The 55,913-nt window shown below is 70.3% G+C and carries 51 protein-coding genes (1 of these 51 running past the window's edge); 11 read left to right on the forward strand and 40 right to left on the reverse strand.

Going from position 1 to position 55,913, the window contains the following annotated elements:
• Positions 1–145: 145 nt before the first annotated feature.
• Together Ate02nite_RS15255 and Ate02nite_RS15260 are read right to left on the reverse strand one after the other, a co-directional pair.
• On the reverse strand, positions 146–1,363 hold the full coding sequence (locus tag Ate02nite_RS15255; protein WP_203805863.1) for an alpha-amylase family glycosyl hydrolase: 1,218 nt from the start codon (positions 1,361–1,363) through the stop codon (positions 146–148).
• Between the two features lie 10 nt (positions 1,364–1,373).
• Positions 1,374–2,558 (reverse strand): serine hydrolase domain-containing protein, encoded by a 1,185-nt coding sequence (locus Ate02nite_RS15260; protein ID WP_203805865.1) that lies wholly within the window; start codon positions 2,556–2,558, stop codon positions 1,374–1,376.
• A 131-nt stretch (positions 2,559–2,689) separates the two neighbouring features.
• Between Ate02nite_RS15260 and Ate02nite_RS15265 the strand changes: the two genes are divergently transcribed.
• Genes Ate02nite_RS15265 through Ate02nite_RS15275 form a run of 3 tightly spaced genes read left to right on the forward strand, consistent with a single transcriptional unit; the run spans position 2,690 to position 5,368 of the window.
• Positions 2,690–3,787 (forward strand): sensor histidine kinase, encoded by a 1,098-nt coding sequence (locus tag Ate02nite_RS15265; RefSeq protein ID WP_203805867.1) that lies wholly within the window; start codon positions 2,690–2,692, stop codon positions 3,785–3,787.
• Entirely contained in the window at positions 3,784–4,449 is a 666-nt protein-coding gene (locus tag Ate02nite_RS15270; protein WP_203805869.1) for a response regulator, read from the forward strand. Before Ate02nite_RS15265 ends, Ate02nite_RS15270 begins: the two co-directional genes overlap by 4 nt.
• 19 nt (positions 4,450–4,468) lie before the next feature.
• A complete protein-coding gene (locus tag Ate02nite_RS15275; protein ID WP_203805871.1) occupies positions 4,469–5,368 on the forward strand; it encodes a GNAT family N-acetyltransferase in 900 nt (299 codons plus the stop codon).
• A gap of 47 nt (positions 5,369–5,415) precedes the next feature.
• Here the strand turns inward: Ate02nite_RS15275 and Ate02nite_RS15280 are convergent, their stop codons facing one another.
• The 6 genes from Ate02nite_RS15280 to Ate02nite_RS15305 all read right to left on the reverse strand — a co-directional run bounded on the left by Ate02nite_RS15280 (position 5,416) and on the right by Ate02nite_RS15305 (position 15,749).
• Positions 5,416–7,050 (reverse strand): rhamnogalacturonan lyase B N-terminal domain-containing protein, encoded by a 1,635-nt coding sequence (locus Ate02nite_RS15280; RefSeq protein WP_203805873.1) that lies wholly within the window; start codon positions 7,048–7,050, stop codon positions 5,416–5,418.
• Positions 7,051–7,052: 2 nt separating this feature from the next.
• Positions 7,053–8,084, reverse strand: a complete 1,032-nt coding sequence (locus Ate02nite_RS15285; protein WP_203805875.1) for a hypothetical protein — start codon at positions 8,082–8,084, stop codon at positions 7,053–7,055.
• Positions 8,081–9,244 (reverse strand): glycosyltransferase 87 family protein, encoded by a 1,164-nt coding sequence (locus tag Ate02nite_RS15290; protein ID WP_203805877.1) that lies wholly within the window; start codon positions 9,242–9,244, stop codon positions 8,081–8,083. The genes Ate02nite_RS15285 and Ate02nite_RS15290 overlap by 4 nt, the downstream gene beginning before the upstream one ends.
• A gap of 36 nt (positions 9,245–9,280) precedes the next feature.
• Positions 9,281–9,781: a sortase domain-containing protein gene (locus tag Ate02nite_RS15295; RefSeq protein ID WP_203805879.1), complete on the reverse strand. Its 501-nt coding sequence runs from the start codon at positions 9,779–9,781 to the stop codon at positions 9,281–9,283.
• 80 nt (positions 9,782–9,861) lie between these two features.
• Positions 9,862–14,373 carry a PAS domain S-box protein gene (locus Ate02nite_RS15300; RefSeq protein WP_203805881.1) on the reverse strand — a complete coding sequence of 1,504 codons (4,512 nt, stop codon included), beginning with the start codon at positions 14,371–14,373 and terminating at the stop codon, positions 9,862–9,864.
• A 41-nt stretch (positions 14,374–14,414) separates the two neighbouring features.
• Entirely contained in the window at positions 14,415–15,749 is a 1,335-nt protein-coding gene (locus Ate02nite_RS15305; protein ID WP_203805883.1) for a jacalin-like lectin, read from the reverse strand.
• Positions 15,750–15,894: 145 nt separating this feature from the next.
• On the opposite strand from Ate02nite_RS15305, the gene Ate02nite_RS49430 reads away from it, so the two are divergent.
• The gene (locus tag Ate02nite_RS49430; protein ID WP_275422882.1) at positions 15,895–17,709 is read left to right on the forward strand and encodes a phosphatase PAP2 family protein; all 1,815 of its coding nucleotides are present in this window, start codon (positions 15,895–15,897) and stop codon (positions 17,707–17,709) included.
• A 74-nt stretch (positions 17,710–17,783) separates the two neighbouring features.
• On the opposite strand, the gene Ate02nite_RS15315 is transcribed toward Ate02nite_RS49430, so the two are convergent.
• Entirely contained in the window at positions 17,784–18,599 is an 816-nt protein-coding gene (locus Ate02nite_RS15315; protein ID WP_203805885.1) for an alpha/beta fold hydrolase, read from the reverse strand.
• Between the two features lie 80 nt (positions 18,600–18,679).
• On the opposite strand from Ate02nite_RS15315, the gene Ate02nite_RS15320 reads away from it, so the two are divergent.
• The gene (locus tag Ate02nite_RS15320; protein WP_203805887.1) at positions 18,680–19,159 is read left to right on the forward strand and encodes a MarR family winged helix-turn-helix transcriptional regulator; all 480 of its coding nucleotides are present in this window, start codon (positions 18,680–18,682) and stop codon (positions 19,157–19,159) included.
• 2 nt (positions 19,160–19,161) lie between these two features.
• On the opposite strand, the gene Ate02nite_RS15325 is transcribed toward Ate02nite_RS15320, so the two are convergent.
• From Ate02nite_RS15325 to Ate02nite_RS15380, 11 genes are all read right to left on the reverse strand, one after another.
• Positions 19,162–20,340 (reverse strand): ABC transporter permease, encoded by a 1,179-nt coding sequence (locus tag Ate02nite_RS15325; protein ID WP_203805889.1) that lies wholly within the window; start codon positions 20,338–20,340, stop codon positions 19,162–19,164.
• Positions 20,337–20,993: an ABC transporter ATP-binding protein gene (locus Ate02nite_RS15330; RefSeq protein ID WP_203805891.1), complete on the reverse strand. Its 657-nt coding sequence runs from the start codon at positions 20,991–20,993 to the stop codon at positions 20,337–20,339. The genes Ate02nite_RS15325 and Ate02nite_RS15330 overlap by 4 nt, the downstream gene beginning before the upstream one ends.
• Entirely contained in the window at positions 20,990–21,964 is a 975-nt protein-coding gene (locus Ate02nite_RS15335) for a peptidoglycan-binding protein (protein ID WP_203805893.1), read from the reverse strand. Before Ate02nite_RS15335 ends, Ate02nite_RS15330 begins: the two co-directional genes overlap by 4 nt.
• A complete protein-coding gene (locus Ate02nite_RS15340; protein ID WP_203805895.1) occupies positions 21,961–22,443 on the reverse strand; it encodes a hypothetical protein in 483 nt (160 codons plus the stop codon). The genes Ate02nite_RS15335 and Ate02nite_RS15340 overlap by 4 nt, the downstream gene beginning before the upstream one ends.
• A 25-nt stretch (positions 22,444–22,468) precedes the next feature.
• On the reverse strand, positions 22,469–23,608 hold the full coding sequence (locus Ate02nite_RS15345; protein ID WP_203805897.1) for a sensor histidine kinase: 1,140 nt from the start codon (positions 23,606–23,608) through the stop codon (positions 22,469–22,471).
• Entirely contained in the window at positions 23,605–24,264 is a 660-nt protein-coding gene (locus Ate02nite_RS15350; protein ID WP_203805899.1) for a response regulator transcription factor, read from the reverse strand. Before Ate02nite_RS15350 ends, Ate02nite_RS15345 begins: the two co-directional genes overlap by 4 nt.
• 276 nt (positions 24,265–24,540) lie before the next feature.
• A complete protein-coding gene (locus tag Ate02nite_RS15355; RefSeq protein WP_203805901.1) occupies positions 24,541–25,587 on the reverse strand; it encodes an Ldh family oxidoreductase in 1,047 nt (348 codons plus the stop codon).
• 354 nt (positions 25,588–25,941) lie between these two features.
• A complete protein-coding gene (locus tag Ate02nite_RS48775) occupies positions 25,942–27,867 on the reverse strand; it encodes a thiamine pyrophosphate-dependent enzyme (RefSeq protein WP_239147429.1) in 1,926 nt (641 codons plus the stop codon).
• The gene (locus tag Ate02nite_RS15370) at positions 27,864–28,778 is read right to left on the reverse strand and encodes an amidohydrolase family protein (protein ID WP_203805903.1); all 915 of its coding nucleotides are present in this window, start codon (positions 28,776–28,778) and stop codon (positions 27,864–27,866) included. Before Ate02nite_RS15370 ends, Ate02nite_RS48775 begins: the two co-directional genes overlap by 4 nt.
• Positions 28,779–28,892: 114 nt before the next feature.
• A complete protein-coding gene (gene lhgD, locus Ate02nite_RS15375) occupies positions 28,893–30,098 on the reverse strand; it encodes an L-2-hydroxyglutarate dehydrogenase (protein ID WP_203805905.1) in 1,206 nt (401 codons plus the stop codon).
• Positions 30,095–31,546: an aldehyde dehydrogenase family protein gene (locus Ate02nite_RS15380; protein WP_239147430.1), complete on the reverse strand. Its 1,452-nt coding sequence runs from the start codon at positions 31,544–31,546 to the stop codon at positions 30,095–30,097. The genes lhgD and Ate02nite_RS15380 overlap by 4 nt, the downstream gene beginning before the upstream one ends.
• 122 nt (positions 31,547–31,668) lie before the next feature.
• Between Ate02nite_RS15380 and Ate02nite_RS15385 the strand changes: the two genes are divergently transcribed.
• Entirely contained in the window at positions 31,669–31,998 is a 330-nt protein-coding gene (locus Ate02nite_RS15385; protein ID WP_239147431.1) for a putative quinol monooxygenase, read from the forward strand.
• 85 nt (positions 31,999–32,083) lie between these two features.
• Positions 32,084–32,830, forward strand: coding sequence for a phytanoyl-CoA dioxygenase family protein (locus Ate02nite_RS15390; protein ID WP_203805907.1), 747 nt, complete (start codon positions 32,084–32,086; stop codon positions 32,828–32,830).
• Between the two features lie 161 nt (positions 32,831–32,991).
• On the opposite strand, the gene Ate02nite_RS15395 is transcribed toward Ate02nite_RS15390, so the two are convergent.
• From Ate02nite_RS15395 to Ate02nite_RS15450, 12 genes are all read right to left on the reverse strand, one after another.
• Entirely contained in the window at positions 32,992–34,014 is a 1,023-nt protein-coding gene (locus Ate02nite_RS15395; protein ID WP_203805909.1) for a hypothetical protein, read from the reverse strand.
• Positions 34,007–34,456: a GlcG/HbpS family heme-binding protein gene (locus Ate02nite_RS15400; RefSeq protein WP_203805911.1), complete on the reverse strand. Its 450-nt coding sequence runs from the start codon at positions 34,454–34,456 to the stop codon at positions 34,007–34,009. The genes Ate02nite_RS15395 and Ate02nite_RS15400 overlap by 8 nt, the downstream gene beginning before the upstream one ends.
• Positions 34,453–35,220 (reverse strand): alpha/beta fold hydrolase, encoded by a 768-nt coding sequence (locus tag Ate02nite_RS15405; protein WP_203805913.1) that lies wholly within the window; start codon positions 35,218–35,220, stop codon positions 34,453–34,455. The genes Ate02nite_RS15400 and Ate02nite_RS15405 overlap by 4 nt, the downstream gene beginning before the upstream one ends.
• A 9-nt stretch (positions 35,221–35,229) precedes the next feature.
• Positions 35,230–35,601: a VOC family protein gene (locus tag Ate02nite_RS15410; RefSeq protein WP_239147432.1), complete on the reverse strand. Its 372-nt coding sequence runs from the start codon at positions 35,599–35,601 to the stop codon at positions 35,230–35,232.
• Complete coding sequence (locus tag Ate02nite_RS15415) at positions 35,598–36,365, reverse strand: fumarylacetoacetate hydrolase family protein (RefSeq protein ID WP_203805915.1); 768 nt, start codon at positions 36,363–36,365, stop codon at positions 35,598–35,600. Before Ate02nite_RS15415 ends, Ate02nite_RS15410 begins: the two co-directional genes overlap by 4 nt.
• Before the next feature lies 1 nt (position 36,366).
• On the reverse strand, positions 36,367–37,797 hold the full coding sequence (locus Ate02nite_RS15420; protein ID WP_203805917.1) for an NAD-dependent succinate-semialdehyde dehydrogenase: 1,431 nt from the start codon (positions 37,795–37,797) through the stop codon (positions 36,367–36,369).
• The gene (locus tag Ate02nite_RS15425; RefSeq protein ID WP_203805919.1) at positions 37,794–38,702 is read right to left on the reverse strand and encodes a VOC family protein; all 909 of its coding nucleotides are present in this window, start codon (positions 38,700–38,702) and stop codon (positions 37,794–37,796) included. The genes Ate02nite_RS15420 and Ate02nite_RS15425 overlap by 4 nt, the downstream gene beginning before the upstream one ends.
• Before the next feature lie 87 nt (positions 38,703–38,789).
• Positions 38,790–39,698, reverse strand: a complete 909-nt coding sequence (locus Ate02nite_RS15430; RefSeq protein WP_203805921.1) for a LysR family transcriptional regulator — start codon at positions 39,696–39,698, stop codon at positions 38,790–38,792.
• A gap of 99 nt (positions 39,699–39,797) precedes the next feature.
• Positions 39,798–40,745 (reverse strand): sugar ABC transporter substrate-binding protein, encoded by a 948-nt coding sequence (locus Ate02nite_RS15435; protein WP_203805923.1) that lies wholly within the window; start codon positions 40,743–40,745, stop codon positions 39,798–39,800.
• A gap of 37 nt (positions 40,746–40,782) precedes the next feature.
• Entirely contained in the window at positions 40,783–41,754 is a 972-nt protein-coding gene (locus tag Ate02nite_RS15440; RefSeq protein WP_203805925.1) for an ABC transporter permease, read from the reverse strand.
• Positions 41,751–43,250, reverse strand: a complete 1,500-nt coding sequence (locus Ate02nite_RS15445; protein ID WP_203805927.1) for a sugar ABC transporter ATP-binding protein — start codon at positions 43,248–43,250, stop codon at positions 41,751–41,753. The genes Ate02nite_RS15440 and Ate02nite_RS15445 overlap by 4 nt, the downstream gene beginning before the upstream one ends.
• The gene (locus Ate02nite_RS15450) at positions 43,231–43,818 is read right to left on the reverse strand and encodes a carboxymuconolactone decarboxylase family protein (protein WP_203805929.1); all 588 of its coding nucleotides are present in this window, start codon (positions 43,816–43,818) and stop codon (positions 43,231–43,233) included. Before Ate02nite_RS15450 ends, Ate02nite_RS15445 begins: the two co-directional genes overlap by 20 nt.
• Before the next feature lie 159 nt (positions 43,819–43,977).
• On the opposite strand from Ate02nite_RS15450, the gene Ate02nite_RS15455 reads away from it, so the two are divergent.
• The gene (locus Ate02nite_RS15455; RefSeq protein ID WP_203805931.1) at positions 43,978–44,388 is read left to right on the forward strand and encodes a cupin domain-containing protein; all 411 of its coding nucleotides are present in this window, start codon (positions 43,978–43,980) and stop codon (positions 44,386–44,388) included.
• Here Ate02nite_RS15455 and Ate02nite_RS15460 read toward each other — a convergent pair.
• From Ate02nite_RS15460 to Ate02nite_RS15470, 3 genes are all read right to left on the reverse strand, one after another.
• Entirely contained in the window at positions 44,342–46,288 is a 1,947-nt protein-coding gene (locus Ate02nite_RS15460; protein ID WP_203805933.1) for a PAS domain S-box protein, read from the reverse strand. The two genes, Ate02nite_RS15455 and Ate02nite_RS15460, sit on opposite strands and share 47 nt — an antisense overlap.
• Positions 46,289–46,742: 454 nt before the next feature.
• On the reverse strand, positions 46,743–47,405 hold the full coding sequence (locus tag Ate02nite_RS15465) for a hypothetical protein (RefSeq protein ID WP_203805935.1): 663 nt from the start codon (positions 47,403–47,405) through the stop codon (positions 46,743–46,745).
• Positions 47,406–47,467: 62 nt separating this feature from the next.
• The gene (locus tag Ate02nite_RS15470) at positions 47,468–47,752 is read right to left on the reverse strand and encodes a 2TM domain-containing protein (RefSeq protein WP_203805937.1); all 285 of its coding nucleotides are present in this window, start codon (positions 47,750–47,752) and stop codon (positions 47,468–47,470) included.
• Positions 47,753–47,893: 141 nt separating this feature from the next.
• Here Ate02nite_RS15470 and Ate02nite_RS15475 point away from each other — a divergent pair, with 141 nt between their 5' ends.
• Positions 47,894–48,700, forward strand: a complete 807-nt coding sequence (locus Ate02nite_RS15475; protein ID WP_203805939.1) for an alpha/beta fold hydrolase — start codon at positions 47,894–47,896, stop codon at positions 48,698–48,700.
• On the opposite strand, the gene Ate02nite_RS15480 is transcribed toward Ate02nite_RS15475, so the two are convergent.
• Positions 48,697–50,163 (reverse strand): glycoside hydrolase 5 family protein, encoded by a 1,467-nt coding sequence (locus tag Ate02nite_RS15480; RefSeq protein WP_203805941.1) that lies wholly within the window; start codon positions 50,161–50,163, stop codon positions 48,697–48,699. The two genes, Ate02nite_RS15475 and Ate02nite_RS15480, sit on opposite strands and share 4 nt — an antisense overlap.
• A 339-nt stretch (positions 50,164–50,502) precedes the next feature.
• Positions 50,503–51,165 carry a 4'-phosphopantetheinyl transferase family protein gene (locus Ate02nite_RS15485; protein WP_307873280.1) on the reverse strand — a complete coding sequence of 221 codons (663 nt, stop codon included), beginning with the start codon at positions 51,163–51,165 and terminating at the stop codon, positions 50,503–50,505.
• Between the two features lie 448 nt (positions 51,166–51,613).
• On the opposite strand from Ate02nite_RS15485, the gene Ate02nite_RS15490 reads away from it, so the two are divergent.
• Positions 51,614–52,240, forward strand: a complete 627-nt coding sequence (locus Ate02nite_RS15490) for a GntR family transcriptional regulator (RefSeq protein ID WP_203805943.1) — start codon at positions 51,614–51,616, stop codon at positions 52,238–52,240.
• Here the strand turns inward: Ate02nite_RS15490 and Ate02nite_RS15495 are convergent.
• Positions 52,237–52,884 (reverse strand): response regulator, encoded by a 648-nt coding sequence (locus Ate02nite_RS15495; RefSeq protein ID WP_203805945.1) that lies wholly within the window; start codon positions 52,882–52,884, stop codon positions 52,237–52,239. The genes Ate02nite_RS15490 and Ate02nite_RS15495 overlap by 4 nt on opposite strands.
• Positions 52,881–54,128 carry a sensor histidine kinase gene (locus tag Ate02nite_RS15500; protein ID WP_203805947.1) on the reverse strand — a complete coding sequence of 416 codons (1,248 nt, stop codon included), beginning with the start codon at positions 54,126–54,128 and terminating at the stop codon, positions 52,881–52,883. The genes Ate02nite_RS15495 and Ate02nite_RS15500 overlap by 4 nt, the downstream gene beginning before the upstream one ends.
• Positions 54,129–54,177: 49 nt before the next feature.
• On the opposite strand from Ate02nite_RS15500, the gene Ate02nite_RS15505 reads away from it, so the two are divergent.
• Positions 54,178–55,146 (forward strand): pectin acetylesterase-family hydrolase, encoded by a 969-nt coding sequence (locus tag Ate02nite_RS15505; protein WP_203805949.1) that lies wholly within the window; start codon positions 54,178–54,180, stop codon positions 55,144–55,146.
• A gap of 4 nt (positions 55,147–55,150) precedes the next feature.
• Here the strand turns inward: Ate02nite_RS15505 and Ate02nite_RS15510 are convergent, their stop codons facing one another.
• Positions 55,151–55,913 carry the 3' portion of an FtsX-like permease family protein gene (locus Ate02nite_RS15510; RefSeq protein ID WP_203805951.1) on the reverse strand. It continues 1,898 nt past the right edge of the window, so the window shows 763 of its 2,661 coding nt (coding positions 1,899–2,661); its start codon lies off the right edge, out of view — the gene reads right to left on this strand; its stop codon occupies positions 55,151–55,153.

Here is a 55,913-nt window from a genome sequence, read left to right on the forward strand (position 1 = left end):
CACGGCAAGCCGGAAGAACGCAGCCCGGCAAGCCGGAAAGACGCGGCTCGGCTAGGCGGGCGGACGCGGTCGTCATGTTGACGGTCAATATGACATCAACACGTCAACATCTGGGTGTGGCGTCAATGTTGATTCAGTCAACACGTCAATATGTACTGATCGACCAACCCAGCGGTGGGAGGGCGGCGGTGCCGTCGGGGTTGGTCGTCGCCTCGCCGGCCTCGTGGGTCCAGTCGGCCGGCGGCAGCTTGGCTACGGCGCGGCGATCGCCGAAATTCAAGGCTACGGCCACGGCGTTCTCCCCCGCCTTCAGGGTGTATGCCAGGACACCGTCACCCAGGGTGTGCACCTCGGCGGTGGCGCGGACCAGCCACGGGTTGCGCCGGCGGATGCCGATCAGCTGCTGGTGCAGGTGCTGGATGTCCAGGCCGTAGTCGCCCAGGTCGGCGGGGGTGGGTGGGAACTCGGGGCGGATCGCGTCGTCGCCGCCCTCGCGTTCCTCCTTCACGGCCTGCCAGCCGCGTTCGTCGCCCGCGTAGATCGACGGGACGCCGCCGACGGTGAACAGGACGGCCAGAGCGTGCGGCAGATGGCCGGGTTCGGTCAGGCGGCTGGCTATCCGGGTCACGTCGTGGTTGCCGACGAAGGTCTGCGGCGCGAACGTGTCGAGCATTTCGTTGTGCCGGCCCAGGGCCCAGGCCAGCTCGTGCGGGTTGACGTCGTTCAGCGAGCTCCAGATCGCCTTCCACAGCTCGTACTGGGTGACGGTGTCCAGGCCGCCCTCCTGCACGTACGCCTCGTAGTCGCCGTGGATGACCTCGCCGCTGAACCAGACGCCGGGGTGTTTTTCGCGGGTGCGGTCGGTGACCGTGCGCCAGAACGGGCGGGGTACGGCGTAGGCGGCGTCCAGCCGCCACGCGTCTACGCCGCGTTCGGTCCAGTAGTCCAGAACGTTCGTCACCTGGTCGGCGACTGAAGGGTTGGCATGGTCGAGGACCACCAGACTGCGGTGGCCCTCGAACACCCGGTAGTCGTCGCCCTCGGGGATCCACCACTCCTGGTGGCCGTACGAGCGGCCGACGTGGTTGAACACGCCGTCGAGCATTACCCGTACGCCTCGGGATTTTGCTTTTTGAATTAGCGCGACCAGGTCGTCTTCCGTGCCCAGCCGCGGGTCTATCCGGAAATGATCAGTGGTGTCGTAACCGTGCGACTCGGCGGCGAAGACCGGGCCGAGCATCAGGCCGTTGCAGCCCAGCTCGAGCAGGTGGTCGAGCCAGCCCTCCAGCGCCGGCAGCTTCCGCTTGCCGAGGAAGCCGAGCGGATAGACGTGCCACCAGATCGCATGGTCGGGCCAGTTCATGCCGCTGAGGCTACGCTCCGCACAGGGCGTCGTTGATCAGGTCGGTGGCGATGTCGACGGTCGGCCTCGACACACCGGGGTCGGGCTGGAGCGAATCGGTGTTGATCGAGACGATCACGCTGCGTTTGCCGTCGGCGCTGATGCCGTTGCGGGTCTTGAAGCCCATGATGTCGCCGCCGTGCGCCCACGCGCCGCCGCAGTCGTTGGGGACCCACATCAGGCCGAGGCCATAGCGGGCGCCGGGCCAGTTCGTCGCGAACTCGGGGCTGACCGGGACGGTGCGCTGCATCTCGGCGAGCTGGGCCGGCTTGAGCACCCGGCCGCCGATCAGGGCCTTCAGGAACGTGTTGCTGTCGGCGCCGGTGCTGATCATCTCGCCGGCCGCGCCGCCCCAGGTCGGGTTCTGCCGGGTGGCGTCGATGGCCGGGCCGTAGTCGGGGTCGTCCTCGGTGGCGTCCGGGCCGGAGAAGCGCTCGTAGCCGACCGCGTGCGGGCCGGGGATGTCCGGGTTGGCGGCGGGCAGGTAGGTGTGCCGCAGGCCGAGCGGCTTGACGATCCGGTTACGCACCTCGGTCCGCCAGTCGTGGCCGGTCACCGCCTTGATGATCAGCCCGGCCAGCTGGTAGTTGGTGTTCGAGTACGACCAGGAGGTGCCGGGGGCGAACTGCGGCGGGAAGGTCATCGCGGTGGCCACCGCCTGCTCGGCGGTCACCGTGTCGAAGCGGTGCTGCTCGAAGCCCTCCTGGGAGAAGTACCAGGTGTAGCCGGCCAGGTAGTCGGTGAGGCCGCTGGTGTGCTGGAGCAGCTGCCGTACGGTGATCTTCTTGCCGTCGTTGCCGTTGCCCTGCACCACGCCGCGCAGCCAGTGGTCCACGGTGTCGTCCAGCGACAGTTTGCGCTCCCCGACCAGCTGCAGGACGGTGGCCGACACGTACGTCTTGGTGAAGCTGCCGATCCGGAACCGGGCGTCCCACGGGACCGGGGTCTTCCGGTCGACGTCGCCGTAGCCACTGCGGACCTTGATCGTCGTGCCGCGGCCGGTCGAAAGTTCGGCCAGGACGCCGGGTGCGCCTTGCCGGAGAAGTTTGTCGGCGTCGGCTTGCATCGCGTGCCGGGTCCCCGCTTGAAAGGACGTTCCGGCCGTGGTGCCCACCAGCGTTAGAGCTCCGATGACTGCGATCAATGCTCGTCTCATGCCGTCGACGCTAGGCAAGACATCGACGGCTATCTTCACCCCTGGCTGGGAGCCGGTCTACCACCAGAGGGGTAGACGCCCTCCCCTTCCGAGCGGATGCCATACCCGGGCGGTCTGGATAGCGTGGGCGGGTGCGAACACTGCTGCGACCGGTCCTGGCCGACGTGCTGCTCGCGATCCTGCTCACCGTCCTGACGGTGGTCACGCTGGTCGGCCAGCCGGGCGCCCCGGCGCCGGTGGCCCTGGTGCTGGCCGCGCTGTCGGTCGCGCCGGTCGCGCTGCGGCAGGTCGCGCCGGTGCTGACCATGCTGGTGATGATCGCCGCGGTCGGGCTGGCCAGCCTGCTCGGCTACGGAGATCTGCCCAGCAACGGCATCGGCCTGCTGGTGGCGATGTTCTCGGTGGCGACGCTGCGGTCCCGGCGGGTGGCGGCGGCGATGTTCGCGACCACCTCGGCCGTACTCGTGCTGATGTTCGCGTCCATGCTCGACGTGGTGGTCTGGTCGCAGCTGGCCCAGTCGGCGCTGATCCTGGCGGGCGCGTGGGTGCTCGGCGAGGGCACCCAGCGCTGGGCGCGGCGCACCAAACAGCTGGCCGAGAGCGCGGCCCGGGCGGTCGCCGACGAGCGGGTGCGGATCGCCCGCGAACTGCACGACATCCTGGCCCACCACATGTCGGTGATCTCGCTGCAGGCCGGCCTGGCCGAGTACGTTCTCGAGTCCGACGGGCCGACCGCTCGCAAGGCCATCGGCACGGTGGCCGACACCGGGCGGGAGGCGATGCTGGAGATGCGCCGGCTGCTCGACGTGCTGCGGGTGGACCGCGACGAGGAACCCGACCTGCGGCCGCAGCCGGGCCTGGAGATGCTGGACGAGCTGATCGCCCGCACCCGCACCGCCGGGCCGGCCGTCACGGTGGTGGTCAGCGGAGCGGCTCGTTCGCTGCCACCGGGGCCGGACCTGTGCGCTTACCGGATGGTGCAGGAGTCGCTGACCAATGTGCTCAAACACGCCGGGACGGGCGGCGCCCAGGTGGCGCTCGAGTACGGTCCGCACACCCTGACCATCCGGGTCACCGACGACGGCCCGGCCGTGCGCGGCTACCACGAGGGGCACGGCATCCGCGGCATGCGCGAGCGGGCTTCGCTGTACGGCGGCGTGCTGACCGCCGGACCGCGCTCGTCCGGCGGCTTCGTGGTGTCGCTGCGTCTCCCGCTGGCGGAACAGTGAGCGTGCGGGTGCTGGTCGCCGACGATCAGCCGCTGATCCGGGCCGGGCTGGTCGCGCTGTTCCGGGCGGCCGACGGGCTCGAGGTGGCCGGCGAGGCCGCCGACGGCGCCGAGGCGGTGGCGCTGACCGCGCAGACCCGGCCCGACGTGGTGCTGATGGACATCCGGATGCCGATCCTGGACGGCATCGCGGCCACCCGGCAGATCCTCGCCGCCACCGGCCCGCGACCGAAAGTGATCGTGCTGACCACCTTCGACCTGGACGAGTACGTGTACGGCGCGCTCGGCGAGGGCGCGGCCGGTTTCCTGCTCAAGGACACCCCGCCCGACCGGATCATCAGCGCGATCCACACCATCGCGGCCGGCGACATCCTGCTCGCGCCCCGGATCACCCACCGGCTGATCGAGACGCACGCCCGGCGGCACCGGGCCACCGCCGGCAGTCATCGCCTCGGCGAACTGACCGCTCGCGAGACCGAGGTGCTGCGGCTGGTCGGCAACGGGCTCACCAACGGCCAGATCGCCGCCCGGCTGCTGGTCAGCGAGGCCACCGTGAAGACCCACCTGAAACACACGATGTCCAAACTGCACCTGTCCAGTCGCGCCCAGGCGGTGGTCCTGGCCTACGAAACCGGCCTCGTCGTCCCCGGCGACCCGGGCTGAACTGGTTCAATCTGGAGCCATGAAGCCACGCTCCTACTTCGGCCCGGACGATCTGGCCGCCATGCAGCGTCTCGTCCAGCGCAGCTGGACCACGGACAGCCATTGGCACCTGGGCGACCTCGGCTGGCAGCGCCCGTCGATGGCCGACCGCCGGATCGCCCTGTGGGAGGACGACGAGGCCGGCCAGGTTGTCGCGTGGGCTTGGATCTCGGCGCCGGCGCGGCTCGAGATGCAGGCACCCGCGGGGCTGACCGGGGACGTCCTGGCTTGGTTCGACCAGGAGGCCGCCGGTGAGCAGCAGACGGTCACCGTGGTGGAGACCGACGCCGCCCTCGTCGAGGAGCTGTCCGCGGCCGGCTACCGGCCGGTGGACGATGAGCCGTTCTTCCGGCACTGCCTGCGCGACCTCGACGATTCGCTGCCCGCTCCCCGGTTGCCGGGCGGCTATCTGGTGCGGGCGGTCCGACCGGGCGAGCTGGCGGCCCGCGCCGCCGTGCACCGGGCCGCCTGGCGGCCCGGACGGCTCGGCGAGATGCAGGTGCCGCCGGTCGACCTCGGCGACGGCGAGTCCGGCATGACCACGAAGCGGTACGCCGACATCGTCAGCCACTGGCCGTACCGGTCCGATCTGGACCTGGTCGTCGAGGCGCCGGACGGCCGCCTGGTCGGGACGGCTCTCGGCTGGCTCGACGAGGTCAACCGGGTCGCCCTGCTCGAACCGGTCGGCGTCGACCCCGAGCACGGCCGGCGCGGGCTCGGCGTGGCGGTCAGCCTGGCCTGCCTGCACGCCATGCGCGACGCCGGCGCCACTCAGGCGGTGGTCTGCCCGCGCGGCGACGACGCCTACCCGGTCCCCCGCCGCCTCTACCATGCCGTCGGCTTCCGCGACGCCGGACGGACGGTCACCTACCGACGCTGAAATCCGGTGGCCCGGGCGTGTCCCGACGCCCGGGTCACCGGACGGTGTTACGCCGGGTCGACGGCGAGGGCGTCGAAGATGAAGTTCGGGCTGAGGAAGGTGTCCCCGCTCGAACCGCTCAGCACCGACACCGAGATGGTGTTGTTGCCCGCTTTCAGCGCGCTGGCCGGCACCGTGAACGTGTACGTGGTGTTCACGCCCCGCCAGGTGCCGCGGGTGACGCCGCGCGAGTTGAGGTTGGTGGGTGCGGGCGAGGCCGAGGCCGGCGAGGTGTAACTGCCGATCGAGATGGCCGGCCGGCCGCCGGCGAACGCCCCGGTGGTGGCGATCCGCACCTTGACCCCGGCGGCGGGCACCGAGGACAGCGGCAGGGTGACCGCGAGCGGCGAGTTGACCGACTTGAACTCGGCCATCGGCAGGGTCGCGGCCGAGGTGACCGCGCCGGTCCAGGCCGACATCCGGGAGTCGGACGGGTGCATCGTCTCGATCTTGTCGGCGTTCTTGAACCCGGCCGGGGTGCCGTCGAACGCGCCGAGCTGCAGCAGCGTGCCGCTGGCCGGGACGTCGCCGGTCAGGGCCAGGGTGCTTGTCGCGCCGGCGGTCACGGTGACCGACTTGGTCGCGCCGACCGCGAGCTCACCCGCGTACAGCGTCGCGGTGTAGGTGCCCGGCCGCACGTGTCCGATCAGGAACTGCCCGGACTTGCTCTGCCCCCAGTACTGCCCGTTGGGCCCGGCGAGAGCGACGGTCCCGCGCTGGCCGTTCCACGACCCGCCGCTGGTTCCGCTCACCGCGCCACGCGCGGCATTCGAGAGAAGACCCGGGATGTACGCCGAGAGAAAGTCCAGACTCCGACCGGCCGGGAGCGCACCGTCGGTGACCGCCATCGCGTACGGCCCGTGCAGGCCCAGCCGCAGCCCCTCGGTGTTGTAGTGCCCGCTGAACATGTAGTTGGTGATGTTCACGGCGCCGCCGGTGTCGTTCACCTCGATGTCCCGGAAGAACGGTCCGCCCGAGGTCAGCTCGTTGGTGCCGGGAATGATGTACACCCCGTGCCCGTTGCCGGACGCCCCGAACGACTGTTGTGCAACCAACCGCTGAGAGCTGTAGAACTTTGACGCGGTCTGACCGTTCGCGAAGCTGAAGACATCTGAACCTTCGACGGTGGCAGTACTGGAAGCAGTGCGCGCGGCGGCCGGCGACGTGGTCAGCAGGGACCCACTTACCCGGGTGATGAACCGGGCCTCACCGGGGTTCAGCGCCTTGGTGATGTTGGTGGCGATGTAGATGGTGTTGTCGTTCTTGCGGGCGAAGTAGTACATCGTCACGCCGATGTCGGTGTTCGCGGCGGTGACCAGGAGCGCGCCGTTGCTGAACGTCTTGCTGGTGACCGCGGCCGACGACCACCCCGACTCGAACTGCCCGGCGGCCTGCCCGGACTGGGCCAGCTCGGTGCCGTTGTGCTTGAGCGAGCTGATGTTGCCGTTCGTCGCGTTGACCACGAACGTCAGTCCACTGCCGGTGTCGTACGTGATGTTGGTGGCCGCCGAGGCCCAGGGCTGGCCGCCGAACAGGCCGACACCGGCGAGCGCGGCCACCACGGCCACGCCACCGGCCAGCAGGCCACGCCGGCGCCTCGGGAGGCGCCGGTGCGAGGCGGGAGACGGAAGGTTGATCGACATGCCTACCTGGTGGCCGCCAGCGACGGAAAGGTTGCCCGGGTTTCCACACTTTTTAGAAGAGTCACGATGATCAGCGCGAGACAACCGAGCGAACCGGCCACGGTAAGGTCCGCCGACTCGGCCAGCAGCGCCAGATAACCGATCGCCCCGGCCGATAGCGGCCGCCGCCGATCCACCGCGAACAGCAGGATCGACGCCACCGCGACCGGGAACCAGTAGTACGGGAATTGCACCGGATCGGTGACCACCCGCAGCACCGCGACCGACAGCGGCACCAGGGCGACCGCCCGCGGGTCGCGCCGGCTGCGCAGCGCGATCAGCGCCACTCCCCCGGACACGACGACGGCCTGGACCAGCCGGGTCACCCAGGTCACCTCGCTGATCAACGGTGACCACAGGGTCCCGGCACCGACCGCCCAGTGCAGCTCGAACATCGCGAAGTGCCCGGTCAGCACGAACGGCAGATAACTGCCGACGCCGAACGCCACGGCCAGGACCCCGGTGCGCACGGCCCGGCCGAACGGCGCCGCGGCGAGCAGGCCGGGAACACCGAGAATCGCCCAGGGGGCGATCGCGAAGCCGAGACCGAGAGAGGCCGCTGCGGCGAGGTGCCGGCCGTTTCTTTGCAAACCGATGGCGTACGCCCACAGCAGTGGAATCGCGATCTCGGCCGGGTGCCCGTTCCAGGGCAGCGGAGCCAGCACCCAGAGCAGGGCCAGCCCACCCGCGAACAGTTCCCGGCGCAGGCTGCCCCGGCACAGCCACATCGCGCCCACCACGAGCGCGGCGCCGACCAGGCCGATCACCGGCAGCGCGGGCGTTCCGGCCGACCCGCCGATCAGCAGGATCCGGGCGACCAGCAGCTGGACCGGCCCGGCCTGGTTCCACGGCGTGGCGTAGACGTCGGCGAACCGGCCGTGCAGCATCAGGTCGCCGGCGGCCGCGAAGTCGGCCAGGTCCGGCGGCAGGGTGACGGTGAGAACGCCGGCGAGCGCCCCGAGCACGGCCGCGATGACCCACCGCGCATCTCTCACGCGGCGACCGCCACCGCGCGGCGGACGCGGACGGCCGGGCGGACGCCGCCGACCGGGGTGGCCAGCAGGGCGGCGAACAGCAGCAGCTCGGCGGCGACCAGCCAGGACTGGCCGTCGGTGTGCCGCCCGAGGATCAGGGTCAGGTACGGGCCCGGGGCGGCCAGCAGGAACAGGCCGGGCAGGAACCGCACCCAGATCCGGGACGGCAGGCGATGCACGACGACGAAGAGCATGATCCCGGCGTACGCCGAAAGCAGGAAGTGGACCTCGGAGATGCCACCCGCCAGGAAGGTCATCAGCAGCAGCACGTTTCCGAGCCAGACCGGCGACAGCCGGCTGCCGCCCCCGCGCCAGACCCGCCAGAGCACCGCGACCACGACCAGCGCGGAGGCCACCACCGCCGCCGTGTGCGGCGCGCCCTGGCCCTCGGCCCAGCCGCGCAGCGACAGGTTGTTGATCGAGTTGGTGCCGTGCAGGTTGGTGCCGCTGACCACGTAGCGCAGCACGTGCGGGAAGTCGAGCCCACCCGGCACCAGCAGCACCGACAGCACCAGCAGCCCACCGGCCGGCACCATCGTGCGCAGCAGCGCCGACCAGCGGCGGTGCAGGATCGGCACCAGCAGCAGCGGCGCCAGCAGCGGTTTGATCAGCAGGCTGGCGGCAAGCAGGGCGCAGCCGAGCACCCAGCGGCCGCGATGGAAACAGAGCAGAACCCCGACCGCGATCGGGACGAGCAGTTCGCTGAGGTTGCCGAGGAACAGCGAGCGGGCCGCGATGACCCCGCCGAGCAGGCCCATGGTGGCCACCGCGAAGATCGCCAGCCGGTGCGGCCGGGGCGCGGCGCGGGCGATGAGCAGGGCGGCGAGCAGCAACGCGGCCGCGCCGGCCACCACCCAGCCGGCGAACGCGGCGCCGACCGAGCCGAACGCGGTCGGCAGCAGCGCGACCGCCGCGGTGGGCGGGTAGACGAACAGCGGGTCGGCGAAGACCGAGACGCCGTCGAGCAGGCCGGTCGCGGCGTTGCGCAGCGGCAGGAAGTCCATGCCGGGCACGATCCAGCCACCGAGCACGTCATACAGTTCCGGCCCGGCGAAGAGCAGCGCGACCGCGATCAGCAAAACCCCACCCGTGCGCGGCGACACTCGGCTCAGCAGGTTCACACCAGCCCGATCGGCCGCGCGCAGGGCGCGGCTGAGTCAGTCCGAGGCCAGCAACCGGGCCGACACCACGAGACTCCGGTCCTGCTCCCCACCGACCGTGAGAAGGGTGAGGGTGGGCTGGTCGGACGGGCCGTAGGCCTGATCGGTGGGCAGCGCGCCGGTCGGGTAGATGCCGACGCCGACGACCGCGAACCGGGCCACGCTGTGGTCGGCCCGGCGCACCGCGATCCGGTCGCCGGGGCGCAGCAGCCGCAGCCGGAAGAACACCGCAGGGGCGCCGTCGGCCGCGCCGACGTGGCCGGCGATCAGCGAGGAGCCCATCTCGCCGGGGCTCGGGGATTTCCTGTACCAGGCGGCGGGGGCGTCGCCGTGTGCCGGCGGTACGTCGAGGGTGTGGTCGACGCGCAGGCCGATCGGCACCACGCCGGTGCTCACCCCGATGGCCGGGATCTCGAGCCGGACCGGCATGGACGGCCCGAGGACCCGCAAGTTACGCACTCCGGCGGAGGTCGCCGGCGGGAAATGGCTCTCGGTCATGGCGGCGTCTCCCCTGAGCGCGGCTGGGACGACACCGCCCCGATGCACGCTAACTCCGCCGCCGCCGTACCGGAACTCTTCTATCCGTGATCAGTCAGTCCCGCGGTCTCCAGCGTCAGTACAAACCTTGAGCCGCCGGCCGGGTTGGGCTCGTGGTGGATGTCGCCGTGGTTGGCGTGGGCCAGCCCGCGCACGATGTAGAGGCCCAGACCGGTGCCCCGCACGCTGGCCGCGTCCCGGTCGGCCCGGGCCAGCCGCTCGAACAGGTGCGGCCGGAACTCCTCGGGCACGCCCGGCCCGCTGTCCTCGACCCGCACGCTGGCATGGCCCAGGCCGTCCCCGGACAGCCGCACCGCGGTGGCGCCGCCGCCGTACTTGGCCGCGTTGGACAGCAGGTTCACCAGGATCTGCTGGAGGTGCCCGGGGTGGCAGAGGACCCGCACGTCGGCCCCGGCGACCGGGATCCGCTCCAGGTCCATGGAGGCCAGGGCCTTCTCCGCCTCGGCCCGCAGGGACAGTTCCTGCCGGATCGCGGTGATCGTGCCGGCGTCGATGCTGACCATGGCGAGGACCTCGCGGACGATCTCGTCGAGCCGGGCGGCCTGCCGGGCGATCGCGTCGAGGGCCCGGGTGCGGCGGGCGTCGTCGAGGCCGGCCGGGTTGTCGCAGAGCAGCTCGGCGTAGCCCTGGATCGACGACAGCGGGTTGCCGATCTCGTGGCCGAGCATCCCGATGATGTCGAGTTTCAGCTGGTTGGCCGCCTCCAGCTCGGTGTTGCGCTCACCCAGCGCGGCGGCCGCCACGTCGCGGGCGGCCTCGGCGGCCCGCCGGGCCGAGATGTCGGTGATCACGCCGATGATGGTCCGGGGCCGGCCGGCCTCGTCGCGGACCAGCGAGATGGTGGCGGCCACGTCGACCCAGTGCCCGTCGGCGTGCCGCAGGCGGCACTCCTGGGTGTAGGCGGCGGCGTTCCCGGCGAACAGGACGGCCAGCTCGTCGTACGCCTTGCCGAGGTCGTCCGGGTGCAGGAGATCGGCGTCGGGGATGGCCGCCAGCACCTCGGGCGGGTAGCCGAGCATCGCCGCGTACGCCGGGTTGACCTGGGTGTGGTCGGGGTCGATGGCCCGGATGAACTGGCCGGCCGCCGAGTTGGCGAACTGGGCGCGAAACCGCTGCTCGCTCTCGGCCAGGGCCATCTCGCCGGCCCGGGCCGCCGTCACGTCCGAGTTGATCTCGAGGATCTGCGGGTCGGCCCCGGCGCTGGGCCGGTGCAGCACCTGCCGGCTGAGCACGGTCACGGTACGGCCGGCGGCGGTCAGGTGTTCCAGCGGCCCGTTCCAGTGCCCGCTGCGGTCCAGGCCGTCCTGCAGTTCGAGGACGCCGCCGACGGTCGGGAAGCCGGTGGCGAGCAGCCGGTGCACGTTGCGGCCCTGCGCGACCCGCAGCGGCCAGCCGTAGAGGGTCTCGGCGCCGGCGTTCCACCACCGGATGGTCCCGTCCAGGTCACGGACGATCACCGCGGCCGGGATCAGTTCGAGCAGCCGGGCCTGGCGGCGCAGCTGGGCGTCGGCGGCCCGCTTCTCGGTGATGTCCTCGACCTGGCTGACCAGGTAGAGCGGGCGGCCGTGCTCGTCGTACACCGGCGCGCCGGCCACCGACACCCACACCACCCGCCCGTCCTTGTGCAGGTAGCGCATCTCGGTCCGGTACGGGTCGAAGCCGGTCGCCACCGCGTCCCGGACCGCGTCGTCGGACGGCACGTCGGACGGGTGCATCAGCTCCTTGTAGGTCATCTGGGTGAGCTCGTCGGCCCGGTACCCGGTGATCGCGCTCATCGCCGGGTTGACCTGCAGATACCGGCCGCGGTCCGGGCCGTCCATGCCGATCAGGGTGAGGCCGAGCGGCGAGTTCTGGAAGGCCATCCGGAACCGGATCTCGCTGGTCTCCAGGGCGGCCAGGGCCCCGGTCCGCTCGGCCAGCAGTTGCGCGTTACGTTCGGCGTCGTCGGCGTGCCGCAGCGCCGCGCTGAGACCGTCGGCGAGCAGCGCGAGCTGCTGCTCGTCGGTGTCGTCGAAGACGTTCGGCCGGGCCGCCGAGATCTTCAGCACGCCGATCACCCGGTTCTCGGCGTGCAGTGGGGCGATCAGCATCGACCCGATGCCGAGCCGGGCGCAGGCCTCCCGATTGACCCGCGGGTCGTCGGCGGTGTCGGCGCAGTGCGCGGGAGCGTCGGTGACGAGCACCTGGCCGCTGAGTGAGCCGGCGATCGCGATCCGGGTACCGAGCGCCCCGGCCAGGGTGCCGGCCGTCGCCTCGTAGTACAGCTGGGGGCCGTCGACCAGCTCGACCGCCGAGCCGTCGGCCGCGTCGAACACCGCGACCGCCCGCTCGGCGACCACCCGCAGCGCCGCCTCGCGGTTGCCGGCCGCGGCGGTCACCTCGCGCTGCACGGCCAGGGTGACCCGCAGCCGGTGCAGCTCACCCTCGCGGGACGCCAGGGCGGTCCGCTCGGCCGAGATGTCCTGCAGCTGGACCAGCCGCCAGCGCCGGCCGGCCGGCCCGGGGATCAGCGACAGGGTGACCCGGGTCCAGAGGACGTTGCCGTCGGGGCAGCGGATCCGGGCGTCGTAGCAGACGTCGCCGGCCCCGCGCAGCAGGGCGAGCCGGCCGCGGGTGGCCTCGTCGAGGTCGGCCGGGTCGGTGATCTCGCGGTGGGTGAGGCCGACGAGCTCGTCCCGGGGCCGGCCGGTGAGCCCGGCCGCGGCCGGGTTGGCCCGCTGGAACCGGCCGTGCTCGTCGGCGATGAGCAGGCCGATCGGGCAGCCGTCGAAGGCGGTGCGGAACTGCTCCTCGCTGCGGGCCAGGTCGGCGCGGGCCTGGCGTTCGGCGGTGACGTCGAGCAGCTGCACGACCGCCGACTGCGGACCCTGGTCGTCGGTGATGGCGATCAGGTGCACGGCCACCGTGACCAGGCTGCCGTCGGCCCGGCGCAGCTCGGCCTCGCGGGCCTCACGCACCTTTTCACCGGCCTCGGCCGCGGCCAGGGCGAGCGCCGGCAGGTCGGCCGCGGCCAGGTCGGCCTCGTCGTAGCCGAGCAGCTGCCGGAAGGCCGGGTTGGCCAGCAGGATCTTGCCGCGGTCGGCGCCGCGCAGCCCGATCAGGATCTTCGGGACCGGGCTGTGCTCGAAGACCTCGGCGAACCGGCGTTCGCTGCGGGCCAGCCGGTCCACCGCGGCCAGCGCGGCCCGGCGTTCCTCCTCCAGGTCGCGCAGCGCGGCAGTGGCCCGGCCGAGCAGGTCCTGCTTGTGTGCGGCGTCGTCGGCGTGCCGCAGCGCACCGGCCAGGGCGTCGGCGAGCAGGGCCAGTTGCCGCTCGTCGGAGTCGTCGAACGCGTCCGGGTGCCGGCTGGCCACCGCCAGCACGCCGAGCGGACCGGCCGGGGTCAGCAGCGGGGTGACCATCAGCGACCGGACCCCGATCAGGGCGTTGAACTTCTGGTTGCCGTGCGGGTCGGCCGGCACGTCCCCGGTGCGCACGGTCATCCCGGAGGCGACGGCCTGCCCGGCCAGCGAGCCCGCGAGCGGCAGCGCCGGGATCACCCGGTCGGAGAGCGCGCCGGTGCCGGCGGCCGGCCGCAGCGTCTCCCCGTCCTCGTCGATCAGCTGCACGACGGCCGAGTCGCCGGCCGTGATCACCTGCAGCGCCCGGTCGGCCATCAGCCGCAACACGGCGTCCCGGTCGGTCGCGGCCGCGGTCACCTCGCGCTGCACCGCGATCGTGGTGCGCAGCCGCTGGGCCTCCCCCGCCGCCGTCTCCTCGGCCAGCTTGCGGGCGGTGATGTCCTCGCACTGCAGCAGCCGGTCCCGGCGGCCGTCCGCGCCCGGGATGGTGGTCACGCTGACCTTGGCCCAGATCACGGTGCCGTCCGGCCATACGTATCGCTTGACGAACGCCGCCACCGCGCCCGGGTCCGCATCCACGCCGACCAGGGTCCGCTCGTTGTCGGAGCGGTCGTCCGGGTGGGTGAACTCCATGAAGTGGTGGCCGACCAGGTCGGCCGCCGGGCGGCCGAGCATCTGTTCGAGCACCGCGTTCACCCGGTGGATCACGCCGTCCTGCCCGGCCAGGCCGGAGCCCAGCGGGCTGGCGTCGAACGCCGCCCGGAACTTCTCCTCGCTGTGCCGCAGCGCCTCCTCGGTGGCGGCGGCGCCGGTGCGGTCGACCAGCTGGGCGAGGAAGTTCGCCGGCACGCCGTCGTCGGCCGGCATCGGGGTCACCGCGATCAGACAGTGCACCGCCGGCCCGTCCTTGGCCTGCAGCCGGGTGTGCGACCGGTAGCTGTCCACCCGCCCGTCCAGCAACTCCGTCCACTGCTGCTGGTCGGCCGTACGGTCGTCGGGGTGGGTGAGGCCGGCCAGGTCGAGGGCGGCCAGCTCCTCGGCGGAATAGCCCAGCAGGGCGGTGACCACGGGGTTGACCCGCAGCCACGCCCCATTTCGGGTCAGCACGGCCATGCCGATCGGCGAGGAGTCGAACACCGACCGGAACCGTGCCTCGCTCTCGGCCGGCCGATCGAGGTAGCCGACACTCACATCGGTCCGTTCGGCGGGAACGGACCGAATGTGAGCGCAACCTACCGCTTGGTGAAGATGAAGCCGACCTTGTCGACCTCGTCGCCGGCCCGGCCCTGGAAGCCGGCCACCTGCCATCCGCTGGGTGCGGTGCGGGTGACGCAGTCGCTGGTGGTGGTGCCGCCGGCCAGGGTGTTACCGGCACTGGTGGTGAACTGGACGTAGAAGATGCGGGTGGTGTTGCTGTATTTGCCCTGGCACAGCTTCACCGCGGTGACGTACTCGGTGCTGGCCAGGGTGAGCGACTTCGCGGTGCCGCCGGTGCCGCCGTGCGCCAGCACCACGCCGGTGCTCAGGGTCAGCCCGATCTGGTCGACCCGGCTGCCGGCCCGCAGGCTCACACTGCTCGCCCGGCCGGCCGCCGGCACCTTGTCGATGTCGGAGTAGTAACCGCCGTGCGGCCCGCCGAACTGCTCGCTCATCGCGAACGCGGCGTTCGTCGACCAGCTGAACTTGGTGCTGATCGGCATGTGGTCGCTGAGCATCAGCCCGGTGCCGGTCTCCAGGAAACCGGCGTTCTCGTTGTGGTAATCGGTGGCGGTGAGGGTGATGAACTTGCTGCCCCGGTAGAGCACCTTGTCGACCACCTCGCAGGTGTCGGTGACCGCGGCCTCGTCGCAGACCAGCGCGTCGGTTCCCTTGACCGGCGGCACACCGGCGCGCTCGATCTTCACCCAGGCGTCGGTGAGGCCGTTGGCCGCGGTGAACTCGGCGATGGTGTCCCCGGCCCGGGTGTAGCGGGTGTTCGAGTCGCCCATCACGATCACCGCGTTGCCGGCCGAGTGCGCGGCGATGAACGCGGTCAGCTGGTTGAGGTTGTCGGCCCGCGAGGAGAGGTCGCCGCTGTTGGTGCCGGCGTTGGTGTGGATGTTGTAGAGGTCGACGTAGACGCCCTCGGCCAGCCGCTGCCGCATGAAGGTGAAGCCCTTCGGGGTCAGGCAGTCACCGGAGTCGATCTGGCAGGAGTTCCACCCCACCCGCTCGAAGTCGTCGCCGTCGTAGGGGTAGCTCGACAGCGTGTTCAGCCCGCTGCCGATGCCGGCGCCACCGCTGGTCGGGGTGCGGTAGGCGTGCGTGTCGGCGGCGTACAGATTGGCGTGGTAGTTGAAGTCCTCCTGCACGTGGATGACGTCGTAGGGGGCGAGCCGCTGACCGATGGCGGTGGTCGCCGTGGCGCGCGGGGTGGGCGCGCTGGACAGGCCTTCCGGGAGCCCGGCCACGTTGTAGCTCAGGGCGGTGAAGGTGCCGCTCGCAGCGGCGGCGGCCGGCGTGGCGGTGACCGCGAGGCCGGCGAGGACGAGGAGGGCGGCGGCGAAGCCGGCCCGGATGCGGGACATGTACCGGACAGTAGGGTTTGACAACCGTCGATGAGAAGGCTTGGACTTATCTTGCAAGGTGAAAAAAGGTCACGTTCCGGCAAGATTCACAAGCCGACCAACGGGCGTTAGCCAACGTGACCTCCGGTTTGAAAATTATTCACACATGCCCGCTCTCAGCCGCCGTGCGCTTCTGCGCGCCGCCGTCGCCACCGCCGCCGCCCCCGCTCTGCTGGGCAGCCGGCCCGTATTCGCCGCGACGACCTCCGCACTGCCGTTCGTCGACAGCTATAAGACGAACCTCACCGGCAACCTGACCGCCGAGACCAACGCGGCGGTGCGGGCCCTGTCCGGCATGCAGCGGCTGTGGCAGACCGGCACCGCCTGGAACACCGGCACCGTGCTCGACGAGCCCGCGCTGCGCGCCAACCTGCGCTACTGCGTGCGGGTCACCGCGCACCGCAGCGCCGCCGACGAGGCCCGCGCGTTCATCCAGGACCGGCAGCACCAGAGCTACGCCGCGATCGCCGGCCTCGGCCCGCTCGCCGCCGCCTACAAAGCCGGCGCGCTCGCCGTCACCGGCATCACCACCGCCCCCACCGGCACCCCGGCCACCAAGATCGACGACGCGGTGCCGGCCGACGCGCCGGCCGGGTCCGCGCTCGGGGCCGGCTCCCCCACCTCCGCGCTCGGCCAGGTGGTCACCCTGGTCAACACCGTGCGTGGCTCGTACTCCTCGGGAAACCCCAGCAAGGCCGCCTACCAGTACCCCCGCCCGTGGCGGATGAACGAGCGCAGCGAGGTCGCCGACACCGGAGTTCTGGATGAGTTGGGCTTCCCGATCTACAACTCTCCGGTGAAAGTTGTGCCGCAGCTGCTGCGCCAGCGCAGCACGACACCGGCCGAGGACGGCGGCTTCCCCAGCGGGCACACCAACGCTTTCCACCTGGCCGCGCTGGCCTACGCGTACGCCGTTCCGGAGCGCTTCCAGGAGCTGGTGACGGCCGCGTTCGACCTGGCCGAGACGCGCATCGTGGCCGGCATGCACTCGCCGGTCGACGTGATCGGCGGCCGCATCCTGGCCACCGCGCTGACCGCCGCGATCCTCAACGACCCGGCCAACGCCGCGCTGAAGGCCGCCGCCCGCGCCCAGGCCCAGGCCTACTTCGCAACGGCCAAGGCCGACGGCACCGATGCGTACGCCAGCCGGGCCGCCAACGCGCGGATCGTCAACCCCAAGCTGACGTACGGGCTGCCGCGTGGCCGCTCGACCGCACCGATGACCGTGCCGGCCGGGGCCGAGGTCCTGCTCGAGACCCGCCAGCCGTACCTGAGCGCCGAGCAGCGCCGCGAGGTCCTGCGCACCACCGCGCTCGGTGCCGGCTGGCCGCTGCTGGACGGCCCGGAGAACTGGGGCCGGCTCAACCTGTTCGCGGCGGCCGACGGTTACGGCGCGTTCGACCGGGACGTCACCGTCAGCCTGGACGCGGCGGCCGGCGGGCTCGCCGCCGCCGACACCTGGCGCAACGACATCGCCGGCCGGGGTGGCCTGGTCAAGTCCGGCACCGGCACGCTGACCCTGACCGGCGACAACTCCTACCGGGGTGGCACCACGCTGGCCGGCGGCGTCCTGGTCGCCGGCTCGTCGGCCGCGCTCGGCTCCGGCGACGTGCTGGTCGCCGGCGGCACCCTCGCGGTCACCGAGGAACTGCGCCTCGGCGGCGACTACCGCCAGTCGGCCGGCACCCTGGCGGCCACGGTGTCGTCGCACTGCCGAGGTGGGCTGATCGACGTGCGCGGCGACGCGGTCCTCGGCACGCACAGCGTCCTGGAGATCCACGGCGACGCCGGCCGCGACCTGACCGTCCTGCGCGCCCACCGCGTGACCGGCAAGTTCGGCCAGGTGGTGGCCCCGGCCGGCCTCAAGGCCACGGTCACCTACTCCCGCACGGCGATCACGGTCCGCCTCCGCCGCGCCTGACCCGGCCAGCCCAACCGCCGCGCCCAACCGCGGCCGCGCCTGATCTCGCTGCGCTCAACCCGCCGCGCGCCACTTCAGCGCGCGGCGGGGGTGGCGTCCACCTCGCGGACAAACCGGGCGATGGCCTCGGCCAGCCGGTCGGGGGCCGCCAGCGCGACGTAGTGCCCCACCCCATCCAGCACGACCGAGTTGATCTCTGCCGCGGCCACCTGCGACATGGTGGCCGCGGTGAACGTGCCACCGGCCGCGCCGACCGCCAGCACCGGCGTCTTCAGGGTGCCCAGGGCCCGGATCTCGTCGCCGTCGGCCAGCATCGACCGGTAGAGGCCGATCGCGCCGCCCCAACCGCCCGGCCGCGAGTAGGTGCGCGCGAACTCCTCGATGTCGTCCTCGGTGAACGCCCCCGGGAAGGTGTTACGGAGGAACTCCGCCTCCCGGCCCGCCAGCAGCATCTCCGGCACGCCCGGCGCGGTCAGGACCCTGATGTACCAGGTGTCGGCGAGCGCCTCCAACCCGTACCCGGGCAGGCCCGTCTCGATCGCGGTGAGGCTGAGCACGTCCGCCGGATGGGTGGCGGCCAGCCGGAACACCGTGCCCCCGCTGATGTCCTGCCCGGTCAGGTGGACCGGGCCGACGCCCAGGTGCTCGATCAGCCCGTGCAGGTCTTCCGCCGCGGTCGCGCTGTCGACGCTCCCCGGGGCCGAGTCGCCGAAGCCGCGCAGGTCCACCGCGAAGACCCGGTGGTGCGCCGCGAGCAGCGGAATCAGCTTGTGAAAGGCGTACCAGGTCTCCGGGAAGCCGTGCACCAGCAGGATCGGCGAGCCGCTCGACCCGGCCGACACGTAGTGCAGTGACGTTCCGTTGACCTCGGCGTGGTGATGGGTGGTCATGACGCTCCTCAAATCGACAGCCTGACTGTCGAACTATAGACAGCCAGGCTGTCGTTCGTCCAGGACGGTAATCTGCCTCCATGGCTCGCTCGGGTGCTGATCTCGCATTGCTGCTGCTCGGCGGCTTCCGCACGCTGGTGGACGCGGCGACCGCCGAACTGGCCCGGCGCGGCCACGAGGACGTCCGGCCGGTGCACGACTTCGCGATGCGAGCGATCGCCGACGGCGCCGACACCGCCGCCGAGCTGAGCCGGCGGCTGTCGATCGCCAAGCAGTCGGCCGCCAAGACCATCGCGGTCCTGGAGGAGCGCGGCTACGTGGCCGGCGCCACCGACCCGCGCGACGCCCGGCGCAAACGCCTGGTGGTCACCGAGCTCGGCTTCGAGGTGCTGCGCACCGGCGAGGCGATCTTCGAGGAACTCCGCGGCCAGTGGGCCCAGCAGATCGGCGCGCCCGAGCTGGAACTGCTGGAGAAGCAACTGGCGGCGCTGGTCGGCGCGGTGCCCGTACGCTTCGACACGCCTGGCTGGATCACCCGGGACCTGGGCGAATCGATCTGAGCTCAGGTCGTCGCCAAGGCCTCCGTGGGCGACATCCGGGCGGCCCGGAGGGCCGGGTAGAAGCCGGAGATGCCGCCGATCACCACGGTCGCGGCGAGGCCGCCGGCCATCGCCCACAGTGGCACCACCGTCGTCCACGACTGGACGGTCGCGAAGACCGCCGTCACGCCGATCCCGGCGACCACCCCGCCGGCCCCGCCGAACAGCGAGAGCAGCAGCGCCTCGGACAGGAACTGGGTGCGGATCTGACCCCGGGTGGCGCCCAGCGCTCGGCGCAGGCCGATCTCCGACCGGCGCTCCAGCACCGAGATCACCATGGTGTTGGCCACCCCGACCCCGCCGACCAGCAGCGCCACCGCGCCCAGGCCGAGCAGCAGTGCGCCCAGCGTCTTCGACGTCTCCTGCCGGGCGGCCAGGATGTCGGACGGACGGGAGACGTCGACCTCGCCGGGATCCTCCGGGTTGGCGGTGGCGCCGAGCAGCGGCTGCACGCTGGTCACGGCGTTCTCCCGGGCGCGGGCGTAGATCGTGGTCGGACGGCCGTCGAAGGCCAGCTCGGCCGCCGCCACCGGCCAGCCGACGAAAGCGCCGTAGTCCAGGTCGGTGATCAGGTCGTTGGCCGCCAGGATGCCCACCACGGCGAACCACCGGCCGCCGAGCCAGACCAGTTCGCCCGGTCCGGTCCGGACCACCGCGAGCCGGTCCGCCGCCGCCGCGCCCAGCACCACCGCCGGGAAGTTCGCGGTCGCCTCGTTGAGCCAGGCCCCGCTGGTCACCCGGGTGCCGGCCACCGCCGGCAGGTCGGTCCGGGCCGCGAAGACCGTGATGCCGCCGGTCTGCTCGGGCGGGAGGTGGTCGTTGCGGTAGACCTTGGCCTCGGTCCGGCCCAGGGCGGAGACCCGCTCGACGCCGGGCATCGCGGCGATCATGCCGATCGCGGTGTCCGGCAGGCGCGCGTTCACGCCGCCGATCGACTGGCCGGGCGCCACCGTGAGCAGGTTGGTGCCGAACGCGCTGAGCCGCCGGTCGAGCTCGGCGGTCGACGACGCGGAGATGCCGACCACGCCGACCATTGCCGCGATGCCGATCGCGATGCCCAACGCCGACAGAAAAACCCGCAAAGGCCGAGAACGAAGACCAAAACCGGCTACGCGTACGACGTCCGTCAGCGACAGCCTCATATCCGGCCGTCCCGGATCCGGACCGCACGAGGCAGCGCGGCCGCGATGTCCCGGTCATGCGTGATGATCACGACCGTCGTTCCGCCCGCGCACAGCTCGCGCAGCAGGTCCATCACTACCCCACCGGCCTGCGAATCGAGATTTCCGGTGGGTTCGTCGGCCATCAGCAGCGGGGGGTCGCCGAGCACCGCCCGGGCGATCGCCACCCGCTGCTGCTCGCCGCCGGAGAGCTGGTGCGACCGGTGGGTCAGCCGGTGGCCGAGACCGACCCGGCGCAGGGCCGCCTCGGCCGCGCTCCGCCGGTAGCCGCGCGGCTGGCCGCTGTAGAGCAGGCCGTCGGCGACGACGTCGAGCGCGGGCACGCCGCGGGCCAGGTGGAACTGCTGGAAGACGAAGCCGATGGTGCGGGCGCGCAGGGCGGAGACCGCCCGGTCGGTCAGTGCGCCGACGTCGAACCCGTCCAGGCGCAGGGTCCCGGAGGTCGGCCGGTCGAGGGTGCCCATGATGTTGAGCAGGGTGGACTTGCCGGACCCGGACGGCCCGACGACGGCGAGCAGTTCACCCCGCTCGATGCGCAGGTCGACGTCGTGCAGAGCGGTCACGTCGCCGTACCGTTTGGAGACCCCGGCCATCTCGACGATCGGCTCGGTCATCGCGGGACCTCCACGGCCATTCCTTCGCTGACCCCGGTTACCTCGACGTAGCCGTCGGCGAACAACCCGGTGGTGACCGGCACGGCGCCTGTCCCGGCGACGACTGCATAGCCGCCGCCGGACCGGGCGACCAGGGCATTGACGGGTACGGCGAGAACGTCCCGGCGGGTCTCGGTGGTGATCGTGACGGTGACCTTCCCGAGGTTCTTGCGGTCCGGCACGCTCAGCTCGACCGGCAGGGCCTTGGCGGTCGGGGTGCCGACGTGGGTGACCCGCGCCGGGGTGGTGGTGCCGTCCGGCAGTTCGACGGTCGCGGCGGTGCCCGGCTTGACCAGGTCGGCATAGTCGATGTCCAGGTCGACGTCGACGACCCGGGTGGTGGCGGTCCACTTGAGCAGGATCCCGGCCGCGGTGGTGCCGACCGTGCCGGTGAGCTCGGCGACGCGACGTGCCCCTGCGGACACCACGGCGTCGCCCGGCTTCACCACACCGGTGGTTCTTCGGCCCAGGTCCGTCTGCCAGCGGCGCACCGCCGCCACGGTGGCTTTGCTGTACTCGCCGTCGGCGGTGAACCCGCGGTAGCCGAGGGCGGCGAGGTTGCTTTCGAGCTGCCGCACGTCGGCGCCCCTGCTCCCGTCCGACAGGGTGCGATAGAGCGGGATGGTCCCGAACAGCAGCGGAATCCGCACCTGGTCGACGCGGTAGACGGTGTCGCCGCGGTCGAGGACGTCACCCACGTCCGGCAGCCACGTGAGCATGCCGCTGCCGTTCTGAGCCGGCACCGGGAACACCGCGCCGAAGCCCAGAACGCCGCCGACCTTCTCGCCCCGGCTCAGGGTGCGCCGCTCTACCGTGGCGGTGGCCGGGGGCGCAGTGGCGGCCACGCTCGCCGGGCTGGTGCCGTGGCAGCCGCACAGTGCACCTCCGAGCGTGATCGTCATGGCCGGCATCAGCAATCGGCGCTTTCTCATTGCCCGTCCACCGTCCGCATGGAACCGCCCGGAGCATGCGATTCGCAGGACTTCCGGGCCTTTTCGTATTCGCCCTTTATTCCGGTGCCCTTGAGGGTGATGGTGATGGTATTTCCGCTGACCGTCGGGTCCGGGAAGTTCGGCAGTTGCGCGCGCATGCATTTCGTCCAGTCGGCCAGCTTGGCCGAGTCGACGCCGCCGCCTTGGTCGTCCGCCTCGCCCTGCGGGAGCTTGTCCCGGCAGGCCTCCTCGGCCTTGGTCAGGGCCGCCTTGTCGGTGCCCTTCGGCACGCTGACCTCGATACCGTTGCCGTTGCGGACCGGGTCGGGGAAATCCGGGACGCCGCTTTCGCGCATGCATTCCGCGTACGCAAGGGATTGTGTGAAGTTTTTGTCGCCATTATGTCCGACTGCGTCGTGATGACCGCACCCGGCGAGCAGAAGAACGGCCGCGAGAAATACTTTTTTATGTGCTGGCATGCGTATTGTTCTACGCCCCGGCCGGTCACACGAAGGACACACCGATCGCGAGCCCACCGGACTTCTGGGCGCGCACCGTCAATTCCGCGGAATGGGCCACCGCAATGGATTGCACGATGGACAGTCCGAGGCCGTGGTGGCCATCGTCGCCGGTCCGTTCGAGCCGCTGGAACGGGCTGAGCAGCCGGTCCACCATCTCCGGCGGAACCGGCGGCCCGGTGTTGGTCACCGCGAGCCCATGGTCGCCGGTCGTCACCTCGATCCGCCCGCCTGGGATGTTGTAGCTCGCCGCATTGTCGATCAGGTTGGCCACCAGGCGCTCGACAAGCGCCGGATCGCCGGTGATCGGGGCAGGCCGCAGGTCTTTGTGAACGTCCAGCCCTGTCAAGCGGGGTGCGGTGGCCCGGAGCACCTCGCCGGTCACCTCGGCCAGGTCGACGGGTTCCCGGCGGTCCAGGCCGCGTTCGCTGGTGGCCAGGGTCAGCAGCGCGTCGAGCAGCCGGGCCTGCTGGTCGCTCACCACCATGAGTTCGGCGAACTGGGCCCGGAAGTCGGCGGCCGTCGCGTCCGGGTCGAGGACGGTCTCCTCCAACAGCGCCCGTTCCAGGGTCAGCGGCGTGCGCAGCTCGTGCGCGGCGTTGGCGACGAACCGCCGGTGCGAGTCGAGCGCCGCCGACAGCCGGCCGAGCAGCCCGTCCACGGTGTCAGCCAGGTTCTTGAACTCGTCCCGAGGCCCGGCGACGGCCAGCCGCTCGTGCACGTTGCGCGCCGAGATCCGCTGAATGCGAGTCGTCATGGTCTGCACCGGACGCAGCACCCGCCCAGCCATCAGCCAGCCGAAAACCGCCGCGACGACCGCCATCACGGCGAGCGCCAGTCCCGACTTGACCAGCAGCTGATGCAGGAAGTCGGCCTTCTGCCGGGCGACCATCTGCTGCAGAGCCTCGGTGACCCGCTGTTCCGCCTCAGGCAGTCGACCGCTGTCCGGCAGTCCGCCGACGAGGTAGGTGGTGACGGTCTGCCCGGTCGGCGTGGTGCTGCGCGACGACATCAGCAGGTTCGCGCCGCCGTGCGCCACCAGCAGGTAGGTGATGGCCAGCAGGACAGCGCCGGAGACCAGGAAGAGCCCGCCGTAGAGGAGGGTAAGGCGCAGCCGGACCGTCATGCCGCGATCCGGTAGCCGGCCCGCGCGACCGTCTCGATGAGCGGCGGCTCGCCCAGTTTGGACCGAAGGCGGTTCATGGTGGTCTTCACCGTGTTGGTGAACGGGTCGGCGGCCTCATCCCAGACCCGCTCCAGCAGTTCCTCGGCGGAGACCACCCGGCCATTAGCGGCCAGCAGGCACTCCAGCACGCCCAGCTCCTTGGGGTTCAGCGCCAGCCGGACCCCGGCCCGGGTGGCGACCCGGCGGCTGGCGTCGAGGGTCAGGTCGCCGTGCTCCAGAACCGGCGGCACCGCGGGTTGCGCCCGGCGCCCGAGCGCCCGAATCCGGGCCACCAGCTCGGGATAGGCGAACGGTTTCGGCAGGTAGTCATCCGCCCCGATGGTGAGGCCGTGCACCCGGTCGGCGATGGTGGCGGCCGCGGTCAGCATGAGGACTCGGGTGCGCAAAGGCTCCCGCATCAGCTGCCGGCAAACTTCATCGCCAGGCACCCCCGGCAGATCCCGGTCAAGCACGACCACGTCGTAGTCAGTCTCAGCGGTCCGCTCAAGCGCCGCACCACCGTCATAGGCGACGTCAACCGCCATACCTTCACGCCGCAGCACCCGAGCCACCGACGCAGCCAGCCGGGTATGGTCCTCAACCACCAGGACTCTCACCCCGCCAGCGTACGGACGCCCCAGTCACACCCCCGTCACACCAACGTGTTGACTGAATCAACATTGACGCATGTATTCCCCATCAACATGTTGATGCCATATTGACAGTCAACATGACGCGCACGCCGCAGCCAACGCGACGGGTGCGCTGCGGCACGGCGCGACGCGCGCGCCGCGGACAGCATGGCGGGCGCGCCGCGGACAGCATGGCGGGCGCGCCGCGGACAGCATGGCGGGCGCGCCCGCGGCCGGCTTGACGCGGCCGACGGCGGGCGATCAAACCGGCGTGGGTGGGGTGACGCCGAGCTTGTCGGCGGCGACCTCGAGTTCGGCCCACACCTTCGGGCTCACCGGGATGCCGTTCGCGGCCCGGGACGCGGCCACGCCGGCGCTGTGCTCGCCCGGATAGCGGATGTCGGCGTCCTCGTTCGCCTTCGGCAGGCCGTGCAGGGTGTCGAGGGTCGCGGTCACGGCGGCGACGAACTCCGCCGGGTCGCCGAACGCGGCCGGGTCGAGAGCGATGATCAGGGCGTTCTGCCGGTGGGCCCGGCCCTGCGGGTCGTCCGAGTGGAACGACGACACGATCGGCGCACCCACCAGGACGCTGGTGAGCAGCTCGAACACCAGCGACATGCCGGCGCCCTTGGCCCCGCCCAGCGGAAGCGGCATCTTGGCCAGCGCCGGATCCGTGGTCGGGGTGCCGTCGGCGGTCGCCGCCACGCCTTCGGGCAGCTGCTTACCGGCGTTGCGGTACTGGGCGATCTTGCCGAGCGCGATGCCGGCGGTGGCCATGTCCAGCAGCACCGGCGGGCGGCCGTCGGCGGCAGGCACCGAGATGGCGAGCGGGCTGGTGGCGACCGCGGCCCCGGTGACCCCCGGGTAGCTCATGTTGGGCATGCCGGCCACGAACGCGATGCCGATCAGGCCCTCGGCGGCGATCTGCGACGTGTAGTAGCCGACCGCCCCGGTGTGGACGGTCCGCCGGACCCCGACCGCGCCGATGCCGCCGACCCGAGCGCGGCTGATCGCCTCAGCGGCGGCGGTCGTCAGGGCGACCGGCCCGGGAGCCCGGTCGGCGTCCAGCACGGTGACGCCGGCGGCGCTGCCGGCGAACACCAGCGACGGCGTCGCGTTGGCCTCCCCGGAGTCGAGCAGCTCCAGGTAGCGCGGCACCCGGGCGACCCCGTGCGAGTCGACGCCGCGAAGGCTGGCCCAGAGCAGCACGTCGGTGATGATGGCGGCCTGGGCCGGATCGGGCACGGCCGTCCGGAACAGAGCAGTGACGAAATCACGCAGCTCAGGGGCCGGAATCACAACTGGCATCGGTGACGCTCCAGGGGATCAGCGCGAGTGGAAGTCGGCGCGAGAAAAAGGTGCGAGGGCGAATCGGCGCCGGCGCGAGGACGGTCGGCGCCAGTAAAGGCAGTCGGTGCCAGCAAAGCGGGTCGGCGCCAGCAAAGCGGGTCGGCGCCAGCAAAGTCGGTTGGTGCCGGCAAAGCGGCGGCGCCAGCAAAGCGGGTCGGCGCCAGCAAAGTCGGTTGGTGCCAGCGAAAGCGGCCGGCGCCAGCAAAGTCGTTTGGTGCCAGCGAAAGCGGCCGGCGCCAGCAAAGGTGGTTGGTGTCGGCGAAAGCGGTCGATGCTGGCGGAGGCAGCGGGACGGTTGGCGCCGAGACTGGGTCAGCGGGAGACGTGGACGTTGACTATCGCGGTGGTGCCGTTGCGCACGGACTTGAGTGCGCGGTCGAGGGCCGGGGCCAGCTCGGCGGTGGTGGTTACGGTCTCGCCGTGCATGCCGAAGGGCTCAGCGAAGGACGACAGGGACGGCTGGGTGGACAGGTCGTTGCCGAGGAACTCGCCGGTCTGCACGGCTGCGCCCTGCGGGTAGAAGCGCAGGTGATTCATCTTCATCGAGCGGTACTCGTGGTTGTTGAAGATCACGATGAGCAGCGGCAACCCGTTGTCCTTGGCGGCGGCCAGGGACGGGATTACCGGGTTGTAGAGGAACGCGCCGTCGCCGATGGTCAGCACGACCGGCCGGTCGGCGACGGCGAGCTTGACGCCGAGCGCCACCGCGATGCCCTGCCCGAGCCCGCCCTGCACGTAGAAGTAGGAGTCCGGCTGGGACAGCTGCAGGTGCCGCTGCACCACCCGGCTGTGCGTGATGGTTTCGTCGACGTAGACCGCGTCGTCGGCAAGCTCGCGCAGCGCGGCCACGACGTGCACCGGATCAATCCCGGCGCCTCCGGCCGTCCTGGTCCCGGCGGCCCCGGCTTGGGTCGCCGCAGCCCCAGCGACCCCGGCTTGGGCCGCCTCCACCCCAACGGCTCCGGTTTGGGCAGCCCCGGCCCCAACGACTCCGGTTTGGGCAGCCCCGACCCCAACGACCCCGGCTTGGGCAGCCCCGGCCCCGCCAGCCCCGGCCCCGCCAGCCTCGGCCCCGCCAGCCTCGGCCCCGCCAGCCCCGGCATCGGCAGCCCCGGTCCCAGCGGCTCCGGTCCTTGCGGCCTTTTCCTCGGCGGCGCGGACTGCCGCTACCTCGATCGCGTGGTGGTCGGTCACCCCGGGGCGGCCGGGTGCCTCGCCGGCCTGCGCTGCCAGCTCGCGCAACGTTGCGGCTACGCCGCCCTCCAGGTAGGCGTCGGCTCGCAGGACCTGGTAGACGATGTGCGGGCGCTGCGGCACGTCGTCGATCACCACGATCTTCGCGTGGGCCGGCTTACGTGACGGCGGGTAGAACGGGGCCCGGCAATTGACCAGGAGGATCAGGTCGGCCGCGTCGACCCACGGTTCCAGGTCACCGCCGGCGTGCAGCGCGTGGTCGCGGGGGAAGTTCGCGCACACCGCCGAGTTGGGCTCGACTACCGGGATCTCGAACGCGGTGGCGAAGTCCACAAGCGCGTCCATGCCGTCCGCCTCCCGGCCGACCGTCTCGGTGACGATCACCGGGTTGGCCGCCGCGCGGATGAGTTCTAGAACGGCGGCGATGTCCGATGCAGAACTCACGGTCGAGCCCTTGGTAACCACCGGCTGGACCGTTTCAGAACTCCACGGCTCCAGGAGCACCTCGAGCGGGATGTTCAGGTAGACCGGGCCGGCCGGCGCTCTAGAAGACAGCTCCATGGCTCGGGTCACCATGGTGGGCAACGTGTGCACACTCGCCGCCTGGGTGGCCCATTTCGTGAACGGCGCGGCCATCGTGTGCGGGCCGCCGACCACCGACAGGTTGCGGTACCACTGGCCACCCGGATCCGGTCCCGGCCCGTCACCATAGGTCGTCGACTCGGAGGAGGCCACCACCATCGGCACCCCGGCCAGCAGCGCGCCGTGGATGGCCACCGAGCCCTGGAGCAGGCCGGGGCCGGCGTGCAGCAGCACCCCCTGGCCGCGCCGGGTGACCAGGCCGTAGCCGGTGGCCATGCCCACGGCCACGGTCTCGTGCGTCAGGTCGAGGTAGGAGGGGCAGGGCAGGCCGTCCCGGTGCCGGCGGGCTATCGACTCCCACACCGGCGCCCACTCCGAGCCGGGCGAGGAGAAGATGTAGTCGACCCCGGCCGCGGCCAGGGCGTCGACGACGGCGTCGCCGCCGTCCGTACCGACAGTCACTTCGCCGGCTCAGCAGGCGAGGGCGACGGCGACGGCGACGGCGAGGGCGAGGGCGAGGTGATCGGCCAGTCCAGGCACTCGCAGATGCCCCGGCCCATGATCCACTCCAGCTCTTCGGGGGTGAAGTCGAAGTGCTTGGTGAACTGCTCGATGGTCTCGACGTAACTGAGCCCGTGGCCGAGCAGCCGGGTGATGTCGGTGCCCCAGAAACAGCGTTCCGGCCCCATCTTGTCGACCATTTCCCGTACGTACTTCTCGATGTTGAGGTTGGGGAAGGGTTGGGTCGAATAGCCGGGCAACGCCGAGACCTTGACGTAGATGTTGGGGTGTTCGTAGAGGTCAGCGGTCTCCTGCACCCAGTAACCGATGGCGTCGTCGACGCAGCGAGCCATGATGCCCATGTGGTCGATAATGATCTTCAGGCCGGGGTGGCGTCCGGCGATCTGGCCGAGTTCGGCCTTCCACACCGGCGCGTGCACCATGGTGGGGATGTTCAGTTCCTCGGCGATCGGCCAATACCAGTCGTTGGTGCCGTCGATCATCCAGTTCCGGTCCTGCGGGCGGTGGAAGGTCAGCCGAGTGCCCTTGATGTGCGGATTCTGCGCGAAGTCGCGCAACATCGCCGTACCCTCCTCGGGTTTGTTCTGCGGAATGCGCGCCATGATTCCGAAGCGTTCCGGGTACGCCTCGCAGGCCTCCAGGGCGTAATCAATCCGGTTGCCCTCCCACGACGGCGGAAGAATGAGCGCCCGGTTGACGCCGGCCTCGTCCATCAGCTGAAGGCATTCCTCATAGCTGAACGGGTCCTCGCGGTGACCGTTGAGACGGATCCGCTCGCGGGCCCCGGGGACCCACGGGCGGTCCGGGGTCTCCTCCTTCCAGATGTGCACCTGGGAGTCGACGACGAACATGGGCTCTTCCTTCCTCTGCCGGCCGGTCCCGGCCGGTTGGATTTCGACGCTAAATGGAGGAACACCGGCCAAGAAGCCTCTGGCGTGCAAGCGGTTGTTGCACGAATGTGGGGGTCAGCGCCCGTCGAGCACATTCACCACGTGCTCGGCAATGGCCATGCTGGAAGTCGCGGCCGGCGAGGGCGCATTGCGGACGGCCGTAACGGCGCCGAGCCGGTGAATGCGGAAGTCGTCGACCAGGCTGCCGTCCCGGTCCAGGGCCTGGGCCCGCACGCCGGCACCGGCGCGGACGACGTCACCGACGCCGATCTCCGGGACGTAGCGGCGGGCCGCTTTCATGTAGGCCCGTTTGGAGAACGAGCCGTACATTTCCCGAATACCGGTGCGCCAATGCCGGCCGGCCATCTTCCAGGTGCCCGGCCAGCCGGCGATACCGCCGAGGTCGCGCAGCGAGAAATCGCCGAGCCGATAGCCCTCGCGCGCGGTGGCCAGGACCGCGTTGGGTCCGACCTCGACGGAACCGTCGACCCGCCGGGTGAAATGGACCCCCAAAAACGGATAACGAGGATCCGGTACGGGATAAATGAGCCCGCGAATCATGTGCGTCTTCGCCGGGATGACCCGCATGTACTCACCGCGGAACGGAATGATCCGCGGTTCGGCGGCATCCCCGGCGAGCCGGGCCACCAGATCGCTCTGAATGCCGGCGCAGACGATCAGCTCGTCGACGGTGACCTCACCGGCCGCCGACGAGACGGTCAGGCCTCCGCCGCTCTCGCGCACCTCACGGACCGCGAAATTGAACCGGATCTCTCCCCCGGCCGCCTCGATGTCATCGGCGAAACTTCGGCTTATCCGCACGTAATCCGTGATCGCGGTCTTCGGCGAATAGAGCGCGGCCAGCCCGGTGGCGTGCGGCTCCAGGTCGCGAATTTCCTCGGCTCCGACCCGTCGCAGTCCCGGCACCAGGTTGATCCCGGCCCGGGCGGCGAGCGCGTCCAGCCGGGTCACGTCGTCCGGGGTGACCGCTACGACCAGTTTCCCGCACTCGTCGTACGGCAGCTTCCGATCGTTGCAGTACTCCCGCAGCATCGCACCGCCACGCGTACACAACAGTGCTTTGAGGCTTCCGGGCTGGTAGTAGATCCCGGCGTGCACAACTCCAGAATTGTGGCCGGTCTGATGTGCCGCGACGTGGTCTTCCTTCTCCATCACCACGACCCGAGTTCCAGAACGCCGCCGGGTGAGTTCTCGTCCGATCGCCAGCCCGACGATGCCGGCGCCGACGATCCCGATGGTGCGATCGGCCACCGGGCTCATCGCCCGAAGTGGATGGCGACGGACTTGACCCGGGTGTAGAAGTGCAGTGCCTCGGTGCCCTGCTCCTTGAACGCCGACCCGGAGTCCTTGAAGCCGCCGAACGGATGGTGCACGTCCCAGCCCGAGGTGGTGGTGTTGACCGCGATCTGCCCGCAGTCGACCTCGTCGGCGAACCGGTAAGCGGCCTCCAGGCTGTCGCTGAACAGCGCCGCGGCCAGCCCGTAGGCGGAGTCGTTGACCAGCTCGATCGCCTCGTCCAGCCCGTCGAACGCGCGAACCACCACGACCGGCCCGAACACCTCGTCGCGCCAGATGTCCATCTCGCCGGTGACGTCGGTCAGGATCGTCGGGTTCACGTAGCAGCCGTGCGCGAGGTCGCCGGCCGGGGCGTCGCCGCCCAGCTCGACCCGGGCGCCCTGCTTGATCGCGGCACCGATGTGCCGCAGCACCCCGTCCTGCTGGTTGCGGCTGACCAGCGGCCCGACGTTGGTGGCGGCGTCCGGTCCCGGACCGAGCCGCAGCGCGGCAACGCGTGACCGCAGCTCGGCCAGGAAAGGATCGTGCACGGCCCGGTCGACCAGCACCCGGCTGGTGGCCGTGCAGCGCTGCCCGGCCTGTGCGAACGCCGCGGCGACCACGGCGCTGGCGGCGGCCGCGAGGTCGGCCCCGGCGAGCACCACGGAAGCGTTCTTTCCCCCGAGCTCGGCCTGGAAACGCACGTTGCGCGGCGCGACCCGGGCCCGCAGCCGCTCCCCCACCTCGTTGCTGCCGGTGAAGGTGAGCGCGGCGATCCTCGGATCGTCGAGCAGCGCGTCGGAGATCTCCGAGGTGCGGCCGGTGACGACGTTGAGCACGCCGGCCGGCAGGCCCGCGTCGTGCAAGGCGCGAGCGAGATAGAGCGCCGAGGTCGGTGTCTCGGACGCCGGTTTGAGAACCACCGCGTTGCCGGCCGAGAGCGCCGGCGCCAGCTTCCGGGCCGGGGTGATCAGCGGGTCGTTCCAGGGTGTGATGGCCAGAACCACGCCGATCGGTTCCCGCTGGAACGAGGTGCGGGTGTCCGGGCGTACGTCGTGGACGAGTGACCCGTACGCCTCCCGGGCGTGCCCCGCGTAGTACTCGAAGAAGTCGGCGGCCTTCTCGACCTCGACCCGCGCTTCGGCGAGGGTCTTGCCGTTCTCGGTGACCACGCCGAGCGCGATCTCGGCCGACCGCACCCGCAGCAGCTCGGCCGCCTTGGCCAGGATCTTGGCCCGGGCCAGGGCCGGAGTGCGCCGCCAGGCCGAAAACCCGGCCGCGGCCGCGGCATAAAGCCCATTTACCTGTACGGCGGTGAGCGCCGGAACCCGGACCACCGGCTGCCGCACGTCCACCGGGTCGAACACGTCCACCCACGTCTCGGACCCAGTCCACTCGCCGCCGGCCAGTGTCTCCATGGTTCGCACGAACATCACCACTCCTCGGATCGCACCCTGGCCAGATATTAGAAAGAAGAATGGTGGTCAACAACGCGCTCAGCGGCATGCATTGCTTGCACCGCGCGCACTGAAGACGACCGGCGAAATCTGATGGAATGCGGGCGAAAACCGATCGAGGACGCCTGGAGGATCTCGTGCCGTACGCGGTGATCGCACACTACCGATGCCTGGACGAGGAGGCCGCCCTGATCCGGGAAGCCCTGCTCAGCATGCGTGAGCACACCCGGCGCGAACCGGGCAACCTGGCCTACGAGGTGCACGCCGAGGAAAGCGCCGACCCACCCGCGTTCATTCTCTACGAGCAGTACACCGACCGAGCCGCATTCGACGCCCACGCCGCCTCAGACCACTTCGAAAAACACATTCTCGGCACAGTCCGCCCACGCCTGATCGACCGCACGGTGTACTTCGCCGAGACACTCTGACCGCCCGCCGCCCGCCACGGGGCGCGGGGACCGTCGGGCGATGTGGGGCCGCGGGGCGGGCCCCGCGGCCGGTAGGTTCGCGGCTATGGCTGAGATCGCCGGGCTGGAAGCCGAGGGATACGTCGTTCTGCCGGGGGTGCTCTCCGCGGAGCAGTTGGCCGCGGCCGGGCGGCACGCGGATGACCTGCTCGGCGGGGTCGGCTGGAGTGACAACGACTTCGACGGGCGGCGGACCCGGCGGGTCTATTCGCTGCTGAGCCGGGCCGGCGCCTTCGAACCGTTGCTGACTCACCCCGAGGTGCATCGCCTGGTCACCGCGCGCCTGGGCCAGGCATACCAGTTCGGCATGCTGTTTCTCTCCGCTGTCGATCCGGGGCAGGGTTCGCAGGCGCCGCACTTCGACGCGGGGGTCTACCCGCTTCCCCGCGAGATCGAGGCCGAGACCAACGTCATCTGGGCGCTCGACGACTTCACCGTCGACAACGGCGCCACCCTGATCGCTCCCGGCAGCCACCGCTGGCCGGCCGAACGCCGGCCGCGACCGGACGAGCTGGTCCCGGCCGTGATGCCGGCCGGGAGTGCGCTCGTCTACAGCGGCCGCCTGTGGCACGCGGCCGGTCACAACCGGGCCGAGACCACCCGGCGCGCCCTGATCTGCGAGCACGTCCTGCCCTGGCTGCGCCCGGCCGACAACCACATCCTGGCCACCGGGTTCGACCAGCTCCGCAGCCTCAGCCCGGAACTTCGGCGCCTCGCCGGGGTAGCGCCCGCGAGCGACTACCTCGGCTTCGTCGGCGGTCAGGATCCCGAGCAGTGGCTGCTCTCGCACTAGGGCTTATCTGGTGGATCACGTGGGAGCGAGGCGAGGTCCAGGTCGTGGCTGGCGTCGGCCGCAGGGCGGTCTCATACCGGTGTTGTATGAGGCCGTTCTGCGGACGTCGTCAGGCGCGGGCTGGGCCACGCCGCAGCCCCGCGTGATCCACCAGATAAGCCCTATAGTTCGTTGCCCCAGCACATGCGGGCTACGGTCTCGACGTGGATCAGCTTGCGTTTCTGATCCTCTACGCCGATCGACGGGCCGCCGGCCACCGGTTCGAACCCGGCCGCCGGGCTGACCGCCACGTCGTCCAGGTCGCGGATCTCGAAGGCGGCGTCCATCCGGTCCATGATGGCGTCGATGTCCTCGAGTTCTACAACTCTCGGGTCGACGATGCCTAGACAGACGTCCTTGGTGGCAGGAACGGCCCGCAAGAGTTCTAGTTCCTCGGCCGCACCGTTGTAGAACGGTAGGAGCCACCGATCTACCGGCAGGTCGGCAAACAACCGTGCCGCGACGGCCGCGTCGACCGTCCGGGGCGCCGAGGTGGCCGGGCACAGCCCGATCCGCACGTCGTCGGCTTTCGCCAAGGGCAACGCCAGCGAGTCGATCGCGATCGCGTCATCCAGCGACAGGCCCGGCAGCGGTTCGCCGCCCAGCGCCGCCGCATAGAGGTGGTTGTCGAGCTGGATATAGCGCACGCCGCGCGCCAGGATCGCCTCGATCTCGTCCCGGATCAGCACCGCGAGAGCCTCGCCCAACTCGCGGGCGCTGCCGAACGGCGACCCGGCCGACGGGTCAAAGGTCAGCGCGGCGAGGAAGGCCGGCGAAGGAAGAGTGGCCTTGGCCGGAATCACGGTCAACCCCGCCACCGCGGCAACGTCATCAGCCACCAGCGACGCATGTGGCTTCAACTCATCAACCGCAACCCACGCGCCATGTTCGGCCGGGCGGAAGCCGGTCACCGCGTTGAACACCGCTGAGCGGAGGTCGGCTCGGCGGAACTCGCCGTCGGTTACCGCGCTCAGGCTCAGCTTGCGCTGCGTACGTACGGCTTCGGCTATGGCCTGGTCCTCTACGGCCCGCAGGTCTTCCGCGGAGATTTCGCCGGTGGCGCGGCGGCGCCGGGCCTCCAGCAGCTCGGCCGGGCGCACCAGGCTGCCGTGGTGGTCAATCCGGAATTTGTAAGTGTCAGCCATCTTTGCGGGCACCTCCCCATGCCGCGAACTGCAACTCATAACCCAGCGTGCCCAGCACCTCGTCGCAGACCTGCTGGTCCTCGTCGCCGGTGCCGCCGGAGATGCCGAGGCCGCCGAGGATTTCGCCGTCGCGCTTGATGGTTACGCCGCCCTCGGTCGCCACGATCGGCTGGGCGCCCATGGTGGACAGCGAGGCGAAGAAGCCGGGGTTGCTCTCGGCCCAGGCCTTGAGCATCTTGGTCGGGCGTTCCATCACGGCGCTGCTGTAGGCCTTGGCGATGGCGATGTTGGGGGTCAGCGGTCGCGCGCCGTCGGAGCGCTTCACCACCAGCAGGAAACCGCCGGCGTCGACGACCGCGATACTCAGGGCCTTGCCGAGGGCGGCGCCCGCCTTCTGGCAGGCGGCGACGATCTCGTCAGCCTCGGCCGATGCGAGCTTCATGCGAGTGCCTCTCGGATGCGGGTGACCGCCGCGTTGAACAACGCGGGTGCCTCCCAGTACATGGAGTGCGGGGCGTCGGGGATCAGCTCCAACCGGGAGCCTTTGACCAGCTCGTGCGCCCGGCGGACGGTGGCGGCGCTGAGCACCGCGTCGTTCTCGCCGGCCAAGAAGGTGATGTCGAGGCCGGAACCGATCACCTCGGCGATGGTTGGGCCGCCGGTGGACAGGTTGCGCAGGTCGGCCATCTTGGCGACGTTGAACGTGCCCATCTGCTGGAACAGGAAGGTCTTGGCCGGTTCGCTCGCCTGGAACTGCGCGGAGAGCAGCCGGTCGAGCACCGGCAGCTTCACGGCTTCGGACCGGTCGGCGGCGACCAGTTCGGCCAGCGCAGGGTCGGCGATGCCGCCGAGCGAATGCGCCAGCGCGACCCCGGCCACCCGGGCGGGGCGGGACAGGCCGGCGCGCAGTGCGGCGACCGCGCCGATCGACTGGCCGACCAGCAACACCTCGGTCAGGTCTTCCTGGTCGAGGACCGCGAGGATGTCGCCGGGGAAGTCCTGGCCGTCGAACTCCGGCATGGACGAGTCGGAATTACCGAAGCCGCGCAGGTCGACGGTGACGACCGTGAAGCGGCCGCCCAGCGCAGCTACCTGTTGCCACCAGGCGGCGTGGTGGCCGCCGGAGCCGTGCACGAACAGAATGGCCGGACCGGAGCCGTGCCGTTCGTAGTAGATGGAGACCCCATCCGATTTGGCGATGCCCATTTCGCCTCCTTAAGCCGGACGGTTGCCGTGGTAAACGAGCTCGATCATGGTGTGGTCGGGGTCGTGGATGTAGCAGAACTTCGACTTGTTCTCCGGCCGCTCGACCGGGCGGGTGTGCCGGATGCCGAGCTCTTTCAGGTGTTCGAGGAAGCCGTCCCAGTCGTCGACCTCGATGGCGAAGTGGTAGGGCGCCATCCGGTCCATCTCTTCGACGGGAGTGAAATGCAGGTCGAAGTTGCCGCGGGTCATCAGCACGACCCGGGTGTTGCTCTTCGGCGTGATCGCCTTGAGCCCGAACACCTTCGAATACCACTCCTTGGTGCGTTCGGGATCGGTGGTCGGGAAGTTGACGTGGTGGATGTACCGGGGTTTGTTGCTCACGATTCCTCCTGCACGGGGTTGCTCAGCACGCCGATGCCGCTGATCTCGATGTCCACGACGTTTCCCGGTTCCAGTTGGACGGTCGCGTCGGCACCCATCCACAGCACGTCGCCGGGGTGCATGGTGATGTATTTCGTCGTCTCGACGATGAAATCGAACGGGTCGAAAATCATCGCCCCGGTCGCGAACTCGGCGCGCACCTCGCCGTCGACCCGGCAGGTCGTGGTCTGCGCGAGCGGATCGACGTCGGTTTCGATCCACGGGCCCATCGGCTTGAACGTGTCGCTGTTCTTGCTCCGCCAGAAGGTGCGGTCGCTGTTCTGCCATTCCCGGGCGGAAACATCATTGCCGATGGTCCAGCCGAAGACGCTCGCTTGCGCTTCACCCCGAGAGGCATTCCGGATCGTACGGCCAATGACTGCCACAACCTCAGGTTCGGCCTCGAAGCGCCCGTGGACTCCAGCGGGGCGGACGATCGGCGAAAGGTGACCGGTCAGCGCGTTGTTGGCCCGGTAACCGACCTCGGGCCGCTCGGGAGAGGTGGCGGCCGGATAGCCTCGCGCGAGAGCGTGCTCGACGTGACTGCGGTAATTGAGCCCGACCGCGTAGAACACCGGCGGAATGACCGGCGGCAGCAATTTAGCGGCTGCCAGGGGAACGACCAGCCCGTCCGGCCGGCCACCCTCCAACGGCGAACGGTCGAGCAGCCGGATAACGTCGTCGTCGATCAGGCCGAAGCCCTCAGCGATGCGGCAATACCTCACGTCAGTCCACCAACAGGTGCGATACGCGCTTGGTGACCAGGTAGCCCTCGAGACCCTCGGGACCGCCTTCCTTGCCGTACCCGGATTGTTTGACGCCGCCGGACGGCGCCTCGTGGACCGACCCACCGCAGTGGTTTATCGAGAGAATGCCCGCCTCGAAGCGGCGAATGAGCTTCTCGGCCGTGGCCGAGGAGCGAGTGAAGCCGTAGGCGGCGAGCCCGTAGGGCAGCGAATTCGCGATGTCGATCGCGTCGTCCAGATCGCGGAACGACACGATCGGGGCGATCGGCCCGAACGGCTCCTCGGTCATCACCCGGGCGTCGGCGGGGACGTCGGTGAGCACGGTCGGCGCGAAGAAGAACCCGGCCCGGTCGATCCGCTCGCCGCCGCGGACCAGGTTGGCACCCCGGCTGACCGCGTCGGTGACCAGCTCTTCCATGGCCTTGAGCCGGCGCGGATTGGCGAGCGGGCCCATGGTGACGCCGTCGTCGAGGCCGTCGCCGACCCGCACCCGATCGGCGGCAGCCACGAACTCGGTGACGAACTCGTCGTAGACGTCCTCGTGCACCAGGAACCGGCTGGGCGACGTGCAGACCTGACCGGCGTTGACGAACTTGGCGAACGCGGCCTTGCGCGCGGCCACCACCGGGTCCGCGTCGGCGCAGACAATGACCGGCGCGTGCCCGCCCAACTCCATCAGGCACGGCTTCATCTCACTGCCGGCGTGCGCGGCCAGCAGCTTGCCCACCGGGATGGACCCGGTAAAGGCGACCAGGCGGATCTCCGGCTGGGCGATCAGGTGCCGGGAGACCTCGGCCGGATCCCCGAAGACCAGGTTCAGTACGCCGGCCGGCACGCCCGCCTCGGTGAAGCAGCGGACCAGCTCGCAGGCGGTGCCGGGGGTTTCCTCGGAGGCCTTGATGACGATCGAGCAGCCGGCCGACAGCGCCGCCGCGATCTTGCGCATCGGTGAGCCGGCCGGGAAGTTCCACGGGGTGAACGCGGCGACCGGCCCGACCGGCTCGTGCCGCACCGACAGCACGGTGTCGTCGGCGGTCGGGATGATCCGGCCGTAGGCGCGGCGGGCGTCGTCGGCGTCCCAGCGCAGCGCGTTCGCGACCCGGGCCACCTCGCCACGGGCCTCCTTGAACGGCTTGCCCTGTTCGAGGGTCATCACCCGGCCCACCCGGTCGGCGCGGCTGGTCAGGATGTCGGCGGCCTGGTGCAGGATCGCGACCCGCTCGGCGATCGGAATGGCCCGCCACACGGCGAAGCCTCGCACCGCGGCGGCGACCGCGCGGTCCAGGTCGGCGGGGGTGGCGAGCGGCAGGTGCCCGAGGATCTCCTCGGTGGCCGGGTTGAGCACCGGGACGGTCTGCCCGCTCGAACCCGCCGTCCACTCACCGTCGATAAAGAGACCAAAGTCGGTCATGACTGCTCCCGGGAGGTCCGCAGGGTCCAGATGTGGTGTGGCGGCGCCGTTTCGTGGACGCGGGTGCCGTAGGTGTCGTCGACCCGGTCCATGTCGGCGGCCAGTTCGACCCGGCCGCCGCAGGGGGCGTGCACGAACCGGAAGACGTTCGAGCCGACCGTGTGCCGCCCGAGCCGCCGGGCCTCCTGCCAGCCCTTCTCGATCATGTGGTTGCCGCCCTCGATCACGTCGTCGAAGCCGGGGGCCTCGAACGAGACGTGGTTGACGCCGGCCTTGTCGGGCCGGTGGCAGAGCAGGAAGTTGTGCTGGTCGGCGTCGCCGGGCACCCGCATGAACACGCCCATCGGCTTGACCACGTCGGTCGGGATGAAGCCGAGCCGGTCGACATAGAACGCGACCGCCTCCTCCCGCCCGTCCTTGGGGATGTTCAGCGCGACGTGGCACATCCGCAGCGGCCGGACCGCGCCGACCGTGGACAGCGCCTGGTTGACCCGGTTGACGAAACCGGTCACGTTGGCGGCGCGCGGGCCTACCGGCTCAAATTTCGAGGCACCGGCCACGGTGAGGCCGACGCCGAACCCGGTCTCGTCAACCGTGTGGAAGACGCCGCCGGCGTCCCGGGTGACCTCCCGGTCGGTGCCGACCGCCGCCACGAACGCGGCCAGGTCGTCCTCGTCCTCGGCGCCCCACACCACCTCGCGCAGCGTGTTGCCGCTCTCCACCGGGGGCGGCAGGCCGTCGTCGTCGCCCGCGCGCAGGTGCAGCGTCTGGCCGATCCGGGTCTCGAAGGTCGCGTGCTTCTCCTCTTTACCAAGAAGATCAAGACCGAAATCGGTGAAGAAGCGTACGCACGTCTCGAGGTCGTCCACCGTGTAGACGACGGACTCGATCCGCTGGATTCCCATTTCGCCTCCGCCCTTTAAAATGGCTGCCCCGATCCTATGGGCGGCGAGCAGCCCATTGGCATGCCGATGACGCAAGCCTTGGTTGCTCTACTCGAATGCTGGAATCGGATTCGCCGAGAACCATTCGGTGAGAAATGCGAGGAACACCTCGACCTTGCGCGGCGCCTGCTGGGCCGGCCCGTAAATGGCGTACAGCGAACGGCTCGGCACCGGCAGCTCGGGCAGCAGCACCTTGAGCGTGCCGTTCATCAGGTCGTCGTAGGCGGGCCGGCTCGGCAGCAGCGCGATGCCCCGCCCGTGCACGCAGGCCTTCTGCAGGGCGATGTACGAATTCGAACTGAACGCCACGTTCCGGATCTTGTGCAGGGTGCTCTCGTGGCCGTGCCCGATCCGCCAGACCGGGTCGTTCGAGTGCACCAGGCAGTCGTGGTTGTTCAGGTCGTTCGGGTTGGTCAACTCCCCGTGCTCTTTCACATAGGCCTCCGACGCCACCAGCACGAACGGTAGCGACGCGATCTTCTTCAGCCGGACGCTGGAGTCGCGCAGGTCGCGGGTGTGGAACGCGATGTCGAAGCCGGAGTCGAGGAAGTCGTAGGTGCGGTCGGACATGCCGCCCAGCTCGAACCGCACCGCGATCTTGGGGTGCGCCACCGAGAACGCGGCGATCGCGTCGCCGAGGTCGAGGCTGCCGATCCACTTCGGGCAGATGATCGACAGCGGGCCCTCGGGCCGGTCGTGCAGCTGGGCGATCTTCTCGTCCTCGTCGTCGATCTCGTCGAGGATCCGGTTGGCGAACTCGCTGTACCGCAAACCCGGTTCGGTCAGGCTGACCGAGCGGGCGGTGCGGTTGACCAGCCGTACGCCCAATTGTTTTTCCAGATCGGCGACGTGCCGGGAGATCAGCGAACCGGAGGTGCCCAGCTGTTTCGCGGCGCCGGAGAAGCTGCCGACCTTGGCGACGGTCACGAAGCTGCGCATGACGAGGATGCGGTCCATGGGCCCTCCCGCCCTCGGGCCACGCGGCGGCTGATTCCGCCGCGTGACCGGGGATGTTACGTCGGTAACCTAATTGTCAACAATCCAGCTGACAAGGGTTTACGCCAGGCAATACTTCGGCGCCTCGCTGAGGTTGTCCTTGGTGATCAGGCTGATCTTGATGTTCGCGATCTTGTCGGCCTGACCCTCGTTGAGCAGGGTAAGTGTGTTCTTGACGGCCAGCTGGCCGATGTCGGTGGCCGAGTTGGCGACCGTCGCGGAGAACTTGCCATCCTTCACCGCGGCCAGGCCCGCATCGGTGCCGTTCGCCGTAACGATCTTGACATCTTTGCCGGCCGCTTGGAATGCCTGGTAGGCGCCGAAGGCCATGTCCTCGTTCGCCACGAACGCGTACTTGAGGTCGGGGTGGGCCTGGATCATGTTCTCGGCGACGTCCTGCGCCTTGGCCCGGTTGAACATGCCCGGCTGGTTGGCGACCACCTTGACGTTGGCCGGCAGGGCGCCGGTGAACCCGGCCGACATCAGGTCGCTGGCGGCGCCGGGGGCACCGGCGATCACGCCCGCCTCGACCTCGGCCGAGCCGGCGTCCTTGGCGATCCAGCCCGCGTCGAGCGCGCCGAGGGCCTTCAGGTCGACCACCACGGCGCCGAGGATGTCGGTGGTGTCGGAGGTGATCACCGAGGTCATGAAGATCGGGATGTTGGCGCTCTTGGCCTTGGCGATGTCGTTCTTGAGCGCGTCGACGTTCACCGTCTGCACGATCAGCGCGCTGACGTTCCGCGAGATCATGTCCTCGATGTTGGAGAGCTCGGCGGCCGGGTCCTGCTTCGAGTTGGCCGTGATGACCTTGGCTCCCTCGGTGCTCGCCTCACTTTCGATCGCCTTCTGCAGGCAGGTGTGGAATTCGGTGGTGGCGCCGTTCACGAATCCGAGGGTGACGCTTTTCTTTTCCGTGCTGCTGCCGGCGGCGGAATCGTCGCTGCACGCACTGAGCGAGGCAATTCCAAGGGTGGCCGCGAACAGGGCCGGAAGAAGTTTATTAGACATGGCTCCATTGCCTTCCATAAAAAGAGAATTGGGGGATTCAGTGCCGGCGTCGTTGCAGGAGATTCGCGATGGCCGCGATCAGCAGCACGGCGCCGACCGAGATCTGCTGGTAGTAGCTGTTGATCTGGAGCAGGTTGAGCACGTTGGCGACCACCCCGAGCAGCAGCACCCCGAGCACGGTGCCGAGCACCGTGCCCTTGCCGCCGGCCAGCGAGGTGCCGCCGATGACCACCGCCGCGACCGCGGTGAGCTGGAGCTGCAGCCCGCCGGTGCCCGGGCTGCTGGCGCCGAGCCGGGCCAGCAGCATGATCCCGGCCAGCCCGGACAGCGCCCCGGCCAGGCCGTAGAGCAGCAGCTTGTCCCGGGACACGTTGATTCCGGACAGCCGGGCCACGTCCTCGTTGCCGCCGATCGCGAACGCGTCCCGGCCGAACGTGGTGTACCGCATCACGAAGGCGATGACGGCGAGCACCACGATCGCGACGATCAGCAGGTGGGGCAGGCCGAACGTCTTGCCGATGCCGAGCGGGGAGAGCTGGTCGTCGATCGAGACACTGAGTCCGTTGATGACCAGCAGCGCCACCCCGTCGAGCAGGGTCGCGGTAGCCAGCGTCGCCACGAACGGCGCCACCCCGGTGAACGTAACCACCACCCCGTTGACCAGTCCGATCACGGTGGCCAGCAGGATCGCCGCGACAATGGTCAGCCAGATCGACTGACCGTGCGCGAACATCTGCGCCGCCACCGCGGTGGTGACCGCGACGTTGCCGCCCATCGAGAAGTCCATGCCGCCGGCCGTCATCAGCAGGGTCAGCCCGGCCGCGATCACCGCGACCACGCTGACCTGGCGCAGCACGTTGAGCAGGTTGTTGGTGCTCAGGAACGAGTCGGTGCGCAGGCCGGCGAACACGACGATGGCGACCAGCACGAGCAGCAGGCCACCGTGGGCGAAGCCGCGGGGAAGCACGCGGCGGCGGGTCGCCACCGGCGCCGTCAGGGTCGTTGTCACGAGATCGCTCCTCCCAGGGCGACGGCGACGAGCTCGTCGCGGGTGATGCGGTCGATGTCGTACTCGGCGATGGCCCGGCCGTCGCGGACCACGACGACCCGGTCGGCCAGCCGCATCACCTCGTCGGCGTCGCTGGAGGCGAGCAGGACGGCCACGCCGTTGGTGGCGAGCGCGTCGACCAGGGTGTGAATGTCGGCCATGGCGGCGATGTCGACGCCGTTGGTCGGGTCCTCCAGCAGGCAGGCGACCGGTTCGGTGCCGAGCCACTTGGCCAGCAGGACCTTCTGCTGGTTGCCACCGGAGAGCAGGCCGACCGGCGGGTTCGGGCTGAGGGTGACGACCCGGTAGTCGTCGCGCAGCGGGGCGGCCCGCCGGGCCAGCCGGTCCCGGCGGTGCAGGCGGCGGCGATCGAGGCGGTCCCGGGCGAGCATCAGGTTCTCGTCGACGGTCAGCTCGGGGATCAGGCCGAGACGCCGGCGGTCACCGGTGACGCACCTCAGTCCACTATCGAGTGAGCGGGCGACCTTTCCGAACGGGATTCTCTTGCCGGCCACTTCGAGGTGCCCGCGCTCAGGCCTGCGCCGCCCGGAAAGCAGGTCGAACAGACGGGACTGGGCGTCGCCGGCCGGGCCGAGGACCGCCACCACCTCGCCTTTGCGGACTTCCACGGTGAGGTTCTCGATGAATCGGCCGTCGGCAAGGCTTTCGATCTTGAGTCCCGTGACCGATTTATCGGATTTGCGCGATGGCCGCGTGGACACCACATCCCGGCCCACCATGCTGCGGACCAGGTCGGTCTCGTCGGTCTCCTTGGCCAGGCCGGACCAGACCACCCGGCCGTCCCGCAGCACGGTGATCCGGTCGGCCAGGGCGAGCACCTCGGAGATGTGGTGCGAGATGAACACGACCGCCACCCCCGACTCGCACAGCCGTCGCACCAGGGCGTGGATCTGGGCGGCCGCCTCGGCGCCGAGACAGGCGGTGGGCTCGTCGAGGATCAGCACCCGGCCGCCGCGCCGCACCTCACGGGCCACCTCGACCATGGTCTGCTCGGCCACGGTCAGGTCGCCGGCGAGCGCGTTCACGTCGACGTCGATGCCGAGGTCCCGCAACGCCTGCCGGGCCAACTTCCCGATCAAATTCCAACGGACCAATGAGGTACGGGTGGGCAGGTCGCCGAGCATGATGTTCTCGGCGACGGTCAGCGTCATGACCAGTTCCCGGCGCTGCGGGACGGTGGCGATGCCGAGCTTGCGAGCCTTGCGCGCGGTCATCGGCCCGGCCGCGGTCCCGCCGATCTCCAGTACGCCGTCGTCCGCGTTCTGCGCGCCGGAGAGAATGCGGACCAGCGTCGATTTGCCGGCGCCGTTCATCCCCATCAGCGCGTGCACCTCGCCCGGAATCAGGTCGAGGGAGACGTCGCGCAGGGCCACCGCCCCGCCGAAGCTCTTCGAGATCCCCCGGGCCCGGACTACCTCAGTCCCGGGTGCCGTCATCGTCCACTCGCCGGTAGCCGCGGATATCGGGGAACGGCGGCTTCTTGTCCGCCTGCAGGTCCACCTGGAACGCGTTGAGCAGCATGCCGAGCATGGTGAAATTGCCGAGCGCGCCGACCGTGTCGACAAGTCCTTCGGCCCCGAAATACTCACGGGCCCGCTCGAAGGTGTCGTCCGCGACGAAATGGTCGGCCAGCAATTCCTGGCAGAACTGATAGAACGCGTCGTCCTGCGGGTTGTCGAACACCGGCGTCCGGTGCTCGGCGATCGCCTCGATCGCCGCGACCGGGATGCCCTCCTCGATCGCCTTGGCGACGTGCGCGTTCCACGAGTACTGCGCGTCGCGGTGCCGGGCCGCGATCAGCAACGCCAGCTCCCGCAACCGCAGCGGCAGGCTCGATTCGAACCGGCAGAACGCGCCGAGCGCCTCGACCTTCTCGCACAATTCGGGGCTCTGGATCCAGACCTGGAAAGGCCCGCGAACGGCTCCCCGCCGCCCGGCGATTCGGGCGCTGATCTCCTGCTGCCGTTCGGTCATCGCGTCCGGCTTGATGACGGGAAGTCTCATCGACGACTAACCCCTTGCCTTGTGATCCCGCGCACTCGGGTTGACTGTTCGCAGGACCGTAACAACGGGGTGGTAGGCCACCACAGGTCGTTGAGCGCAACGTAAGGCTGCACTTCTCGTATCGCTGATCACCCTGCCCGCGGGCATAGCCTCGAAGCCATGACGGTGATCATCAAGGCAGCAGACGTACGGGTTCTCGACCGCGGCGGTTCGGTCGCCACCACGCCCCTGGTCACCACCACGTCGACGGCCGGCGAGAACCGGATCACCAGCGGGATCAGCGTCTACCCGGTCGGCACCGGCGCCCCGATGCACTCGCACAACTGCGACGAGCACGTGACGATCCTGGACGGTTACGCCGAGGTTCTGGTCGAGGGCGTGGTGACCCGGCTCGAACGCTTCGACACCACGTACATCCCGTCGCCGATCCCCCACCTGTTCCGCAACGCCGGCGGCGTACCCCTGCGGATTTTGTGGGTTTATACGTCCGGAACCGTGACGCGGACCTTCACCGACACCGGTGTCACCGTGGAGCACCTGTCCGCGGCTGACCAGATGGTGCGCGACTGAGGGCCTCGTGCAGTTTGTGCAGCAGGTCGGTGGACGCGAACGGCTTCTCCAGGAACGGGATGTCCGAGTCCAGCACGCCACTGCTGCCCAGCAGCCCGTTGCTGTAGCCCGACATGTAGACCACCGGCAGGCCCGGCTGCCGCTCGTGCACCAGCTCGGCCAGCCGCGGCCCGGACATCTCCGGCATGATCACGTCGGTGAGCAGGGCGTCGCAGCCCTTGTCCAGGTAGAGCTGAAGCCCCTCGGCGCCGGTCGACGCGGCCAGCACCCGATAGCCGTTTCCGGTCAGGATGCGATGCACGACCCGGGCCAGCGGCGCCTCGTCCTCGACCACCAGGACCCGTTGCCCGTTGCCCTTGGGCGGCACCATCAGCCGGGTGCCGGTGCTCGCCGGCCCGGCCGATTCGGTGGCCAGCGGCAGGTAGATCCGGAAGGTGGTGCCCACGCCCAGCTCGGAGAACACGTTGATGCTGCCGCCCGCCTCGGCCACGATGCCGTACACGGTGGCCAGCCCCAGCCCCGTACCCTTGCCTCGGGGTTTGGTGGTGTAAAAAGGCTCGAAGATGTGCGTCGCGACCTCGGCCGACATGCCCTCGCCGGTGTCACTGACCTGAATCCGGGCGTACGGCCCGGCGGCCACCGACGGCTGCATGTTGATCTCCTGGCCGTCCAGCTCGGCCTCGTCCGCCTCGATCACCAGGGTGCCGCCGTCCGGCATCGCGTCCCGCGCGTTCAGCGCCAGGTTGAGCAGCACCTGCTGCAGCTGACCCGGGTCGCCGTGCACGATCAGCGCCTGCTTCGGCTGCCGCGCGAACAGCGCGATGTCCTCCCCGATCGTGCGGTCCAGCATCGCCCGGACCTCGGCGATCGCGTCCCGCAGATCGATGTCCTGCGGCTGGATGGTGTCCCCGCGGGTGAAGGTGAGCAACTGCCGGGTGAGGTTCATGGCCCGGTCGGCGGCGGTCCGCACATGCTCCAGATCGGCGCGCACGGCCGGATCCGCCGAGGCTTCGGCCGCGAACTCGGTGTAGTTCACGATGATGGCGAGGATGTTGTTGAAGTCGTGCGCGACACCGCCGGCCAGCTTGCCCAGGCTCTCCATCCGCTGCTGCTGGTGGGTGCGCTCCTCCAGGGCACGCGCGCGGTCCGCGGCCTCCTTGGCGGCGCCGATGTCCCGGGCCACCACCGACGTACCGGTGACCTCGCCGCTCGTCTCGCGCACCGCGGCCAGGCTGATCGAGAGCTCGATCGGCGAGCCGTCCTTGCGGATCCGGCGGGCCTCGTAGCTGATGTTCCGCTCCCCCTCGCGGACCCGGGCCTGCACGTCCTGCTGCTGCTCCTGACCGGGCTCGTCAGTGAGCACCCCGACCGAGCGGCCGATCATCTCGTCGGCGGTCCAGCCGAACATCTGCTCGGCGCCGGCGTTCCAGGCGGTCACGATGCCGTACAGGTCGATGCCGATCAGCGCGGCGTCGGTGTGCTCGACCACCGCGGTCAGGGTGACCAGGTGACTTTCGGCCACGTCGCGGGCGGCGCGCTCCCGGGCGGCGGACTCGTCCAGGCGGCGCTGCTCCCAGGGGGAGACGTACATGGCGCCCTTGCCGAGCAGGACGCCGTAGCCTCGGCGCAGGGTCCAGTAGTAGACGCCTACGGCCGCGGTCAGCAGGTCCCAGATGGCGGTGGGCCAGGACTCGTTCATCATGTGGCCGAGGTGGGTGCCGCCGGTGCCGCCGGTGGCTGCGGTGATGCTGCGGTAGGCGAGGAACGCGTGCAGGCCGTGGCCTACGGCGCAGCTGAAGAAGATCAGCGCGGTGGCTACGGCCAGCTTGTTGGTGCGCAGCTGGCCGGCGTTCCTCACCGGCACCACGATGGCCACGGTGATCGCCGCGTAGGCCACCATGATCACTAGGTTGCCGATCAAGAAAAGCTGTTCCGGCACGATCGTCCTATCGGTCGCGCCTTGGAATCGCTGAGCGCTGGTCGGCTCGCTTGCGCTAGGACGATTTTGGCCGGGGTGACCCAAGACGAGCGGTGAATCATCTAGTGCTTGTCTTGGGTCACCCCGGCCAAAATCTTGCATGGTCGTCCGTTGCGGGCAGGACTTTGGTTTCTCGCTGCTGGCTGCCTGATCGGGGTGGGCGGTCCCCTCCGGGTTTGTGGTCTGGCTGCCGCGCTGCGGTTGGGGTGGGCGCGTCAGTTGGGCAGGCCGGGCTGGGTGGTGGGTCCTGGGAACATTCCGCGCCGGTTGCGCTGGTGGGACATCAGTCGGTTGGGCCTGGGACTCCCGGTTTACGGCCTACGAGTCCCGTGCGGGGGTAGAGCACCGGGTTCACGCGGCTGATGGTGACTGTCGATCATCGCTGGGCGTTCGCCGGGGATTCTTGGTGCTCACGAGGTCGGTATGTTGGCGGCCGTGAGTCGGCGGGCGGTGCGCAACGACGGGCCTGTGCCGGTTTATGTCCAGATCGCCGATTACGTCGGTGCGGACATCGCTGGGTCAGCACGCAGCCGCCGGGTATCTCGGTTACGCCTACGAGCAGCAGGTCGTTCATCTCTGAGAGCCAGTTCCAGTCGTCCTCGACGCCCGGCTCGGGCTCCTCATCGACCTCGACGTCGTAGTGGGCCAGCAGCTCGTCCTCGGTCATCGGGGTGCCGTTGAGTCGGCGGATCGCCTCGGGTGCGTCGATTCCGGCTACGGCTAGCAGGCCGATCCCTTCGAAGTGGTCGACCTGCAGGCGTTCGGCCAGCTCGGCGGCCAGTGCTACGGCCTCCCGCTCGGCTGGGGTCAGCTTCACGCCGGTGGGTGCGGGGCCGAACAGGTCGGGCTCGGGGCCGGCTAGGTTCAGGCGGCCGGGTGACCAGCCGGCCGTCATCGGCTGCCACGGGTTCGCGCCTGCGGTCGCCAGGGCTCGCGCGTTGTCGTGGCGGCGGGAGTGGACCGCTGACCACAGTGCGGAGCGGCCGTCGGACCGGGCATCGACATCCTGCTGCTCGTCGGTCAGCTCGGGTGGTCGCACGAGCGGTGGCGGGCGTGGGCGGTGGACTGCTTGATCCGTACCCTCATCGTTTGAATTTGATGTCAGGAAGGACGGCCGCGTTGGATGCGGTTGATTTCCTGTTCGATGCGGTCCTCGTCGAGGCTTGACGACGAATAGATCGCCCAGATGTGGAACACCAGGCCGATGCCCCAGCCGAGGATCGACCAGAGCGGCCAGAAGAACTGGTCGGGGGTGTACGCCCACCACACGATTACCTGGATCAGATTGGCCAGCAGGTAGATCAATACGTGGGCCTGGACCCCTCGTTTGCGGTTCAGCTGTTGGATGGCTCTCGCCCGTACCGGATCCTGGCTGCTTGCATTCATGATTTTGTCCGTATCTCTGGATTTCTTTGCCGCCGAAACTAGAGCGCCGCACTGGACAGGCCGTGAACGGGCGAATTCAGTCGCTGTTCACAGCCGGCTCATAGCGTCCGGTCCTGACGATCCGATCAGGAGGACGACGTGATGCGCAGATATAGATCGAAGCTGGCCGTGGCGACCGTGGCGGTCGCGGCCTTGAGCCTGTTCGCCGCGCCGGCGGCCGACGCCCAGCCGAACCGGCCGGCGAAGCCGACCATCGTGCTGGTCCATGGTGCGTTCGCCGACAGCAGCGGCTTCAACGCGGTCATCGAGCGGCTGCTGGCCCGCGGCTATCCGGTGGTCGCGGCGCCCAACCCGCTGCGCGGGCTCACCTCCGACGCCGCCCAGGTCAAGGCGGTGCTGGACCACATCGACGGGCCGATCGTGCTGGTCGGACACTCCTACGGCGGTGCGGTGATCTCGGCCGCCGCCACCGGGAACGCCAACGTGAAGGCGCTTGTCTACCTGGCCGCCTTCGTCCCGGAGACCGGGGAGAGCGCCCAGCAGCTGGCCGGGCAGTTCCCGGGCAGCACGGTCGGCGAGTCACTGCTCCCGGTGCCGCTGCCGGACGGCCAGGTCGACCTCTACATCAATCCCAAGGTCTACCACGCCAACTTCGCGGCGGATGTGCCCGCCCGGGACGCCGCCCTCTACGCGATAACCCAGCGGCCGGCCACCGGCGCCGCACTGGGCGAACCGGCGGCCGGACCGCAGGCGTGGCACACCATTCCGAACTACAACCTGATCAGCGGGGCCGACCGGATCATCCCGCCGGCGGCGCAAGAATTCATGGCCCGCCGGGCCGGCGCCAAGGTGCAGGTCGTACGGGGAGCCTCGCACTTGATCTTCGTTTCTCAGCCCCGGACGACCGTGGACTTCATCGAGCGGGCGGCGCGCGAGACCGTCTCTTAGGTCAGGGCGACGTCGTCGTACCAGACGGTTCCGGTGTTGTCGCCGCACTTGAGGTGGAGTTGGACGCCGGCCGCGCCGGCCGGGGCGACGGTGTCCACGAAGAGTTTGGTCCAGGTGGTGTTGCCGATCGGCAGGCGGTTCGAGGTGTTCTGGCTGATCCAGGTGCCGTTGATGTCGAACCAGCTCAGCGCGATCTCGGTGATGCCGGTGGCGGCGGTGCCGCGCGCGTACGCCTCGGCGTGCCACGCGGCGCCGGGCTGGACCGGCGTGATGGGCGAGGTGAGCAGCGAGGGCAGGTTGCTGCCGACCCGGGTGGTGCCGTAGAAGCGGGCCGACTGGGTGCCGGTGCGGGGCATGTCGGTGGTGATCAGAGCGGAGCCGGCCTGCGGCAGGTATTGCCGCCACGGCGAGTTGGCCGCGGTGGCCTCGAAACCCAGGTTGAGAATGCTGTTCGGGATGCTGCCGGTCGTCCAGGCCGGACCGACCACGGAGGCGCTGAACTTCGCGGTTCCGTCGGTGCGGTAGAGGCCGTACTTGTATTGGGCCGGCTGGGTGGAGACCGTGGAGTTCGACGGGATGGCGCCGGAGGCGAAGTCGTTGAGGATCCACGGTGCCACCGAGCCGACGCCCGCCTCCTGCGCGGCGCGGAAGACCCGGGCCAGGTAGGCGCCCTGCTCGCCCTCGGTGGCCGCGAGGGTGCTGAGCCCGGTCTCGCCGACGACCACCGGGTCGGGGGCGACCGCGGCCTGGGCGCGGCGGATCTCGGCGAGGGACCGCTCCGAGGCGCCGTAGAAGTGGAAGTCGTAGTAGTCCAGCGGGGTGGTGCCGAGCTGCGACTTGAGGCTGGTCATGCCGGCGGCACCACTGACGCCGTCGACGGTCAGGGTCAGCGGCATGGCCGGCGCGGTGGCCCGGATCGCGGGGATCAGCTGGCGGGCCCAGTTGATCGCGGCGGAGTCGCTCGGCGAGATCTCGTTCTTCAGCTCGACGGCGATCACCCGCGGGTCGTCCACGTAGGGAGACAGCAGGCTCAGGGCCCAGATGACGCTGTTGTCCACATCGGTGTAGCCGTTCCACCAGTCGAACAGCGTCAGCTTGACGGTCAGGCCGCGGGTGTCGGCGATGCCGATGAACTGGCTGAGCTTGGCGGTGTAGGCGGCGGTCGGCGTCGGATAGCCGAACGTCTGCGGGAAGACGATGACCCGCACGGTGGTCGCCCCGAGGGTGGCCGCCTTGGCCAGATCGGTGTCGATCCGGACCGGGTCGAAGCTGGTCCACATGTTCGTCCAGCCGGCGTTCGAGGGGTAGTAGTTGATGGTTTTGGCGGTCTGGACGGCGGCCATCCGGGTCGCCAGGGTGGGTGCGGCGGCGGTGGTCGCGGCGTGGGCCAGGGAGGCCGGAAGCATCGTGCTGAGCAGCAGGACGCCGGCCACGGCAATGGCACGGAGGCGTAGCTTGCGCATACGGAACCAACCTTTGAATGAATCAATCCGGGGGCGGATCGGCGCAGCAAATCAGCGCCCTTATCTCGGCCTTGCGACGTCGGCCAACGCGCGAAGGCGTCTATTCACGACGGTAAGTTCGCACCGAACGCGCGGCAATGATTGCCGTGTGCCAAGCAGGTGGCGCCCCGAAATCATGCTGCGAGCCGATCTCGCCGAAAACCGAACTATGGCAGGTCGGGGGAAGTCCAAACTAGATCGGCTGTCGAAGAAAGCGCCGGAACCAGCTACGGATGAATGAAGAAGAATAAGATCGCATTCTTGTAGTGCCGATCCAAGAATGGCATACCGCGTTGGCGCCTACCGTAGACCGTTGGCGGGCACGGTTACCGCGGTCAGCAGCAGGCCGGTGTCGGCCAGCCAGCGGCCCTCGAAGCCGGACACCGGGCCGTCCACCAAGAGTTTCGCGCTGAAGGTGCCGTCCTCGCGTAGCTCGACCCGGGCCTCGGTGAAGTCCAGCCAGCGGCGGGCCAGCGGGAACCACGCCTTGTAGATCGACTCCTTCGCGCTGAACAGCAGGCGGTCCCAGGCGAAGGCCGACAGCTGAGCACGCTCCTCGGGGAGGCTTATCGCGTCCAGGACGCCGGGCGGCAGGGGCTCGTTCGGCTCGGCGTCGACGCCCACCGACGCGTACGCGTCCAGATGGGCGACCACCGCGGCTCGATAGCCCTCGCAATGGGTGATCGAGCCGGCTATCCCCTGCGGCCAGCCAGGGGCGCCCCGCTCCCCCGGCAGGATCGGGGCCGGGGGGACGCCCAGCTGGTGCAGCGCCTGGCGGGCGCACCAGCGGCCCGTGGTGAACTCACGCCGCCGCTTGGGAACCGCCTTGGCTATGACCTGCTCCTCCGAGGGGTAGAGCGCCTCGGCGACCTCATCGTCGAAGCGCTCGGACCAGGCCACTCCCGATGGGAGCAGGTCACCGATCACCGCCGGCGGCCGGGGAGGCAGAGGAAATCCGGGCACACCCCGGCACGATACCGACCGGACCGCGCGGTGATCATGTCAGGAACCGGACGAGCTCGGCGTTGACACGTCGGCCGGTGTTCCGCCGTCGGCGTCGATGCGGCCGGCGAACGATGTCAACCGGGCGACATGCGATGCCCAGGAGGCTGTCCCGCACGCCGGCTCGGGGAAGCCCGGGAACGTCGGCAACCGCGCGGGCGAAGAATTCCTCGGCCGGCGTGCGGGGGTCGTCGGCGCCGGCCCGAGCGGCGAATCAGGGCCGGCAGCCCTCGGCGGTCAACCTTGCCGTCGGGGCTGACCGGCAGCAAGCCCAACTGGACGACTGCCGCCGGAACCCGGAGCTCGGGCGGTGGTGCCGTCGCCCGGCCCGGGTTGAGTATCCTGTGCGAACCAACGAGCACAGGGACGACGAAGATCGATGGCTGAGCGCGACGGTGACCGTCGGCATGTGAGTGACGCGCTCCGCGAGGCGATTCTGCGGGGCGAGTTCCTGCCCGGCGAGCGGCTGGTCGAGGCGCAGTTGATGACCAGATTCGGGGCGAGCCGGTTCAACGTGCGCTCGGCGCTGACCGACCTGTCCGCCGAGGGCCTGGTCGAGGTGCAGCGCAACCGGGGCGCCCAGGTGCGCAAGGTGTCCCTCGACGAGGCGGTCGAGATCACCGAGGTGCGCATGGTGGTCGAGGGCCTGATCGCCGCGCGTGCGGCCGAGCGGGTCCAGGCCGAGCAAGCGTCCGAGCTGGACGAGATCGGCCTGCTGATGCGCCGCGCGGTCGAGGCCGGCGAATACCGGCGGTACAGCGACCTCAACTCGCGGCTGCACGCCCTGATCCGGCAGATCGCCGGCCACCAGACCGCCGACCGCATCGTCGGCACGCTGCGCGGCCAGCTGGTGCGGCACCAGTTCGTGCTGTCGCTGCTGCCGGGCCGGCCGCAGACGTCGCTGCCACAGCACGAGCGCATCATCGCGGCGATCCGCGACGGCGACCCGAAGGTGGCCGAGGAATCGATGCGCGAACACATCGCCAGCGTCATCGAAGCGCTTCGCTCGATCGACCAGCTGGGCGGCCCGGCTTAGGAACCGGCCCGGACCAGGCCGCACTCGTACGAGAAGATCACTGCCTGTACGCGGTCGCGGAGGCCGAGCTTGGTCAGGATGCGGCTGACGTGGCCCTTGACCGTGCCCTCGGTCAGGAACAGCCGGCCGGCGATCTCGGCGTTGGACCGGCCGCGGGCGATCAGTTCGAGCACCTCCCGTTCCCGGTCGGTGAGCACGCGCAGTTCCGCCTCGGTGCGCGGCAGCGGGTCGCCGGACGAGCCGATGTGCCGTTCGATCAGGCGCCGGGTCACCGACGGCGCGACGATGGCGTCACCCCGGGCCACCGCGCGGATGGCGGACAGCAGGTCGGCGGCGAGGGTGTCCTTGAGCAGGAAACCGCTGGCGCCCGCGCGGAGCGCGGCATAAACGTACTCATCGAGGTCGAAGGTGGTCAGGATGAGGATGCGGGGCCCACTGATCCGGCGGGTGGCCTCGATGCCGTCGACCTCGGGCATCCGGACGTCCATCAGGATGACGTCGGGTCTCGTCTCGGCGGCCAGCGTGATGGCGGCGACGCCGTCGCCGGCCTCGCCGACCACGTCCATGTCGTCGGCGTTCTCCAGGAGCATCCGCAGGCCGGCCCGGAGCAGGGTCTGGTCGTCGACGAGAAGCACCCTGATCATTTCTGGACGCCCAGCGGGAGGCGAGCAAGCACCAGATAGCCGCCGTCCGGGCAAGGGCCGGCGGTGACCGAGCCGCCCAGCAGCTCGGCGCGTTCCCGCATGCCGCGCAGGCCGTTGCCGGTGCCCGGCGGCGCCGCCCCGGAGCCGTCGTCGCCGACCTCGAGCGTCAGCGCGTCTCCGTAGGACACCAGCACGGTGGCGCGGGCGCCCGGGCCGGCATGCTTCATCGTGTTGGTGAGGGCCTCCTGCACGATCCGGTAGGCCGACACGTCCACGCCGGTGGGCAGCGGCCGAGGTGATCCGGTGACGTGCCACTCGACCGGGGTGCCCGCCTGCCGCACCTGGTCGACCAGGGCGGACAGCTGAGCCAGGCCCGGGTCGCCCGCGGCCGAGGAGGTGGACAGCACCTGGCGCATCTCGGCCAGCGAGGCCCGGCCGGTCGTCACGATGGTGTCGAGGGCGGTGAGGGTGTCGGCCGGCCGCTTGGCGAACGCGGCCGCGCCGCCCTGGGCTTGCATCACGATGACCGCGAGGCCGTGCGCCACCACGTCGTGCAGCTCGCGGGTGATCCGGGCCCGCTCGGCCGCCACCGCCTCGGCGGCCTGCCGGTCCCGCTCCCGGGCCTGCGTCGCGGCGAGCTCGGCCAGGTAGGCGCGGCGGCTGCGCTCGCCCCACCCGACCGCCCAGGCCACCGAGAGCAGGGAGCCGAGGACGGGAAGCCCGCCCCAGGACGTCGGCCCGGTCGGCGCACCCTGCCCGCCCCGGCCCGGACCGGCCGGCGGCTGTTCCTCTCCCCCAACGCCCCACGGTCCGCTATAGACCCAGCCGTCCCGCTCACCGTCCAGCGAGACATGAACCGACCAGGCGGTCGCCGTGGCCAGCACCACGCCGAGCAGGGCGAGCGACACCGCCGGGCGGCGGTAGACGGCAATCGTGCCGAGCAGGATCGGAACGGCGAGGTCGGCGGCCACCGGCGCGGCTGCCATCGCCATGTGTGCCACGGTGGCGACCACCGCCGCGGCGAGCGCGGGAAGCGGCCATCGGCGGCGCACCGCCACCGCGGCGACACAGACGCCGATCGGGACCCAGCGCCGCTCGTCGCCGGCGCCCGGGATCGAGCCGGCGAGCAGCAGGGCGGCGAGCGCGGCGTCCTGGATGCTCGGTCGGCGTAGGGGATCCACCGGCTCACCGTAGGCGGTGGCGCCGCCGCCCGGGAACCCGTCGAAAGTCAGGGTCGGGGACATGACCGCAGGCAGGTGTGCGCCGGGCCGGGCCGCGGGCAGCCTGTCCGGCATGACGAAACGCGTGCTGACCATGCTGGCCGCGCTGACCCTTCTCCTGGGCGGCTGCCACGCCGCCGCCCGCCGGCAACTGGAGTGGACCCGGATCGCGGCGGCCGCCGACTGCCACTGCGCCGACGGCAGCCCGTTCGCCTTCTGGGAGCGGCGCGCCGACGCGAAGAAGGTGGTGTTCTTCCTGAACGGGGGTGGGGTCTGCTGGGACGCGGCAAGCTGCGCGTTCACCGGGGAACACGGCGAGAACGACAACTACGACTGGAGCCTGGTGGGCACCGATCCGGAGAACCGGGCCGGCCTGTTCGACACCACCCGATCCGACAACCCGTTCGCCGGCTACTCGTACCTGTACGTGAGTTCCTGCACCGGCGACGCGCATCTGGGCACCAGCGGCCTGCACCACGGTTACGCCAACGGCACCGCCGCGCTCGACTACCTCGCCGCCCGCTACCCCGACGCCACCCAGGTCGTCGTGGTCGGCAAGACCGCGGGCTCGGTGGCGGCCCCGCTCTACGGCCGCGAGGTCGCCAACCGGCTGCCCAAGGCCAAGGTCATCGTGTTCGGCGCCCAGTCCGGTGCCTGGCCGGACAGCCCCGCGCTGACGTCCGACCTGTTGGAGGCGCAGTGGGGCGCGGCGGTCGACGGCCGTACCGTGCCTCGCTTCTGGATTCAGAAAGGCCTGGTGCTGGCGCGTTTCGACTTCGCCTACGACCCGCACGCGTCGCGGGAGGTGACCCGATGGATGGACGGAAGCCTGCTCGCCACCATCGACCGCAACGAGGCGACGATCGAGGCCGCCGGGGTGACCCTGCACAGCTACACCGCACCGGGCGCCGACCATCAGATCTTCGAGCTCGACAAGTTCTACGGGACGACGGTGAACGGGGTCCGACTGGTCGACTGGCTCAAGGATCTGGTCACCGGCAAGCCGCCCGCCGACGTGCACTGCACGGAGTGTGGCCCGTGACCGGTCAGGTGCCGACCCGCAGCACCTCGCCGAGTCTGCGGCGCCGGCGGGTGACGGCCTCGGCAGCCACCACCGCGATCAGCGCGCCGAGCAGCACGACCGCCGTTCCGGCGAACATCCACCACGGCACCACCGTGGCCGGGTCGGCGGTCTGGCCGGTCAGCGTGCGCAGCGCGAGCGGCCCGAACGTCAGTGCCACCAGCAGCATCCCGAGCAGCGGCCCGAACACCGCGGCGGCCAGCACCGGCGGCAGCAGCTCGCCGGCCGCGACCCGGTGGGTGTCGCGCGGTCGCAGGCCGAGGGTGCGCAGCCGGGCCAGGGTCTCCCAGCGGGCCGGGGCACTTGCCGCGGCGGCCAGCGCGAACCCGAGCAGGCCCAGCGCCAGCAGGGTCACGGCGACCGCCCAGTTGAGGGCGTGCAGTCCGGAGTTGAGCGGCGCGGTCCGGCGGTCGTCGAGCACGTCGGCCCGGATCAGGACGTGCCCGCCGGCCGCCGCCGACGAGACCGCGGCGGCGGCTCCGGGACCGGTGGCCCACACGGTGTTCGGCGTGTACGGCAGGCCGGCCGTGGCGTCCAGCACGATCACGTCGGTAGCGTCGCCGATGGCGGGTGCGATGCCGACCGCGGTGACCTCGACGGGCTGGGTGTCGTCGTCGACGCGCAGCCGCATCGTCATCCCCGGGCGGAGGCTGCCGTCGCTGGAGCGGACCAGCGCGCGCAACCCGGAGACCGGCGTGACCGACGGCTTGAGCTGCCGGAACGCGGCG

The organism is Paractinoplanes tereljensis, from assembly GCF_016862435.1.
GTDB classification, from domain to species: Bacteria; Actinomycetota; Actinomycetes; order Mycobacteriales; family Micromonosporaceae; genus Actinoplanes; species Actinoplanes tereljensis.

What these genes read in the sequence shown, in the direction of transcription:
- Ate02nite_RS15255 (WP_203805863.1), bottom strand. Translation starts at nt 1,363, where the DNA reads ATGAACTGGCCCGACCATGCGATCTGGTGGCACGTCTATCCGCTCGGC.
- Ate02nite_RS15260 (WP_203805865.1), bottom strand. Translation starts at nt 2,558, where the DNA reads ATGAGACGAGCATTGATCGCAGTCATCGGAGCTCTAACGCTGGTGGGC.
- Ate02nite_RS15275 (WP_203805871.1), top strand. Translation starts at nt 4,469, where the DNA reads ATGAAGCCACGCTCCTACTTCGGCCCGGACGATCTGGCCGCCATGCAG.
- Ate02nite_RS15280 (WP_203805873.1), bottom strand. Translation starts at nt 7,050, where the DNA reads ATGTCGATCAACCTTCCGTCTCCCGCCTCGCACCGGCGCCTCCCGAGG.
- Ate02nite_RS15295 (WP_203805879.1), bottom strand. Translation starts at nt 9,781, where the DNA reads ATGACCGAGAGCCATTTCCCGCCGGCGACCTCCGCCGGAGTGCGTAAC.
- Ate02nite_RS15305 (WP_203805883.1), bottom strand. Translation starts at nt 15,749, where the DNA reads ATGTCCCGCATCCGGGCCGGCTTCGCCGCCGCCCTCCTCGTCCTCGCC.
- Ate02nite_RS49430 (WP_275422882.1), top strand. Translation starts at nt 15,895, where the DNA reads ATGCCCGCTCTCAGCCGCCGTGCGCTTCTGCGCGCCGCCGTCGCCACC.
- Ate02nite_RS15315 (WP_203805885.1), bottom strand. Translation starts at nt 18,599, where the DNA reads ATGACCACCCATCACCACGCCGAGGTCAACGGAACGTCACTGCACTAC.
- Ate02nite_RS15320 (WP_203805887.1), top strand. Translation starts at nt 18,680, where the DNA reads ATGGCTCGCTCGGGTGCTGATCTCGCATTGCTGCTGCTCGGCGGCTTC.
- Ate02nite_RS15325 (WP_203805889.1), bottom strand. Translation starts at nt 20,340, where the DNA reads ATGAGGCTGTCGCTGACGGACGTCGTACGCGTAGCCGGTTTTGGTCTT.
- Ate02nite_RS15330 (WP_203805891.1), bottom strand. Translation starts at nt 20,993, where the DNA reads ATGACCGAGCCGATCGTCGAGATGGCCGGGGTCTCCAAACGGTACGGC.
- Ate02nite_RS15335 (WP_203805893.1), bottom strand. Translation starts at nt 21,964, where the DNA reads ATGAGAAAGCGCCGATTGCTGATGCCGGCCATGACGATCACGCTCGGA.
- Ate02nite_RS15340 (WP_203805895.1), bottom strand. Translation starts at nt 22,443, where the DNA reads ATGCCAGCACATAAAAAAGTATTTCTCGCGGCCGTTCTTCTGCTCGCC.
- Ate02nite_RS15345 (WP_203805897.1), bottom strand. Translation starts at nt 23,608, where the DNA reads ATGACGGTCCGGCTGCGCCTTACCCTCCTCTACGGCGGGCTCTTCCTG.
- Ate02nite_RS15355 (WP_203805901.1), bottom strand. Translation starts at nt 25,587, where the DNA reads ATGCCAGTTGTGATTCCGGCCCCTGAGCTGCGTGATTTCGTCACTGCT.
- Ate02nite_RS15370 (WP_203805903.1), bottom strand. Translation starts at nt 28,778, where the DNA reads ATGTTCGTCGTCGACTCCCAGGTGCACATCTGGAAGGAGGAGACCCCG.
- lhgD (WP_203805905.1), bottom strand. Translation starts at nt 30,098, where the DNA reads ATGAGCCCGGTGGCCGATCGCACCATCGGGATCGTCGGCGCCGGCATC.
- Ate02nite_RS15380 (WP_239147430.1), bottom strand. Translation starts at nt 31,546, where the DNA reads ATGTTCGTGCGAACCATGGAGACACTGGCCGGCGGCGAGTGGACTGGG.
- Ate02nite_RS15385 (WP_239147431.1), top strand. Translation starts at nt 31,669, where the DNA reads ATGCGGGCGAAAACCGATCGAGGACGCCTGGAGGATCTCGTGCCGTAC.
- Ate02nite_RS15390 (WP_203805907.1), top strand. Translation starts at nt 32,084, where the DNA reads ATGGCTGAGATCGCCGGGCTGGAAGCCGAGGGATACGTCGTTCTGCCG.
- Ate02nite_RS15395 (WP_203805909.1), bottom strand. Translation starts at nt 34,014, where the DNA reads ATGGCTGACACTTACAAATTCCGGATTGACCACCACGGCAGCCTGGTG.
- Ate02nite_RS15400 (WP_203805911.1), bottom strand. Translation starts at nt 34,456, where the DNA reads ATGAAGCTCGCATCGGCCGAGGCTGACGAGATCGTCGCCGCCTGCCAG.
- Ate02nite_RS15405 (WP_203805913.1), bottom strand. Translation starts at nt 35,220, where the DNA reads ATGGGCATCGCCAAATCGGATGGGGTCTCCATCTACTACGAACGGCAC.
- Ate02nite_RS15420 (WP_203805917.1), bottom strand. Translation starts at nt 37,797, where the DNA reads ATGACCGACTTTGGTCTCTTTATCGACGGTGAGTGGACGGCGGGTTCG.
- Ate02nite_RS15425 (WP_203805919.1), bottom strand. Translation starts at nt 38,702, where the DNA reads ATGGGAATCCAGCGGATCGAGTCCGTCGTCTACACGGTGGACGACCTC.
- Ate02nite_RS15430 (WP_203805921.1), bottom strand. Translation starts at nt 39,698, where the DNA reads ATGGACCGCATCCTCGTCATGCGCAGCTTCGTGACCGTCGCCAAGGTC.
- Ate02nite_RS15435 (WP_203805923.1), bottom strand. Translation starts at nt 40,745, where the DNA reads ATGTCTAATAAACTTCTTCCGGCCCTGTTCGCGGCCACCCTTGGAATT.
- Ate02nite_RS15445 (WP_203805927.1), bottom strand. Translation starts at nt 43,250, where the DNA reads ATGACGGCACCCGGGACTGAGGTAGTCCGGGCCCGGGGGATCTCGAAG.
- Ate02nite_RS15450 (WP_203805929.1), bottom strand. Translation starts at nt 43,818, where the DNA reads ATGAGACTTCCCGTCATCAAGCCGGACGCGATGACCGAACGGCAGCAG.
- Ate02nite_RS15455 (WP_203805931.1), top strand. Translation starts at nt 43,978, where the DNA reads ATGACGGTGATCATCAAGGCAGCAGACGTACGGGTTCTCGACCGCGGC.
- Ate02nite_RS15460 (WP_203805933.1), bottom strand. Translation starts at nt 46,288, where the DNA reads ATGGTGGCCTACGCGGCGATCACCGTGGCCATCGTGGTGCCGGTGAGG.
- Ate02nite_RS15470 (WP_203805937.1), bottom strand. Translation starts at nt 47,752, where the DNA reads ATGAATGCAAGCAGCCAGGATCCGGTACGGGCGAGAGCCATCCAACAG.
- Ate02nite_RS15475 (WP_203805939.1), top strand. Translation starts at nt 47,894, where the DNA reads ATGCGCAGATATAGATCGAAGCTGGCCGTGGCGACCGTGGCGGTCGCG.
- Ate02nite_RS15480 (WP_203805941.1), bottom strand. Translation starts at nt 50,163, where the DNA reads ATGCGCAAGCTACGCCTCCGTGCCATTGCCGTGGCCGGCGTCCTGCTG.
- Ate02nite_RS15495 (WP_203805945.1), bottom strand. Translation starts at nt 52,884, where the DNA reads ATGATCAGGGTGCTTCTCGTCGACGACCAGACCCTGCTCCGGGCCGGC.
- Ate02nite_RS15500 (WP_203805947.1), bottom strand. Translation starts at nt 54,128, where the DNA reads ATGTCCCCGACCCTGACTTTCGACGGGTTCCCGGGCGGCGGCGCCACC.
- Ate02nite_RS15505 (WP_203805949.1), top strand. Translation starts at nt 54,178, where the DNA reads ATGACGAAACGCGTGCTGACCATGCTGGCCGCGCTGACCCTTCTCCTG.